This is a genomic window from Fusobacterium sp. (assembly GCF_032477075.1).
Taxonomy (GTDB): Bacteria; Fusobacteriota; Fusobacteriia; order Fusobacteriales; family Fusobacteriaceae; genus Fusobacterium_A.
The window spans coordinates 1-57671 of record NZ_JAWDXO010000016.1; the positions used below are offsets into that span (position 1 = coordinate 1).

Genomic DNA, 57671 nt, shown 5'->3' on the forward strand with positions numbered 1-57671 from the left:
TTGTGATACTCTTTTTTAGGATAGAAATTTTCTAAAAGCACTTTTTATACCTTTTCAACTTTTCAGAGCTAGTTTTCATTTTAAATTAACAGATTCTCTGCATAAAATTTTTTATTATCTAAAATAACTGTTATAATTTTCATTTTTGCTAAGAAAATAAATCCATTTTATTTTATCTTAAAATCAACTATATAGTTTCTAAATATTTTCTTATTTTTTCTGATGTTTTTCCATCTCCATATGGATTGCTAGCCTTGGACATCTTTTCATAAGTTTTTCCTTCTAGCAGCTCCATATCTTTTATTACATCTTCATATTTTGTTCCTGTAAGTTTTGCTGTTCCAGCTTCTATTGCCTCTGGCCTTTCAGTTGTATCTCTTAGTACAAGTGTTGGTTTTCCCAAGCTTGGTGCCTCTTCCTGTACTCCTCCTGAATCTGTCATTATATAATGAGTTCCATCCATTATTGCTATAAATTCAAGATACTCTAAAGGTTCTATTAATATTTTTCTTTCAAATTCATCCAGCATTCTATGGGCTATATCTCTAACTAGAGGATTTAAATGCATTGGAAAGACTAAATAAATATCCTCATGCTTCTCCAGATAATCTCTGACTGCCTTTAAAGTTTCCTCCATTGGTTTTCCCCAGTTTTCTCTTCTATGCATTGTTATAAGAATATATTTTTTATTATTTATCCCATATTTCTTCTTTATTTCTTCTATATCTTTACTTTTATTTTTCTTTACCCAATAAAGAGCATCTATAACTGTGTTTCCACATTTTATTATCTTCTCTTTAGGATAATTTTCTCTCAATAAATTATTTACATTAATATCTGTAGGTGCAAAATGTATATCAGCTATGCTTCCAACCAGTTTTCTATTTGCTTCTTCTGGGAATGGAGAGTATATATCTCCTGTTCTAAGTCCAGCTTCTATATGTCCCACTGGTATTTGATTATAGAAAGCTGTTAATGCCCCTGTAAGAACTGATGTTGTATCTCCCTGAACTAAGACATAGTCAAACTTTTCTTTTTTTACTATTTTATCCAATTCCAACATTAATCTTCCTGTAAGTTCTGAAAGTCCCTGTCCCTGTTTCATTATCTGTAAATCATAATCAGGCTTTATTTCAAACAGGTCCAATACCTGATAAAGCATTTCTTTATGCTGACCTGTGACTACAACTTTTACATCTATTCCATTTTCTTTAAGTTCATGATAGACTGGAGACATTTTTATAGCTTCTGGTCTTGTTCCAAATATTAATCCTACTTTCATAAACTTCTCCTCTGTTTTAATAAGTTTTATTTTAAAAATTTTCATCTATAATTTTATAAATATCACTTTCTAATTCTTCCCAAAACATTTTTTTATTTTTTTTATAAGCTTTTATATTTTGGTTTATATTTTTTATTTCGTTTTTCAGTTCTTCCATTTCTATATTTTCAAAAAAACTATTTGGGTTATATGGATCAATTATAAATCCTATTTTATTTTCTTTTACACAATTACCCAAAAAAGTATTTATTGAAAAAAAGCAAGGTTTCTCATATAAAATACTCTCAAAAAATTTATTAGAAATTGCATGTTTAACATTATAATCTTTCCACGGATATGCAGCCCATATTAAATCACTGCTTTTATAATATTTTTCAATTTCTTTATAGTCATATTTTCCTAGAAATTTGATATTTTTCTGTTTATTTATTCTTACTAAGTTCTTTAATTTTTCTTCATCTGGTCCAATTCCAATAATATAAAAATCAATCTTGTCTTCTAAATGTCTTAAGGAATTAATTAAATTTTTTAATATTTCATAATATCTTACAGTTCCAATAAAAGATAACTTTATTTTTTCACTTTCAAAATTCACTTTTTTTATATTTAGATTACTTTTTAATGGTAAATTTTCTACAATATATTGTTTTATATCTACATTTTTATATTCTGAAATAAAAAATCTTGAGGCACAAATCATAACTTTTGTATTTTTTATTAAATAAAATTCCAATAGTTTTAAAAGTTTTAAAATCATTCTATTTTTTGAAGTTGGCATATCAAGATTATCATATATTAATTTTTTATTTTTTAAAAAACTACATAAAAATAATATATCCCAATGTGAAGCTATAATAATGTCAGGTTTATATTCACTATTAACTTTTTTTATATACTTATAATATGCATACATTCCAAATATTTTTTTTATTTTATTTCCATACCCTTCACTACTCGAATAAACAAAATTAGTTTTATCACAATGATATAAATTATTTCGATTCCAAGAACAAAATTTTATTTTATATTTTTTTTTTAAAGTTTCATATAATCTCATACTTCTAGTATTTATTGGATAAACTCCATCTATTAATAGTATTTTTTTCATTTTAGTTTTCTCCTATTGGAAAATATTTAAAAATATCTTTATTTTTTTAACAAAACTTATTAATTTTAATAATTTATATATTTCATTATAAAATATTCATAAATTAAAAATTCATCATCACTTCTTTTTTTATCCTATATTTCATATAATTCTATTTTTACATCCTCCAATAATTATAATTTTCTTTGTATTTTTCTTTTTCAAAAATTCCTTTTAAATCTAGAACTAATGGTTTTTCTAAATCTTTTTTAAATAATTTTTTTATTTTTGTTTCTTCATATTCTAAAAAGTTTTTATGTTTTACTGCTCCTATTATTCCAACAATTTCTTTTACTTCATCTATATTTAAAATTTCTATTCCATATTCTTTGAATGCTTCTTTTTTATCTGCTACAGGGTCAACAACTAAGATTTTCATTCCATATTCTTTTAGTTCTTTTATAATATCTACTATCTTTGAATTTCTTAAATCTGGACAATCTTCTTTAAAAGTTAAACCTAATATTAAAATTCTTGCTTCTTTTACTTTCAGATTTGAATTTATTAACATCTTCAAACATTTCTCAGCTACAAATTTACTCATTCCATTATTTATTAATCTTCCAGCATATATCAATTGAGATTTATATCCCATTTCTTCAGATTTATATGTAAGATAGTATGGATCCACTCCTATACAATGTCCTCCTACTAATCCAGGTCTAAATGGCAAAAAATTCCATTTTGTTCCTGCAGCTTCTAATACTTCTTGTGTATCTATATTCATCTTTTCAAATATCATTGCCAATTCATTTACAAATGCTATATTTACATCTCTTTGTGAATTTTCTATTACTTTTGCTGCTTCTGCTACTTTTATTGATGAAGCTTTATGTACTCCTACTTCTATTATCATTTCATATACTTGAGCTATTGTTTCAGCGCTTTCTTTATCCATTCCAGAAGTTATTTTTACTATTTTTTCTAATGTGTGTACTTTATCTCCTGGATTTATTCTTTCAGGTGAATATCCAACTTTAAAATCAACTCCACATTTTAACCCTGACTCTCTTTCTAATATTGGAATACATATCTCTTCTGTCACTCCTGGATAAACTGTTGATTCAAAAACTATGTATGAACCTCTAGAAAGATTTCTTCCTACAACTTCACTTGCATTTTCTACAGGCTTCAAATCTGGTATATTATGATTTCCTACTGGTGTTGGTACTGCTACCACATGAAACTTAGCTTCTTTAAGTTTCTTCTCATCATTAGTAAATTCTAAAGTAACCAACTTTTTTAATCTTTCGCTTCCTACTTCATTTGTTGGATCTTCTCCTACTTTATATTTATTTATTTTTTCTTTATTTAAATCAAATCCTATTACATTTACTCCTTTTTCAGCAAATGCTACAGCTAAAGGCATACCAACATACCCAAGTCCTATTAATGATAACTTTTCTTTTTTTTCAATTAATTTTTTTTTCATTTTATTCTTGATATAATTTATTATATCTTTCCTCCCATTTTAATTTTATATTTTGTATTAATGAAATAGTTGTTCCTAGAAAATATCCTAAATGATTTATAAAATATACATACACTGCATATGGAAAATAAATAACTTCTTTTTTACTATCTATTTCTCTTACATAAAAATAAATACAAATAAGTATATATAATAACATTAATAACAATAATATTTTAATTCTAAAAAGTAACAATATTATTCCTAACATTCCAGTAACCAAAGGAATAATATGCCTTATCCTAACTCCATTATTTCTTTTAAAAGTCCAAAGTGATATTCTTAGTTGCCTTTTAAATAACTCTTTTCCATTTTTAGGTTTAAAATAATATTTTATTTTCATTTTATTTGTAAGCCATATTTTTCCATTAAAAGTTTTCTTCAATCTGTCAAAAAGTTCTATATCTTGTGCTACTTCTAATTTTTCATTGTATCCATTTACTTTTTCTAATTGTACTTTTCTAAAAATTCCATACAATGCTGTATCATTATATCCTTCCTTAAATATAGTTAGTCTATTAACTCTTAATCTTGAATTTCCTGTTCCTAAAAAAGAACCAAAAACTTTACTTGTTATTTTAGCTTTTATTGTACTTTCATTTGGAAAAATATATAGATATCCACCTACTGAAACCAATTCCTCCTTATCTTCCAATAATTTTATTCCTTCAGTTATATATTCTGAATTATATTCTGCATGTGCATCCATTCTTACTATATATTCACCTTTAGCTTCCTTTATTCCCAAATTCATAGAAATAGGAATAATTTTTTTAAAATTTTTTATAATTTTAATCGTTATATCTATTTCTTTTTTCAATTTTTTTATAGTTTCTATTGTTTTATCTTCAGAATTTCCATCCACAAATATTACTTCTAATAGTTCATGTGAATAATTCTGCCCTTTTAAAGATTCAAAAATTCCTTTTAAATATTTTTCTTCATTTCTTATAGGTATAATTATTGATACCAATGATTCTTCTTCTCTTCCTTCAAACATCTATCTTCCCTTCCCAAATATTACTGTTTTACATGTTTTAAAAAATATAATCATATCCATTACAAAATCCTGATGTTTTATATAATATAAATCATATTCCAGTTTTATTTCTGCATCTTCCAATGAAGCGCCATATGAATACATTACTTGCGCCCATCCTGTAAGTCCTGGCTGCACTGCATATCTTAATTTATAGTTTTTTATTTTCTTCTCATATTCTCTTCCTAATTCATTCCATTCTGGCCTAGGCCCTACAAATGACATTTCTCCTTTTAGCACATTTATTAACTGTGGAAGTTCATCTAATCTGGTTTTTCTTATAAACTTACCTATTGCTGTTATTCTGTCATCATATTCTGAGGCATATTTTGAAAACTTTGCTGGATCATGTATTTTCATGCTTCTAAATTTGATTATTTCAAATTCATTTCCCCTTATTCCTATTCTTTTCTGTCTAAAAAATGCTGGATTTCTAACTATTTTCATTGGATTAATAAATATATTTTTAATTCCTACATCCATTTTCACTAGTATATAGGTAATAATTATAAATGGCATAGTTCCTACAAGCATTGATATTGAAACTACTATATCAAAGAATCTCTTTATTCTTTTTTGTAATGTATTATTTAAAACTATAAATCCATCTGACATTACTATCCAGAGAGCATCTATTTTTTCTGTATCTATTTTTCCTTCACACTTTTCTAAAAAACTTATATAATCTATTATCTTTATTCCCTGTAATTTAAGATTAGTTATCATATTTGAATAATTTATTATCTGCTTCCTACTAGTGAAAATTATGCTTTCTATATTTTCTTCTTTTACTATTTTTTCTATATCTGTTATTTTTCCAAGATATTTTTCTTTGCTTTTTTCCTCATCATTTAAATACCCCACATAATTGTATTGCTTATTTTTTTCTAAAATATCAGTTATTTTATCTGTATAATCTCCACTATCAATTATTGCTGCATTCATCACTTTCTTATTACAAATAAGGAGCAGATATCTTAATATATTTTGAAATAAGTCATAAAAAAGAAAAGCATTAATAAATTCTATTTTTTTATAGAAGAAATAAAATATACAAAATCCACAAAAATTTATAACACTAGAATAGATAAAATCTTTTGTCTTATATTGATAATTATTAAAATTGAGAAGATCTAATAAGTAATAAAAAAAAGAAATTAAAATAAAAATCCCATATACTGCTGTATTTATACTTAATTCTAAATATACAAATATACTTCTATATATGAAGAAAAGTATAAAAAAATATATTATTCTTATTTTTGCATTTCTGCTATGTCTCATAATCAAACCCCATTTTTACTCTCTATTAACAATCGATATTTTTAATTAAAATTTAAAATATTTTTAATATAAAAGAAAAATATTTATTTTTTATAAGTTTATTTTCCATTTAAAACAAATATTTTCTATATTTTTCTCATAATAAACATTTAATAGTTATTTTTAGTTTTATAGATAACTATGAATTGATTATAGTATTATTATTTCTCTTTGTCAATCAATAATTTCACACAACAATCACAAAATGTTCATAAAATTATTTAAATTTAAAGAATTTTATTGATCCTGAAAATAAAAAAAGCTGTTCTCCAACAGCATATTTTCACAAAATATTTTGTCTAGTTGTAAATTTTAATTAATAAAATAAAAAAAGAGAGTCAAAATTATATAAATTTTAAGACTCTCTCTTTTTTATAAATTAATTTAAAGTTAGGTGGCTATCTATTCATCTCACTTGTATTTCCATTCTCATGATTGTCTATTATACTCTCTACAAGAGCAACATCTGCACAAGATATATCCCCTACTATTGTATTTTTCAATACTGAATTGGCATTCCCATATTTCATTGCTTTTTCTGGATTATTATGTTTTAGTATTCCATAAATAACCCCTGCTACATAAGCATCTCCACTTCCTATTCTGTCTACTATTTCAATATTTTCATATGAAGTTTCACAATAAAAAGCATCATTTTTTCTATTATATACTAATGAAGTAAAATTATGAGATTTTGGAGAATTTACTGTTCTTTGAGTAGAAGCAATAAATGATATATTAAATTCTTCTGCAAAAGTTCTTATTATATCTTCTAAGTTTCCTGTTTTCTGAAACATTTTTCTAAAAGTTTCTTCTGAAGCAAAAAGTATATCTATAGATGGAAGTAATTTTTCAATCTCCATTCTTGCCTCTTCTTCAGTCCAAAGATTTCTTCTGAAATTTACATCAAAAGACACCAATGTCCCTCCATTTTTAAAATTCTTAATAAGATCATGAGTTAATTTATTTGAATTTTCACATAATCCCAAAGTTATTCCACTTGTATGAAAAATTTCTGTTCTATTGTATATTGAATTATCTATTTCATCTGCTTTAAAAGACTGAAAAGATGAATTTTGCCTGTCATATGTTACATTTGGTTTTCTTGGTGAAGAACCATATTCATAATAGTATATAGCCAACCTTCTATTTTTAGATTCATCATATACTACAAATTCATCACTCACCCCATTAGAACTTATTATCTTTTTTGCAAATTTCCCTAATTCATTCTTTGGAAGTTTTGTTACTAGAGCTGTTTTTTCTCCTAAGATTGATACTCCACTGGCAACATTGAACTCTGCTCCTCCCATTTGTTTTTCAAGTAAATGTCCTTGAATCAGCATTTCATTATTTAAAGGAGAAAGCCTCATTATCATTTCTCCACTGCAGACCAATCCAAATTCTTTATTTCTAAAATCAAATATTTTATCCATTACAGTTTTTCCTCCAATATACCATATTATTTATTTCTTATCTCTTTTATTTTTTCTACAAATGCTTTAGCTGTGGCTATGATATCTTCACTAGATCCAGAAGCTAATTTTCCTCCTACACCTACAGCAACCACACCATTTTTAAACCATTCATCTATATTTTCTAAACTCACTCCACCTGTAGGCATAATATTTGCTTGAGGAAGAGGAGCTTTTACAGCTTTTACAAATGATGGTCCAAAGGCACTTCCAGGAAAGAGTTTTACAATATCTGCTCCATACTGCATAGCTTTAGTTATTTCAGTAATTGTCATACAGCCTGGCATATATGGAACTTGGTACAAATTACACAGTTTCGCTGTCTCTTCGTCAAAAGCAGGGGAAACTATAAATTCTGATCCAGCTAAAATAGCTATTCTGGCAGTAGCTGTATCTAATACAGTTCCAGCACCTATAACTAATTCATCTGAAGTAAACTGTTCTTTAAGAGCTTTTATTACTTCAGTTGCTCCTGGCACAGTATATGTAACTTCTATTGCAGGAATCCCCCCCTCTACACAAGCTTTAGAAATTCTGATTCCTTCTTCTATAGTTTCACTTCTTACCACTGCTACTATTCCTATATCAGTTATTTTTTTTAAAATTTTACTTTTTTTCAACATAACTTCCCTCCTGAAATATTTTATTTTGATTTATAATGAAATATTTTGTTATACTTTTCTATATTTTATTTATACTTTAAAAAAATTAAAAATTCAATCTCAATATCTTAAAATAAATTCCATATATGAAATTAAAAAGAAAATATAAAAAACTTTGTGATATTAAAAATGCTGAAAATGAGAAAAATTAAAAAATATTTTCCAAATTATAGTTTCATATATGAAATTCATATTTATTTTTTTGAAAATTATCTTTTTACTTTGCTATAACTATCAAAATATTAAAAATATCTAAACTATTTTCTGCTAAAATCCTATCTATTTTTTTATTTTTAATTTTTTATTTCGTTCTATTTCAGAAAAATTATAACCATTATAATTCTAAAAGTAAAAAATATATTGACTTTTATTTTAAAAAATTATATCATTAAAAAATACTAGTATACAAGTTGAAATATGTAGTATAAATAAAAAATTAAATTAATTTTAAAGATAAATAATTAACTCATTTTTACAGAGGAGGAAAATATGCAAGATTTTATGAACGAAGACTTTTTATTAAAGAACATAACCAGCAAGGAATTGTATCATGAATATGCTTCAAAGATGCCTATCTTTGATTATCATTGTCACCTAAATACCCAAGAAATAGCTGAAAATAAAAGTTATAGCAACCTTACTCAAATATGGTTATATGGAGATCATTACAAATGGAGAGCTATGCGTTCCAATGGAGTGGATGAAAAATATATCACTGGAGATGGAAGCGATTATGAAAAGTTTTTAGCTTTTGCTGAAACTATGGAATACGCTTATGGAAATCCTCTTTTTCATTGGTCTCATCTTGAACTAAAAAGATTCTTTGGAATAGAAGAAATACTAAATAGAAAAAATGCAAAAATTATTTGGGATAAAGCTAATGAACTACTTCAAACAGAAAAATTCAAGGCTAAAGCCCTTATTAAAAACTCTAATGTAAAAGCTCTATGTACTACAGATGATCCTACAGATTCATTGAAATATCATGAAAAAGTAGCTCAAGATAAGGAATTTGGTGTAAAAGTACTTCCTACATTCAGACCTGATAAAGCTCTTTTTATAGAAAAACCTACTTTTCCTGAATGGTTATCAGTTTTAGAAAAAGTTGTTGATAAGAAAATAAGTACTTTTAAAGATTTAGTAGATGCTTTATCTAAAAGAACTACATTTTTTGTTTCTAAGGGTTGTGTAGTCACTGATCATAGTATTGAAGAACCTTTTTTTAAATTAGGAAATCCTGAAGAAGTAGAGAGTATATTTGCTAAAACACTTTCTGGAGAAAAATTAACTAAAGAAGAAGTAGATATATATAAAACTTCATTATTTATAGAATTGGGAAAAATTTATAACTCACATAATTTAGGAATGCAGATACACCTTGGAGCTTTAAGAAACAATAATTCAAGAATGTATGACAAACTTGGAGGAGATATTGGTTTTGATTCAATTGGAGACTACAGCTATGCAAAATCTATATCTGGTTTATTAAATGAATTAGATAAAATAGAACAGCTTCCTAAAACAATACTTTATTGTTTAAATCCTAATGATAATGAAATGCTTGGAACTATGATGGGAAATTTTCAAGATGGAAAAATTTCTGGAAAAATTCAGTTTGGCTCTGGATGGTGGTTCAATGATCAGAAAGATGGTATGGTCAAACAAATGACTGCCCTTGCTAATCTTGGATTGTTGAGAAGATTTCTTGGAATGCTTACAGATTCAAGAAGTTTTCTATCTTACACTAGACATGAATATTTCAGAAGAATTATGTGTAATATGATTGGAACTTGGGTAGAAGAGGGAGAAATTCCTTATGATAAAGACATTTTAAAATCAATGATCGAAGAAATTTGTTTCAACAATGTTAAAAATTATTTTAATTTAGATATATAACACAAGGAGGAAATAAAAATATGAAATTATCATTTAGATGGTATGGAGATTCAGATCCTATCAGTCTTGAGTATATAAGACAGATACCTACTATGCACAGTATTGTTACTGCTGTATATGATATTCCTGTAGGTCAGGAATGGGATATAGAAAGAATAACTGCCCTTAAAACAAAGATTGAAAATGCTGGTTTACATTTTGATGTAATAGAAAGTGTCCCTGTTCATGAAGATATCAAATTAGGATTGCCAACAAGAGATTTATATATTGAAAATTATAAAAAGAATATCAGAAATCTTTCTAAAGCTGGGGTAAAAGTTATCTGTTACAATTTTATGCCAGTGTTTGACTGGACAAGATCACAACTTGATAAAAAATTGGAAGATGGTTCAACTGCTCTTGTTTACTACAAAGATCAAGTGGATAAATTAGATCCCTTGAATAGTAATTTATCCCTTCCAGGATGGGATTCAAGCTATACAAAAGAAGAAATGAATGAATCATTCAGACAATATAAAGAAAATGGAGAAGAGGGATTATGGGCTAATTTAGAATATTTTTTAAAAGAAATAATTCCAATTGCTGAAGAATGTGATATCAAAATGGCCATTCACCCAGATGATCCACCTTGGCCAATCTTTGGACTTCCTAGAATTATTACCAATGAAGCTAATTTAGACAGGTTCCTTAAATTAGTAGACAATAAATACAATGGACTTACTCTTTGTACTGGTTCTCTTGGAAGTGGAAACTTTAATGATATGGTATATCTGGTAGATAAATACAGTGCTATGGGAAGAATACATTTTATTCATGTTAGAAATGTCAAACTTCTTGAAGATGGTGTAAGTTTTGAAGAATCAGCTCACTATTCAAAATGTGGTTCATTGGATATTGTAGGTATCATGAATGCACTATATAAAAATAATTTTGATGGATATTTGAGACCTGATCATGGAAGAATGATCTGGGGAGAAACTGGGAAACCAGGATATGGACTTTACGACAGAGCTTTAGGAGCAAGCTATATCACAGGTATCTGGGAAACTCTTGAAAGAATAAAATAATAAAAAAGGGAGGCTTTCAAAGTGAAATTATGTATAGATGAATTAGATAATATAAAAAATTCTCTTACTGGAAAAATAAAAACTCCTGTATATGATATAAAAAGAGTTAAAGAAAACACAGAAAAAACACCAAAGTGGCTGCATTTTGGTGCTGGAAATATCTTTAGAGCATATATAGGAAAAATGGACCAGATTCTTATTGAAAAAGGATTAGAAAATACTGGAATAATTGTTGCTGAAAGTTTTGATACTGAAATTATTGATAAAGTTTATACTCCTTATAATAATCTGACAATGCTTGTTACTCTCTATAAAGATGGGGTATTTAAGAATGAAATTATTGGAAGCATAGTTGATACTATAAAAGCTGATACAGAAAAAGAAAAGCTGAAAAAAATAGCCATTGCTCCCTCTTTACAGATAATCAGTTTTACAATTACAGAAAAAGGCTACAATCTAAAAAATCCAAATGGAGATTATATAAAAGTAATAGAAGATGATTTCTTAGCTGGACCTGATTCTCCAAAGCATATAATGAGTCTTCTTACTTCTCTTTTATATATTAGATATAAAGCTGGAAATCTTCCAGTTAGTATGGTAAGTATGGATAACTGCTCTGGAAATGGAGATAAAATCAAAGCTGCTGTTCTTGATATTGCAGAACACTGGATAAAAAATAACTACATTGAAGAAGAATTTATTTTATATTTGACTGATGAAGCTAAAATTGCTTTTCCTATAACCATGATAGATAAAATAACTCCAAGACCTGCTGAAATTATTGAAAATCATTTAGAAAAATTAGGTTTTGAAAATATGGACATAGTTGTCACTTCTAAAAATAGTTATACAGCTCCATTTGTAAATGCAGAAGCTCCTCAATACTTTATTGTTGAAGATAAGTTTCCTAATGGAAGACCTCAGTTAGAATTATCTGAAGCTGGTGTATATATAACTGATAGAGAAACTGTAGAAAAAACTGAAAGAATGAAGGTTACTACTTGTCTTAATCCATTGCATACAACTCTTGCAGTATATGGGTGTATTTTTAATTATAAAACTATCTACGATACTGTAAATGATCCTCTTTTAAATAAATTGATAAAAGAAATAGGATATAATGAAGCTCTAAAAGTTGTTGAAAATCCAGGTATCCTTGATCCTAAAGCTTTCATAGATGAAGTAGTAAATGAAAGATTTCCTAATCCATATATTCCAGATCAGCCAGAAAGAATAGCTACAGATACTTCTCAAAAAATGGGAATAAGATTTGGAGAAACTATAAAAGCCTATGCAAACAGTTCAACTTTAAAGATAAGTGATTTAAAATATATTCCTCTTGTTTATGCTGGGTGGTTTAGATATCTTCTAGGTATTGATGATCAGGGAAATACAAGATCTATAAGCAGTGATCCAATGCTTGAGATACTTAAAGAAAATCTTACAGGTATTGAATTTGGAAATTTAAAATCATATAATGGGCAACTGAGAAATATTCTTAGAAATAAAATCATCTTTGGAGTGAATCTTGAAGAGGTGGGGTTGGCTGACCTTATTGAAGAATATTTTATACAAATGCTTGCTGGAAAAGGTGCAGTTCGCAATACATTAAAAAAATATTTAAATGACTAACAACAAATAAATCAAAAGGAGTGGGGATTTAATGAAAAAAATTACTAAACTTTTCCTTAGTACTGTTTTCATTTTAGGAAGTATGCTTTTGCTTACTTCATGTAATGTTGGAAATGGAAAAACTATAATAAGGGTTTCTCACAATCAAGCTGCTGATCATCCTACAAATATTGGATTATTAGCATTTGAAAAATTTATAGAAAGTAAACTTGGAGATAAATATGATGTTCAAATATTTCCAAATGAACTTTTAGGTTCTCAGGTAAATACAGTTGAACTTACACAGACTGGAGCTATCAATTTCACTGTAGCAAGTAATGCTATTCTTGAAAGTTTTGATGATATATATCAAATATTCAATCTGCCATACCTATTCAATAGCCCTGAACATTATCATGCTGTAATGGATAATAAAGAGCTTATAAAACCTATCTTTACTGCTACTGAAAAATCTGGATTTGAAGCAGTTGCATGGTTAGATGCTGGTACTAGAAACTTTTACACAGTTAAAAAACCCATCAGAACACCTGATGATTTAAAAGGTCTTAAAATCAGAGTACAACAGTCAGCTTCTAACATCAGAATGATGGAGCTTTTTGGTGGAGCAGCTACTCCTATGGGATTTGGTGAAGTTTATACTGCCCTTCAGCAGAGTGTTATTGATGGAGCTGAAAATAATGAATTGGCTCTTACAAGTAATAAACATGGTGAGGTTTGTAAATATTATTCATATAATATGCACCAAATGGTACCTGATATTGTAATTGGAAATTTAAGATTCCTTAACAACCTCTCTCCTGAAGAAAGAGCTATTTTTGATGAAGGGTTTAATATTATATCAAAGGTACAAAGAGAAGCCTGGGGATCATCTGTAGAAAAAGCTATTGAAGAAGCTAAAAAAATGAATGTAGAATTTATCTATCCTGAAGTACTTGTCTTCCAAGAGAAAGTTTTACCTCTTCATGAAGAAGTATTAGCTGCAAATCCTAAACTAAAGCCAATTTATGACAGAATCCAAGAAATTGGAAAAGAAGTTATAGGAGGTAAAAACTAATGACTGAAATAAGAAACTTTTTGAATAAAATTATTTTAAGTATTTGTGTTATTCTTTTTATGTTCATGACTGTTGTGGGCACTTACCAAATTTTAGTGAGATATATCTTTAAATCACCAAGTACAATATCAGAAGAGCTTATTTCCTACTCTTTTGCTTGGATGTCAATGTTTGCTGCCTCTTATATTTTTGGAAAAAGAGATCATATGCGTATGGTATTTTTTATAGAAAGATTTAATAAAAAAACTCAATCTAGAATCGGTATATTAACTGAAATTGTTGTGCTGCTCTTTGCCATTGGAGTTCTTATCTCTGGTGGAGCATATATTGCTGTTTTAAGTATGACTCAGACAACTCCTGCTCTTGGAATATCTATGGGATATATTTATATGGTGCTTCCTGTATGTGGAATAATTACAGCTATATATAGTGTTCTTAATATATTTGATCTTATGAAAAAATCGAAGGAGGCATAAAATATGGTATTTACTACAGCATTAATTATGTTTATTGTCTTAATAATAACTCTGCTTCTTGGATTTCCAATTGCAATAAGTATAGGAATATCATCTGTTCTTGCTATTCTTCCATCACTTGCTTTGGATAATACTCTTGTTACTGGAGCTCAGAGAATATTTTCTGGAATCTCTAACTTTACCTTAATAGCTATTCCATTTTTTATTCTAGCTGGTAATATTATGAATCAGGGAGGAATAGCTAAAAAAGTAGTAGCATTTGCTCAATCTTTAACTGGCAGAATTCCCGGTTCTCTTATGCAGACAAATATTCTTGCTAATATGATGTTTGGTGCTATCTCTGGTTCATCAGTTGCTGCTTGTGCTGCCATGGGAGGAATTCTTCTTCCTATGGAAGAACAAGAAGGATATGATAAAAGATTAGGGGCTACTGTTAATATTGCCACTGCTCCTACAGGTTTATTAATTCCCCCATCTAACTCACTTATTGTTTATTCATTAGTAAGTGGAGGAACTTCAGTTGCAGCTTTATTCATGGCAGGATATATTCCAGGTATTTTATGGGGTCTTGGTTGTATGGTTCTTACTTTCTTTCTTGCTAAAAATCGTAAAATGAAAGGGAGAAAAGGAATTCAGTTAAAAGTTATATTACTTACTTTCATTGATGCTCTTCCATCTTTAGCTCTTATAGTTATTGTTATTGGTGGAATTATTAAAGGGGTTTTCACTCCTACTGAGGGATCAATAGTTGCTGTTGTCTACACCCTCCTATTATCAGTAGTATTTTACAGAACTATTACTTTCAAAAATCTTATTAAGATTTTTGAAGAAAGTGCAAAAATGACTGGAATCATTATTTTTCTGATTGGTGTATCAACAATCATGTCTTGGGTAATGGCATTTACTGGTGTACCTCAAGCAATATCCAATTTGATTCTAGGAATAACTGACAACAAATACATAATACTTCTTCTTATGAATTTACTTTTATTATTTATAGGAACATTTATGGATGTTACTCCAGCGATTCTTATATTTACACCAATATTCCTTCCAATAGTTAAAGCCTTTGGAATGAGCCCTATCCAATTTGGTATCATTATAGTATTCAATTTGTGTATTGGAAATATCACTCCACCAGTTGGGAATACTCTATTTGTTGGAGTAAAAATCGGAAATTTAAAAATAGAAGATGTAATGAAAGAACTTATTAAATACTATGTTGTTATAATAATTGTTCTAATGTTTGTAACATATATTCCAAAACTTTCTTTATACCTTCCAATTATAAGTGGACTTATAAAATAATTTTAAACAAAAAAGTCTTCTCACTTTTTAATCACAGTGAGAAGACTTTTTGTTTCATGAAAAATATTCTGGATACTTTTCCATATATTCATTTATAACATTTCTAAAATTCAGTAAATGCTTTGTTATAAGAGAATCTATTTTTTTTACGTCTTTTTCAGATATTAATTTAACTATATCAATATGCTGTTTAAGTGTAGTTTCTACATTTGTTTTCTCTAAAGCATCTATTAATCTCAATCTGTCATAATGAGTTGAAAGCCTCTTTATTGTCTTCCATACATTTTTCTTATTATAATTTTCAAAAATAATTGTGTGAAATTGGTTATCTAATTCAAAAAATTTATGGAGATCTTCTTTAAAATTTATTATAATTTTTTGATATTCTATATTTTTTTCTAACATTTTTATCAGTGTTCTTGATTGTATATCTTTACAAGCTATTTCCAGCATCTCTTTTTCGCAAAGCTTTCTTAAGAAAACTGCTTCTTCCACTAAATTAAGATCTATTTTAGAAACAATAGAGCCTTTTTGAGGAAATACATTCAAAAGCTTTTCTTCAGAAAGTCTCACAAATGCTTCCCTCACTGGAGTTCTACTTACATTAAGGGATTCACTTATTTCTATCTCACTAACAATTTCTCCAGGTTTAAGATTAAGATTCATTATATTATTTTTAAGAACTCTATAAATATATTGTCTATTGTTTTCAGTTTTGTTTTTTTCTATGTTTAATAATTTCATTTTTCCCCCAAGTTTATTTATTAAAATATTCCAGTCTTTTAGAGATTTCTTCACATGATCTCCTCATAGCTTCAGCTATCTTTAATGCTCTCTCATCTGTTAATGAATCTGGGAAACATGGACAGCTCACAGCGGCTACTATCCTGTTTTTACTATCTAGTATAGGAACTGCTACAGCTCTTATATTAACTGAATGTTCCATATTGTCAAAAGAAAGTTTATTTATATTTATTTTAAGAAGTTCCCTTTTTAATTCATCTCTATCAGTTATCGTATTTTCAGTATATTTAGGAAGAGTTCTTTCTAAAAGTTTATTTAATTTACTTTCATTCAGCTGACATATTAAAAGTTTACTGGCAGCTCCTGCATGTAATGGAAATATTGCATTTTCAGAAACTGATATTTTAATAAAGTCACTGCTTTCTACTTTTCCTATACTTCTTATTTTATCTTCATCTAAAACACTTATTTTAAAAGTTTCCTTAAATTTTAAAGATAACTCTTCCAAATATGGATATGCAATATTTTTTATAAGAGTATATCTTTCATGTTTATTTGAAAAAAAATAAAATTTTTCTCCTATCTTATATTCTCTTCCTTCTAAATTCAAGTATTTAAGTTCTGTTAAAACTGATAAAAGTCTATTTGTTGTTGCCTTAGGTATTTCTAAATCTTTTGAAATATCAGCCTGTGTAGCTGACTCTTTATAATAAAGATATTTGAATATCTTATCCGCTTTTTCTATAGCAGGAACTTTTTTTTCACTTTCCATATCTCCCCCTTATTTAAGTTACATTTCTCTATAATTAATTCATCATAATAAGTTATTTATTTAAAAATCTATAATATATTATACTATATTTTTCCATATATGGAACTAACTTTTTTCTACTTTTTTAATAGTTATTCCATGATTTTGATAAAGACTTTTATAGGTTTAGTAAATTTCGTTTCATATATGAAATTTTTTATTTATTTTTTTATTGTACTTTTTAACAATATTGAGTTATAAATAGACTATAAGAAATTTAATAAAAAATAATATAAAAAGAAATCTAATATAACAAAAATTTCTATTTCAATACAATGTACACAATATGAATAATGAAAATTTTGTCATATTAGTAAAACTGAGGAGGACAGATTTATGAGAAAAAAACTTATTATGATCATTTTCACTTTAATGGCTGCTTGTGCCTTTGCTAAAGCTTATCCTAGTAAAAATATCAATATGATTGTACCATTCAGTGCTGGTGGTGGAACAGATGCAGTTGCTAGAAAATTGGGCAGCCTTATGGAAAAAGAACTTGGAACTTCAGTAGTTATAGTTAATAAAACTGGAGGAGCTGGAGCTGTAGGAATGACTTTTGGAGCTACTCAAAAGAAAGATGGTTATACAATTACAATGATAACTAGAGAAATTGTTTCATTACCTTTAATGAACCTTTCTCCTATCAGTTATAAAGATTTTGAATTAGTATCTTTAGTAAATATGGATCCTGCTGTTGTTTTAGTTGAAAAAGATTCTAAGTATCAAACTTTAGATGAACTTTTAGCAGATGCCAAAGCAAATCCTGAAAAAATAAAATTTGCAAGTACAGCTAAACCTAACTTTTATGCTTTAGCTATAGAAAATGAAGCTGGTGTGAAGTTTAATCATATTCCATATAATGGAGCTGGAGAAGTTATTCCAGCATTGTTAGGAAAACATGCTGATTTCTCTCTAATGGGACCAGGAGAAGCTATTGGTCAATTAAAAGCTGGTCAATTAAGAGCTTTAGGAATCATGGCTGATACTAGAATTGAAAGTCTTCCAGAAGTTGCTACATTAAAAGAATTAGGACATGATGTTGTTTCTGGTACTTGGAGAGGTATTGCAGTACCTAAAGGAACTTCACCTGAAATAGTTGCTACTCTTGATGCTGCTATTAAAAAATCTATTGAATCAGATGATTTTAAAGATTTCATGAACAATTCTACATTTGGAATCAAATATTTAAATGGAAAAGATTTTGAAACATTTATAATAGATGATACTACTACAATAGACTCAATAGTAAAATCTTTAAAATAGTCATGTAAAATTCTTAAATTAATGTATGGAAAGGTTACTATATTTATTAGTAACCTTTTTTATAAAAGGGGGATTAATTTTGTTAGAAACTATTTTTTCTGTATTTTTATGTATAGTAAGTGCTTTTATTTTTTATTCTTCTACTCAGTTTAATATGGCTTTCATAGGAGACTCTGGACTAGGTCCTGATTTCTTTCCTAAAATTATTGCAATTATTTTATTTATACTCTCTGGTATACTTTTTGCAGGAAGCATAAAAAACAAAGATAAAAAAAGTATTTATAATTCAAATATGAGATATACCTTCATGGTAATTTTTGCTTTTGCAATATATATATTTCTTATAGACAGAATTGGTTATTTAATATCTACTATAATTTTTGCTTTTGTTATAATAACTATTTTAAAGAGCAAATCTAAGATATTAAATATAATATTTGCAATAATATTTCCTGCAGCCTTATACTTATTATTTACTTATGCTTTTAAAGTATCTTTACCTACAGGATTATTTATCTAATTTTAAATAGAGGGGGAAATATAAAATGTTTAGTCATTTAATACAAGGTTTATCTACAGCTCTGCTGTTAGGTAATCTGTTTTATCTAATTCTTGGAGTAACTGGAGGGATTGTCATTGGAGCTCTTCCAGGGCTTACTGCAACAATGGGAGTTGCTATTCTTCTTCCTTTTACATTTGGTATGGATGCTGTTACTGGTCTTATAATGCTTGTAGGAATATATATAGGAGCTATCTATGGAGGTTCTATCTCAGCTATACTTTTGAATACTCCTGGAACTCCAGCATCAGCTGCTACTTGTTTTGATGGTTATGCTTTAGTAAAAAAAGGATATCCAACAAAAGCTCTTAGTGCATCCACTATTGCCTCAGCTTTAGGAGGTCTTATCAGTTGTCTAGCTCTTGTTACTATATCACCTGTTTTGGCAAAATTTGCTTTGAGATTCTCTGCTCCTGAATATTTTGCCTTAGCTTTATTTGGACTTACTATTATTGCAAGTATATCTGCTGAAAACTTCTTAAAGGGAATAATTGCTGGAATGATAGGATTATTAATATCTTGCTTTGGTATGGATGCTATAACAAGTTATCCGAGATTTACTTTTGGTGTAGTGGATCTTTTAAATGGATTTTCGGTTATCCCTGTTCTTATAGGGTTATTTGCTGTATCAGAAGTTTTTAATCAGATAGAAACTTTAATAGGAGAAAAAGAAATAAAAACAGATATAATTATGGATAAAAACTATATGAACTGGAAAGAAATAAAACATTGTCTCCCTACTATACTTAAATGTGGAGCCATTGGAACTTTTATAGGTTCTATTCCTGGTGCTGGTGCTGATATTGCTGCCTTTGTATGCTATAATGAAGCCAAAAGAAGTAACAAGAATGAAAAGTTTGGAGAAGGAAGTCTTATTGGTATCTCTGCTCCTGAGTCTGGTAATAACGGAGTGACTGGAGGAGCTTTGGTTCCACTGCTTACTCTTGGAGTTCCTGGAGATGCTGTTGCTGCTGTTCTTTTAGGTGCACTTATAATTCAAGGATTAACTCCAGGCCCATTGCTTTTTGAACAAAATCCTGAAATTGTTTATGGATTATTTAGTTCTATGATAATTGGAAATATTCTTCTCCTATTTATAGGATTAGCAGGTATAAAATTCTATAGCAGAATTGTTGAGATTCCTAAAACTCTAATGATTCCTGCTATATTAATACTTTCAACTATTGGATCATACTCTATGAATAATAGCTTATTTGATGTAGGAGTCACTTTTGTTTTCGGGATAATTGGATATGTAATGTCAAAAATAAAAATGCCTAGCTCTCCAATAGTTTTAGCTGTGATCTTAGGACCAATGCTTGAAACTAATTTAAGAAAAGCTGTCTTGATGTATGAGGGATCATACAGTTTCTTATATACTAGACCAATAACTGTAGTATTTCTAATTTTGACTGTTCTTTCAATGGTATCAGCTTTAAAAAAGAAAAAATAGAAAAACTAAAGAAATATTTAATAAATACTATAAAATATATTGTTATTTAAAAATAAGAAATTTGTTATAATGGATAAAAAGTTATATAAAAAAGGAAACTGCTTAAGTAGTTTCCTTTTTTATGCACTTATTGCTTTTTCTTTAAATTTTAAAAATCTTTCACACTGTTTTTTTCTGTCATATCCAAGCATTATACCAAGTATAAAATCTTCTTCTGGAGTATAAGCTGTCAAAGAAAGTTTATTTATATTCTTTATCACTTCTACACATTCCTTTGCTCCAAAAAATACATTTATTCTTTGTTTTCCTAAAGGATATATTATATAGTCTATATTTTCAGAATTTAGTTTTTCTTTTATAATTTCAATATTTTTTTTATCTGTAGTGTGTAATATAAGATTTCTGATTCCTTTTTGGTATTCGTATATGTGGTGTATAAAAACTTCCATGCTCTACCTCCTATAAATTTATAATTGATTATAGCACTAATTAAAAATATTTTCAATATATTTTAAAATAAAATTATTTGAAATACAAAACAAAAATAAGAGGATATTAATAAAAAAAGATAGATATAGAAAAAGTTTATGGTATAATTAAAAATAGGAATTAATAAAGGTAGGTATGATATGTTCAAAATACATTCAAAATACAGCCCTACTGGAGATCAGCCAGAGGCAATAAAAAAAATAACTGATAATATAAATAATGGAGTAAAAGATCAGGTACTTCTTGGAGTTACTGGTTCAGGAAAAACTTTTACTGTAGCCAATATCATTGAAAAAACACAAAGACCAGCTTTGATACTTGCTCCTAATAAAACATTGGCAGCTCAGCTTTATTCAGAATATAAAAGTTTTTTTCCTGATAATGCTGTAGAATATTTCGTATCATATTATGATTATTACCAGCCAGAAGCTTACATAGTAACTACTGATACCTATATAGAAAAAGACTCATCCATTAATGATGAAATAGAAAAATTAAGACATGCTGCGACTGCTGCTCTTATGAACAGAAGAGATGTAATAATAGTAGCTTCTGTTTCTGCCATATATGGATTGGGGTCTGCTGAAACATATAGAAAAATGACTATCCCAATAGATAGGCAGACTGGAATAGATAGAAAAGAGCTTATTGAAAGACTTATAAGTATAAGATATGAAAGAAATGACATAGCTTTTGAAAGAGGAAAATTTAGAATAAAAGGTGATGTTATAGATATATACCCATCATATATGGAAACTGGATATAGGCTTGAATACTGGGGAGATGATTTGGAAGAAATATCTGAAATAAATACTCTTACTGGACAAAAAATAAGAAAAAATCTAGAAAGAATAGTTATTTATCCTGCAACTCAATATCTTACAGCAGATGGTGATAATGAAAGAATTCTTGCTGAAATACAAAAAGATCTGAAAATAGAGGTAGAAGCCTTTGAAAAAAGAGGAAAACTCCTTGAAGCTCAAAGATTAAAACAAAGAACTGAATATGATATGGAAATGATAAGAGAAATTGGATACTGCAAAGGTATAGAAAATTATTCAAGATATCTTTCTGGAAAAAAAGAAGGAGAAACTCCTGATACCCTGCTTGAATATTTCCCAAAAGACTTCCTTATATTTATAGATGAATCTCATATATCTATTCCACAAATAAGGGGAATGTATAATGGTGACAGAGCGAGAAAAACAGCTCTTGTTGAAAATGGATTCAGATTAAAAGCTGCCCTTGACAACAGACCTTTAAAGTTTGAAGAGTTTAGAAAAATATCTGATCAGTCAGTATTTGTATCAGCTACTCCTGGAGATTTTGAAATAGAAGCCTCACATGGACATATTGCAGAGCAGCTTATAAGACCTACTGGAATACTCGATCCTGTAATAGAGGTAAGGCCTACCAAAAACCAAGTGGATGATTTACTGGAAGAAATAAGAATAAGAGCTGACAGAAAAGAAAGAGTTTTGGTTACCACTCTTACTAAAAAAATGGCTGAAGAACTTACTGAATATTATCTTGGATTTGGTGTGAGAGTAAAATATATGCATTCTGACATAGATACATTAGAAAGAATAGATATAATTAAAGGATTGAGAAAGGGTGAATTTGATGCTCTAGTTGGGATTAACTTGTTAAGAGAAGGATTGGATATCCCTGAAGTTTCTTTAGTTGCCATATTAGAGGCTGATAAAGAAGGTTTTTTAAGAAGCAGAAGATCTTTGGTACAAACAATAGGTAGGGCTGCCAGAAATATAGAAGGGCGTGTTATACTCTATGGAGATATAATGACTGATTCTATGAAACAGGCTATTGATGAAACTAATAGAAGAAGAAAAATACAAAATGAATATAATGTATTCAATAATATAGATCCTAAAACTATTGTTAAAGAAATCAGTGAAGACTTAATCAATCTTGATTATGGATTAGATATCAATGAAACTGAAGATAAATCTAAAAAAACATTTACATCTAGAAAAGACATTGAAAAAGAAATAATAAAACTTCAAAAACAAATAGCGAAACTTTCTAAAGAATTAGATTTTGAAAATGCTATTATAAAAAGAGATGAAATGACTAAACTTAAAAAACTGTTACTAGATTTTTAACCAAGGAGTTTTTAATGTTTGAAGAAAGAACTTATAGTGTAAGCGAATTTAATAAAAAAGTAAAAAACTATTTAGAAGAAAACAGTGATTTAAGAGAATTTTTCCTTGAAGGAGAAATGTCAGGTGTAACTTATTACAAAAGTGGACATCTATATTTTAATCTGAAGGATAAGGAAGCTCAAGTTAAATGTGCTGCTTTTAAATATAAATTCAAAAGAATTGCAGAAGATTTGAAAGATGGTGATTCTGTAAAAATATTTGGAGATGTTGGTTTCTATGAAAATAGAGGAGATTTTCAAATACTTGTAAGACATATTGAGAAAAAAAACGAATTAGGAGAGCTTTTTGCTAAACTTGAAAAATTAAAAAAAGAGATGGCTGATCAAGGTTACTTTGATCTTTCTCATAAAAAACCTCTCCCTAAATTTCCTAAAAACATTGGAGTGGTTACTGCCTATACTGGAGCAGCCATACAAGATATAATAAAAACTATCAAAAAAAGAGATGATACAATAAATATTTATGTATATCCTGCCAAAGTACAAGGAATAGGAGCAAAAGAAGAAATCATAAAAGGAATTAAAACTTTAAACCAAATAAAAGATATTGATTTAATAATAGCTGGGAGAGGTGGAGGAAGCATAGAAGACCTCTGGTCTTTTAATGAAAAAGAAGTGGCACTTGCTTTTTATGATTCTGAAAAACCTATCATATCTGCTGTAGGGCATGAAATAGATTATCTTCTCAGTGATCTCACAGCAGATGCAAGAGCAGCTACCCCTACTCAAGCTGTAGAGTTATCTGTTCCTGAACGAATAAAAACTTTAGAATCTATAGAAGACAGAAGCAGATATTTGAAATCTCTTATGAAAAATTATATAGAAATTTTAAAAAGAGAATTGGAAAAAAGAGAGAATAATTACTACATAAAAAATTTCAGTAGAAATATTGAAGAAAAAAATCAAGAGATAATTGAAAAAGAAATTCTTTTGAAAAAAGCCTTTGAACGCCATGTACAAAATCTTCAAAATAATTTAAACAACAGAGTAAATAAAATAGTTAATTTAAATCCACTTGAAACTTTAAAAAGAGGATATAGTGTTGTCACTAAAAATGGAATTTCAATAAGAAAAATCAGTGATTTATCAGTAAATGATGAAATTGATATTAAAATAGATGATGGTTTGATAAAAGGAATAGTAAAGGAGATAAAAAATGAAAAAGATACTTATTAGTATATTTATACTCTTATCTGCATCTTTAGCTTTTTCAGAGGAAATTACACCTATATATGAATATAGAAACGAAGCTCTGAGAAATATAGACACTCAAATGAATGCTGAAAGAAGCAGAGGAAGATTGAAAAGACTAAATAATCAATTTGAAGCAGAACTAAAAAATTATATAGAATCTGTAAATGGAAATACTGAAGTAATCTTTCAATTAGGAAATCAATATTTCAGAATGAATCAGTATGATCGTGCAAGAAAAATATTTTCTATGGATAAAACTGATATAAGAAATGTTTTTGGAGCAGCTACTACAGCAAGATTCCTTGGCAGAAATGAAGAAGCCATTTCATTATATAATGATACTCTAAGTATAGATTCTTCATTTTATGAGGCTTATCTTGGTAGGGGAATAGCTAATAAAAATCTTCAAAACTATGACAATGCTCTAAGCGATTTTAAACAATATTTAAATTATAAACAGAATGAGTATGTATATGCTGGTATGGGAGATATCTATATGGCAACTGAAAGATATACAGAAGCAAGAAATATTCTTGAAAAAGGAAGAAGTTTATACCCTAGTTCTAAAACAATAAGAGAACTTTTGGTAAAAGTTTATGCAAAAATAAAATAGAGGTGATCCTATTGGAATGGTATAAATTAAGGACAGCAGGTGTCAAAGACAGTGTTATCCGTAATTTAATGTCAGCTTTTAAGGAATACTTGGATATATTTAAATTAGATGAATTTCAACTAAAAAAATACTTCAATATAGATGATACAGAATATAAAAAAATTATTAACTCTAAAACTCTATCTCTTGATAAAGAAATAGAAAACCTAAAGAAAAACAAAGTGAAAGTATTAAGTTTAAAAAATAACAACTATCCAGAAGAACTAAAAAATATAAGTCAGCCTCCTGTTTTCTTATACTATAAAGGAGATATTTCTCTTCTTAAGAATAAAAGAATAGGAGTAGTAGGTACAAGAAAAGCTACTGTCTATGGAAAAATAACCTGCGAAAAAATGACTGAAGAACTTGTAAATAATGAAATAACTACTGTAAGTGGACTAGCTCTTGGAATAGACAGTATATGTCATAAAAAAACTTTGGATAAATCTGGCAAAACTATTGCAGTAGTTGGCAGTGGTCTTGATATTATTTATCCAAAAGAAAACAGAATCCTTTGGGAAAATATAGAGAAATATGGATTAATAATCAGTGAATATCCTTTAGGAACAGAGCCTATTGGGTATAATTTTCCTATGAGAAATAGAATAATAGTTGGTTTATCCAGAGGAATTCTTGTAATAGAAAGTCAAAAAAAAGGTGGCAGTTTAATCACTGCTGAATTAGCTTTGGAAGAAGGAAGAGAAGTATTTGCTGTTCCAGGAGATATTTTTTCCCCTTCATCTGAAGGATGTAATAATCTTATAAAAAACAGTCAGGCAAAGCTTACAACAGATGTAAAAGATATAATTACAGAATATGGATGGGAAGTAAAAAATAATAAAAATAATAATTTAAATCTTACTTCTTATGAAGAAAAAATATTTTCTCTGCTTGAAAAAGAAAAAAATTTAGATGAACTTATTTTAGATACTTCATTTAAAGCAAGTGAGATTTTATCTATACTTATGGACCTTGAAATAAAGAGTGCTATAGTAAGTATTCCAGGTGGAAAATATAGAAGAAAAAACTAAAATATAATTGTTTGTTGCTTTTTTTATTATTTTTTAGTAAAATGAAACGGAAATATAGTAAACAAAAATTTGAGTTCAGATAGGGGTGAAAAATTTGGTTAAAAAGAATTTAGTTATAGTTGAATCCCCAGCTAAGGCTAAAACAATAGAAAAAATCTTAGGAAAAAATTTCCATGTAGTTGCTTCTTTTGGGCATGTCAGAGACCTTCCTAAAAGTAAACTTGGTGTAGATGTGGAAAATAATTTCCAACCTTCTTATTCTACTATAAAAGGAAAAGGAGATGTAATAAAAAATTTAAAAGATCTTGCAAAAAAATCTGATAAAATATATCTTGCTTCCGATCCAGATAGAGAAGGAGAAGCTATTGCATGGCACATAGCTCATGCTTTAAAACTTGACGAAAAAGATAACAACAGAATAGAATTTAATGAAATAACTGAAACAGCTATTAAAGATTCTATATCACATGCTAGAAAAATTGATATGGATAAGGTAAATGCCCAGCAAGCCAGAAGAATACTTGATAGATTAGTGGGATATGGTATAAGTTCTTTACTTTGGAAAAGTATCTCTTCAAACACTTCTGCTGGAAGAGTTCAATCTGTAGCTCTAAAGCTTATTTGTGATTTGGAAGATGAAATAAAAAAATTCATTCCAGTTAAATTCTGGGAAATAAAAGGAGAGTTTTTAAATAAATTAAAACTTTCTTTATATAGAGTAGATAATAAAAAATTTGATAAACTTACTGATGAAAAAATTGTTAAAGAAATAAAAAAAATAGAAAAAAAAGATTTTACTGTAATTGAAGCCAAAGTTTCGAAAAAAAGTAAAAATTCTCCATTACCTTTAAAAACTAGTACTCTTCAGCAGTTAGCTTCGTCTTATTTAGGTTTTTCAGCTTCTAAAACTATGAGAGTAGCTCAAAGTTTATATGAAGGTATTGATATAGATGGAAATCATAAAGGACTTATAACATATATGAGGACTGACTCTACAAGAATATCTGAAGACGCTGTAGAAATGGCAAAAAAATATATTCTTGAAAATTTTGGAAAAGAATATCTTGGAATACAAAAAACTGTTAAAAATAAACAGAAAATACAAGATGCCCATGAAGCTATCAGGCCTACTGATATTCTCTTAACTCCTGATAATCTGAAAAGTACTTTAGATAAAGACCAGCATAAACTATATAAACTAATCTGGGATAGATTTCTTATATCACAACTTGCTCCTATGAAATATGAGCAGTTTGAAATAATATGCAATTATGAAAAGTTCGACTTTAGAGGAACTATTAATAAAATAATATTTGATGGATATTATAAAATATTTAAAGAAGAGGAAGATCTTCCTCTTGGAGAATTTCCTGCTATAAAAGAAGGCGATATTCTTAAATTAGAAAAGCTTCTTATCAAAGAAGACTTTACTAAGCCTCCTTCAAGATTTACTGAATCTTCTTTAGTTAAAAAGTTAGAAGCTGAAGGAATTGGAAGACCTTCTACATATGCTACTATTATAGAAACTTTGAAAAAAAGAGAATATGTTGTAGTTGAAGGGAAAAGTTTCAGTCCTACTGCATTAGGCTATGAAATAAAAGATAAACTTGATGAAAATTTCCCTAATATAATGAATGTTAAATTTACTGCTGAACTTGAAAATAAGCTTGATGATGTTGCTGAAGGAGAAAAAGATTGGATAAATCTTCTTTCAGTATTCTATAAAGAGCTTAAACATTATATAGATAAATTTAAAATCACAGTGGAAGAAGAAATGTCAAGAATAATTGAATCTGATGTTCCATGTTCTTGTGGAAAAGGCAACATGATTCTAAAGACAGGTAGATTTGGAAGATATCTTGCATGTCCTAGTGAATCTGATGACTGTAAAGAAAAAATATCTCTTAAAGGTGTGGAAATACCTGCTGAAGATATAAAAAATGGTAAAATATTTGTAAAAGAGAAAGTAGAAGAAATAGTAAAAGCAAAAAAAGGAAGACCTACTGATGTATACACAGATAATAACACTATGTATCTTTTAAAATTTGGTAGATTTGGAAGTTATCTGGAAAGTGAAAAGTTTGCTGAAGACAATATAAGAACTCCTCTTCCTCCTGAAATCAGAAAAATGCTGGCTAATAACCAAATAACAGAAAAAGATGGAGTAGTCCAGCTTAAAGCTGAATTAAAAAAGATTACTGATGAAGAAGAAAAGATATTGAAAGCAGCTGGTAAATGTGAAAAATGTGGAAAACCATTTAAAATTAACAGAGGCAGATGGGGAAAATTTCTTGCTTGTACAGGATACCCAGAATGTAAAAATATAAAAAAAATAGAAAATAAAAAATAGAAGAACTCACCCTTAGGGGTGAGCTCTTTGAGTTTGGAAATAAATTTTAGAGGAGAAGCAATGAACAATAAAGAAGTTATAATAGTAGGAGCTGGATTAGCTGGTTGCGAAGCTGCGTATCAACTTGCTAAAAGGGGAATAAAAGTAAAACTTTATGAAATGAAATCAAAAAAAATGACAGAGGCACATAAAAAAGAGTATTTTGCTGAGCTTGTCTGCAGTAATTCTTTAGGTGGAGATAATCTTGCCAATGCTTCTGGTCTTATGAAAGAAGAACTAAGAAAACTTGATTCTCTTCTTATAAAAATAGCTGATAAAAATAGAGTTCCTGCTGGACAGGCTCTTGCTGTAGACAGAGATGGTTTTTCACTAGAAATTACTGAATATTTAAAAAATATGAAAAATATAGAAGTGGTTGATGAAGAATTTACTGAAATACCTGAAGATAGAATAATACTTATTGCTTCTGGTCCTCTTACATCTGAAGTATTATCTAAAAAAATAGCTGAACTTACTCATAGTGAGCATCTTTATTTTTATGATGCTGCTGCTCCCATTATAACTTTAGAATCTATTAATATGGAAAAAGCTTATCGTCAGTCTCGTTATGGAAAAGGAGAAGGGGAGTACATAAACTGTCCAATGAATAAAGACGAATATTATGCTTTTTATAATGCTTTAATAACAGCTGAAAGAGCTCCTTTAAAAGTTTTTGAAGAAGAAAAACTTTTTGAAGCATGTATGCCTGTTGAAAGAATAGCCATGACTGGAGAAAGAACTCTTGTATTTGGACCTTTAAAACCTAAAGGACTTATTAATCCCAAAACTGATAAAATGGATTATGCTGTTGTACAGCTTAGGCAGGATGACAAAGATGGAAAACTATATAATATAGTGGGATTCCAAACTAATTTAAAATGGGGAGAACAAAAAAGAGTTTTTTCAATGATTCCTGGACTTGAAAATGCTGAGTTCGTTAGATATGGTGTCATGCACAGAAATACATTCATAGACTCATCAAAATTATTAGATGAAACATTAAAATTAAAAACACATGACAATATCTATTTTGCTGGCCAGATAACAGGAAGTGAAGGTTATGTTTCTTCCATATCTACTGGAGCTATTGCTGCTATTAATATAGCTCATAAATTATTAGAAAAATCTCCCTTTGTCTTAGATGATAGAAGTGCTATTGGAGCAATAATAAAATATATTACTGAAGAAAAGAAAAATTTTCAGCCTATGGGACCTAATTTCGGAATTATAAAATCTCTTGATGGAATGAGAATAAAAGATAAAAAAGAAAGATATAATATGATTTCAAAAATAGCTTTAGAATACTTAGAAAATAAAATAAATGAACTTGCATAGAAATATTTCTTAATATGAGTTATAATATTTAAGAAGATATCAGATCTACAGGGAGGAAAGATGGAAAATATAGAAAAAAATATAAAAGATTTTTTGTATTTTGCTGAATTTGGAGAAAATAAAAGCCTTAATACTATTAAATCGTTGAAAAAAGATCTTTCCCAGCTTAGTGAATATTTAAAAAATATAGAAAAAACTGAAGATGCCTCAAAAATAACTCCTGTTATGCTTAGAGGATTTATTATAGAACTTCAAAAAAATGAAGTGGGGAAAAGATCCATTAACAGAAAACTTTCATCTTTAAGATCTTTTTTTAAATATTTAATAAAAAACAATCTTATTAAAAACAATCCTATTGAAATAATTAACTCTCCTTCATTTGAAGCAGAAAAACCAGATATATTAACTTTAGAAGAAATAAATAAACTTAGAGATACAATTGATATAAGTAATACCAATGGATTAAGAGACAGATTAATATTTGAATTACTTTATTCAAGCGGGATAACTTCTACTGAAATGCTTGGTATTGGAGAACAAGTTTTTGATCTTGATAGCAGAACCCTTTTAGTTTCAAATGGAAAAACAAATAGAACTGTTTTTTTTAGTCAAAGAACTAGAGAATATTTCAAAAGATATGTTGAATCTAAAAAAGAAAAATACAATGATAAGTACAACTCCAGCATTCTTTTTGTGAATGGTTCTGGAAGTAGATTAAGTGACAGGTCATTAAGGAGAATTGTTGATAGATATGCTGCAAAAGCTGGAATTACAAGAGAAATAAGCCCTTATACTTTTAGGCATACTTTTGCTGTGCATCTTTTAGCTAAAGGAATGAGCCTTAATTTTTTGCAAGAACTTATGGGACATGTTACAATAGAGAGTACAAAAATATATCAAGAAATTTTATATAAAATACCACTTGACTTTATAAATCAAAGTTAGAGGAGTGAACTATTATGATAAGAGCTACTACAATTATAGCAGTAAAAAAAGATGGAAAAGTTGCTGTTGCTGGGGATGGACAGGTTACTTTTGGAGAAGTAGTCTTCAAAGGTAATGCAAAAAAAATACGTAAAATAGGTAATTATGAAGTTTTAGCTGGATTTGCTGGAGCTGCTGCTGATGCTTTTGCATTGATGGATAAATTTGAAAACAAGTTAGATGAATTTGGAGGTAACTTAAAAAAAGCTTCTGTTGAACTTGCAAAAGACTGGAGAACAGATAAAGCTTTAAGAGTTTTAGATGCCATGCTTATTGTAGCTGATAAAAATACTATCTTAATTCTTTCAGGTAATGGAGATGTAATAGAACCTGATGAAGATATAGCAGCCATTGGCAGTGGAGGAAATTATGCTTATGCTGCTGCCAGAGCCCTTATAAGGAATAATAAAGAAATGTCTGCTGAAGAGATAGCAATTGAAGCTATGGGAATAGCTGGTGAAATGTGTATTTATACAAATTTAAATATAGTTTATGATGTATTAAGTTAAGGAGAGATATATATGGGTAAAAAGTGTATTGGATGTGGAATCGAATTACAAAGCGAAGATGCTAATAAAAATGGATATTTACCTGAAGGGAAATTTCAAGAAAATGGTGAACATTATTGTCAAAGATGCTTTAAAATAAAAAATTATGGTAAATATATGCCTGTAAGATTAAATAAAGATGACTATAGAAAAGAAGTGCAAGAAGCAATGCAGTACTCAAAATTAGCTATAGCAGTATTTGATATAATAGATTTTGAAGGTTCTTTTGATGATGAAATACTTGATGTCCTTAGGGAAATGGATTCTATTGTAGTTATTAATAAATTAGATCTTATTCCTGATGATAAACATCCTTCTGAAGTGTCAGACTGGGTAAAAAGTAGACTGGCAGAAGAAGGAATAGCTCCTCTTGATATTGCAATTGTAAGCAGTAAAAATGGTTATGGAATAAATGGTATATTTAAAAAAATAAAACATTTTTTCCCTGATGGAGTAGAAGCAATAGTTCTTGGTGTTACTAATGTAGGAAAATCAAGTATTGTTAACAGACTCTTAGGAGCTAAAAAAGTAACTGTTTCTAAATATCCAGGTACAACACTTAAAAGTGTAAAAAATCAAATTCCTCATACAAATATTGTGCTAGTTGATACTCCTGGACTTATTCCAGAAGGACGTATTTCTGATTTAGTATGTGAAGAATGTAACTTAAAAATGGTTCCTTCAGGTGAAATATCTAGAAAGACTTTTAAAGTAAAAAAAGGCAGAGCTCTTTTAATTGGAGAACTATTATGGTTTAAGGTCTTAAATGAAGATAACACTATGCCTATTTTCTCTCTTTATGCCGCAAAAGACGTAACTTTCCATGAGACAAATACAGAAAAATTAAAAGAACTTTTATCTTCTGACAGAAAAGATCTCCTTTATCCACCATGTGATAATTGCAGACCTCAGTATAAAAAATTGGAAATGATAAAGAAAAAAATAAAGGTGTTGGCTGGAGAGGAATTAGTATTTAAAGGATTAGGATGGATATCTGTAAAAAGAGGTCCATTGGAAATTGAAGTTATTCTTCCTAAAGAAGCTGAAATGATTGTAAGAGATGCTTTTATTAAACCAAAAAGATAGGGAACAGCAATGAAAAAAAATATTGATTGGAAAGTAATGTTAGGAACTGGCACTGTTATATTAGGAATAGCAGTTATAATATTAATAGGTATATATAATATTAACGATTTGAAGGAAGCAAGAAGAGCAGAAGCTACTCTAAAAAATTTGAGAGAACTTAGAATAGCCCTTGAAAAATATTATACTTTAACTAAAGATTACCCTGATTTGACTAAGGAAGGAGTAAAGGATAATCTTAAACTTTTAGATTTTAAAACTCCTGCTGGAGAAATTATTTCTTTTGCAGAAATATATGGGAGAAACAGCATTCCTAAAACTCCAGAAAATGAAAGAGTAAACAGCAGTAATGAAATTTATAATACAGATGATTTTAGGAATGGAACAAATATAGGTGGTTGGAATTATGATTATTCAGGACATACTGGAGAAATCCATGCCAACCTGCCATTCAATGTTTTTTCACAAAACATGAATTGGTGTGAACATTAAATAAAGAATTGTGCTGGAGGTTAAAATAGTGAAATATGACATTATCTTTTTAGGTGGTGGACAAGCTGGGGTATTTGGTGCTTATGAAGCTGTCGAAAAAAAAGATGGAGCAAAGATTCTTATTATTGATAAGGGTAAAATGCTCAAACAAAGAATATGCCCAAAAGAAACTCTTGGAAAATGTGTAAATTGTCCTACTTGTTCAATAATTTATGGAGTAAGTGGTGCTGGAGCTTTTTCTGATTCAAAATTTAATATGGATTATAGAGTTGGTGGAGATGTACATAATGTAACAGGAAAAAAAATAGTTAATGATACAATTCAATATGTGGTAAATATATATAAAAAATTTGGATTTAACGAGAAGCCAGCAGGAATAAGTTATAATTCTGTTATGGAAAAAATAAAAAGAGGATGTATTGAAAATGGAATTCAGCTTGTTGATACACCTACTATGCATCTTGGAACTGATGGTTCCAGAAAACTATATACTGAACTTATAGACTATTTAATTGAAAAAGGTATAGAGTTTGCTACTGAAAGGGAAATAGAAAGTCTTCTCATCGAAGATGGAAAAATTAAAGGGGTAGCTGTTACTCATAAAGGTAAAAAAGAGGAATATTATTCTGATCATGTAGTCATTGGAATGGGAAGAAGTGGTGCCCAAAAAATGATGGACTTATGTAAAGAACATAATATAAAATATGAAAATGGTGCTATTGATATTGGAGTAAGAGCTGAAATACCTGATATTATTATGAAAGAAATCAATGAAAACTTTTATGAAGCAAAAATGATCTATTATTCTAGAAACTATAGAGATAAAATGAGAACTTTCTGCAGCAATCCAAGTGGATTTATTGCTGCTGAAAAATATGAAGATGATTTTGTTCTTGCAAATGGTCATGCTTATAAAGATAGAAAATCTTCTAATACAAATCTTGCTCTATTATGTACTAAAAAATTTACTGAACCATTTAATCAACCCTTTGAATATGCAACTGCAATAGCTAAAATGTCATCCATGCTTACTGGTGGTAAACTTTTAGTTCAATCTTACATAGATCTGAAGGCGGGAAGAAGATCAACTGATGAAAAACTTTCAAGATTAAATATAATTCCTACTACTGAAGATTATGTAGCTGGTGATATAGCTCTAGCATGCCCTCAAAGACTTTTAGACAATATAATGGAATTTATTGAAGTGCTGGACAAAATTACTCCTGGATTTGCTTCTGGGGATCTTCTGCTTTATTTTCCAGAAATAAAATTTAGAAGTACCAGAATAGAAATAAACAAAGATATGGAAACTAGTATTAAAGGTCTTTATGCTGCTGGAGATAGTTCTGGTTATGGAAGTGGACTAAATATAGCTGCAGTAATGGGAATACTAGCTGTAAGAGATATATTAATTAAATTATAAAATAAAAAATAACACTGTTCTATGAAATTAAATTTTTTATAGTCAGTGTTATTTTTTATTGTACAAAGAAAGAAAAATGCTCACATTAGGATTCATTTTCACTCTTTTAAATTGAAAAACTATATAAAGTATGGTAAAATTAATGAAAAGAAGTTATTTTTAGGAGGACATGTTAAATGAGGTTTTTCAACAAACTTTTTAAAAAAGATAAGAATGAAGAAGAGAAAAGCAATATTACTGTTGCTGGTGTTGAAGTTTCTGAAATTCTTGAAGATAATAAAGAAAAAATGGAGACTGAAGCAAAGGATGAAATATCAGATCCTCTTCTTGAAGAAAAAGAAGAAGTTGCCTCTGATTCTGTTTCAGAAATAAAAAAAGAAGAAGGCAAAGGATTTTTTACTTCACTTAAAGACAAACTTTTTAAATCTAGAGAAGGATTATTTGGAAAGTTAAAATCTTTTATTTTAGGAAGAAGTGTAATAGACTTTGAAATGTATGAGGAATTGGAAAATATTCTCATTCAATCTGATATTGGTATGGATATGACTGTAAAAATAGTGGGTGCATTAGAAAAAGAAGTAAAAAGAAGAGGTATAAAAGATCCTAAAGATATTTATCCTGTTTTAAAAGAAGTTATGGAAGGATTCCTTATTAAAGAAGGAAATGATATAGTTATAGAAGATGGCAAGCTTAATGTTATTCTTGTAGTTGGTGTAAATGGTGTAGGAAAAACTACTACAATTGGTAAGCTAGCTTCTAAATTTACAAAGGATGGTAAAAAAGTTATTTTAGGTGCTGGAGATACATTTAGAGCTGCTGCAATTGAACAATTAGAAGAATGGGCAAAAAGATCTGGTGCTGAAATAGTAAAAAGTACTCAAGGTTCTGATCCTGGAGCTGTTGTCTTTGATACACTTACTGCTGCTGAATCAAGAGGAGCAGATGTAGCTATCATAGATACTGCTGGAAGGCTTCATAATAAAAATAACTTAATGAAAGAATTAGAAAAAATTCATAATATCATTAAGAAAAAATTAGGTGTTCAGCATTATGAATCTATTCTGGTAATAGATGGTACCACTGGTCAGAATGGACTTTCACAGGCAAAAGTTTTCAATGAAGTAACTGATTTAACTGGTTTCATCATAACTAAATTAGATGGAACTGCTAAAGGGGGGATTGTGTTCAGTATATCTGAAGAAATTAAAAAACCAATTAAGTTTATAGGAGTAGGCGAAAAAATTGAAGATTTAAGGAAGTTTGATGCAAGGGAATATATACAAGCTATATTTGACTAATATTATACCTTTATTTTGTATATATTTTTCAAAAATAATTGTAATTATAGTTAAAATTTGTTAGTATATATTTAACACTTAAGGGATAAGTATGTCCTGTGAACATGAAAGATAAAAATCTAAAAAATAAATAATATTAAGGAAGTGATTGTTTTGAGTTTTTTGGTTAAAATAAGAGAAAAAGCAAGAACAGTTGGTAAAACAGTTGTATTGCCTGAAGGACAAGATGAAAGAGTAGTTACTGCTGCTGCTAAAATAGTTGAATTAGGGCTTGCTAAACCTGTTGTTTTAGGAATTAAAGCAGATATGGAAAGAGTAGCTAATGATTTAAGAATCTCTTTAAAAGGAGTTGAAATTATTGAAATTGCTAATTCCCCAAAGTTAAATGAATATGCAGCTAAATTTGCTGAATTAAGAGCAAAAAAAGGAATGACTTTTGAAAAAGCTAAAGAAATTATGTCAACTGAACCTAATTTTTATGGAGCTATGATGGTAAAATTAAATGATGCTGACGCTATGGTATCTGGGTCAGATTCACCTACAGCTGATGTATTGAGAGCTGGATTACAAATCATTGGAACTAAACCTGGAATAAAAACTGTTTCTTCTATGTTTGTTATGGAACTTACAGAAAGACAAGAAACTTATGGCGAAGTTTTATTATTTGGAGACTGTTCAGTTATACCAGTTCCAACTTCTGAACAATTAGCAGATATTGCTGAAGCTTCAGTTGTTACTGCTAGAAATGTAGTTGGAATGGAAGGAAAAGTTGCTTTAATGACTTTCTCAACTAAAGGTTCTGCAAGTCATCCTGATGTTGATGTAGTTAAAGAGGCTGGAAACATTTTAAAAGAAAGAGGAGTTAAATTTCCTTTTGAAGCTGAAATACAGGCTGATGCTGCCATCGTTAAATCAGTAGCAATGAAAAAATGTCCTGAATCTAAAGTTGCAGGAAGTGCAAATATCTTAGTATTCCCTAATCTTGCAGCTGGAAACATTGGATACAAATTAGTTCAAAGATTGGCTGGTGCTAATGCATATGGTCCATTAATTCAAGGACTTGCATCTCCTATTAATGATTTATCAAGAGGATGTTCAGTAGATGACATTGTAAACTTAGTAGCAATTACAGCAGTTCAAGCAGCTGAGTAATAATAAAAAAATATAATCTTGGAGGTTAAACGTATAATGAAAGTTTTAGTAATAAACTGTGGAAGTTCATCATTAAAATATCAATTAATGAATCCAGAAACTAAAGAAATATTTGCAAAAGGACTTTGTGAAAGAATTGGAATAGATGGTTCTAGAATGGAGTATGAAGTACCTGCTAAAGATTTTGAAATTGAAATAAAAAAACCTATGCCTACTCATAAAGAAGCATTAGAGTTAGTAATTAAAGCAATAATTGACAAGGAACATGGAGTTATTGCTTCTGTTGAAGAAGTTGGGGCTATTGGACATAGAATGGTTCATGGTGGAGAAACATTTGCTTCATCTGTATTGTTAAATGAAGAGGTTATTAAAGCTGTTGAAGAAAACAATGACCTTGCTCCATTACATAATCCGGCTAATTTAATGGGAGTTAGAACTTGCATGGCTCTTATGCCTGGTAAACCTAATGTAGGAGTTTTTGATACTGCATTCCATCAAACAATGCCTGCTAAAGCATATATGTATGCTTTACCATATGAGGATTACAAAGAATTAAAAGTTAGAAAGTATGGATTCCATGGAACATCTCATCTTTATGTTTCTGAAACAATGAGAGAGATTATGGGAAATCCTGAGCATTCAAAAATTATTGTTTGCCATTTAGGAAATGGTGCATCTATGTCAGCTGTAGTAGATGGAAAATGTGTAGACACTTCAATGGGGCTTACTCCTTTACAAGGGCTTATGATGGGAACTAGATGTGGGGATATTGATCCTGCTGCTGTTTTATTTATCAAAAATAAAAGAGGATTAACTGATAAAGAAATGGATAACAGATTAAATAAAGAATCTGGAATATTGGGAATCTATGGAAAGTCTTCTGACTGCAGAGATATGGAAAATGGTGTAGCTGAAGGAGATGAAAGAGCTATACTTGCTGAAGAAATGTTTATTTATAAAATTAAATCTTACATAGGAGCTTATGCTGCTGCTATGGGTGGAGTAGATGCTATCTGCTTTGCTGGAGGAATCGGAGAAAATGCTGCTGGAATAAGAGAAGCTGCCATTAGTGGTCTTGAGTTTATGGGAGCAAAAATTGATAAAGAGGTTAATTCTGTTAGAAAAAAAGGAAATGTAAAACTTTCTACTGAAGATTCTAAAGTTTTAGTTTATAAAATACCTACAAATGAAGAGCTTGTAATAGCTAGAGATACTTATAAAATTGTTTTTGGAAAATAGTTTGTTAAAAAATATCAAAAAAAAGTGAATTTATAATTGACAAATTTTAATAATGATTTAAAATATATAGTAGAGTAATTTTTTAAAAATACTTTAAAATTATAGGAGGATATTGTAATGGTTAAAAAAATGCAGACTATGGATGGTAACCAAGCTGCTGCTTACGCTTCATATGCGTTTACAGAAGTAGCTGGAATCTACCCAATCACTCCATCATCTCCAATGGCTGAATACACAGATGAATGGGCTTCAAAAGGAATGAAAAATATTTTCGGAGTACCAGTAAAAGTAGTAGAAATGCAATCAGAAGCAGGAGCTGCTGGAACTGTGCACGGGTCTTTACAAGCAGGAGCATTGACAACAACTTATACTGCTTCTCAAGGATTATTACTAAAAATACCTAACATGTATAAAATAGCTGGAGAACTTCTTCCAGGAGTTATTCATGTATCAGCAAGATCTCTATCAGCTCAAGCTTTATCTATTTTTGGAGATCACCAAGATATATATGCTGCTAGACAAACTGGATTCGCTATGCTAGCAACTAACTCAGTTCAAGAAGTTATGGACCTTGCAGGAGTAGCTCACTTAGCAGCTATCAAAACAAGAGTTCCTTTTATGCACTTCTTTGATGGATTCAGAACTTCTCATGAAATTCAAAAAGTAGAAGTTATGGATTATGAAGTTTTCAAAAACTTAATAGATATGAATGAAGTTCAAGCTTTCAGAGAAAGAGCTCTTAATCCTGAACATCCAGTAACTAGAGGAACTGCGGAAAATGATGATATTTATTTCCAAGCTAGAGAATCTCAAAATAAATTCTATGATGCTGTACCTGATGTGGTTGCTCATTATATGGCTGAAATTTCTAAAGCAACTGGAAGAGACTATAAACCTTTCAATTACTATGGAGCACCAGATGCAGAAAGAATAATCATAGCTATGGGATCTATTTGTCCTATATCTGAAGAAACAATTGATTATTTAAATGCTAAGGGAGAAAAAGTTGGATTAATTTCTGTTCACTTATTCAGACCATTCTCTGAAAAATATTTCTTTGATGTATTCCCTAAAACAGTTAAAAAAATAGCTGTATTAGATAGAACTAAAGAACCTGGATCAATTGGAGAACCTTTATTACAAGATATTCAATCAATTTTCTATGGAAAAGAAAATACCCCAGTAATCGTTGGTGGAAGATATGGATTGTCTTCTAAAGATACTACACCTGCTCAAGTAGTTGCAGTATTTGAAAATTTAAAATTAGATCAACCAAAAAATAAATTTACTGTTGGTATTGTTGATGATGTCACTTTCACTTCATTAGAAGTTGGAGCACCTATCTCTGTTACTAATCCAGATGTTAAAGAATGTCTATTCTTTGGACTTGGAGCTGATGGAACAGTTGGAGCTAACAAAAACTCTATCAAAATCATTGGAGATAAAACTGATTTATATGCTCAAGGATACTTTGCATATGACTCTAAAAAATCAGGAGGAGTTACTAGATCTCATTTAAGATTTGGAAAAACTCCTATCAAAGCAAGTTACTTAATTTCTAATCCAAGTTTTGTTGCTTGTTCAGTACCAGCTTACTTACATCTATATGATATGACTTCTGGAATCAGAAAAGGTGGATCTTTCTTAATCAACTGCATCTGGACTCCAGAAGAAGCTGTAAATGAAATTCCAGCTAAAGTAAAAAAAGATTTAGCTAAAAATGGAGCTAGATTATTTATAATCAATGCTACTGCTCTAGCTGAAGAAATTGGATTAGGACAAAGAACTAATACAATCATGCAAGCTGCTTTCTTCAAACTAGCTGATATTATTCCATTTGAAGAAGCTCAACAATATATGAAAGATTATGCTAAAAAATCTTATGCTAAAAAAGGTGACGATATCGTTCAAATGAACTATAAAGCTATTGATAAAGGAGCAGAAGGATTAATTGAAGTTGCTGTAGATCCAGCTTGGGCTGATTTAGATGTTACTTGTGATTGCTCAGGACATGAACATGAAAACTGTTGTTGTGGAACTTGCAGTACTGATATGACTAAAACTGAAAAATTTGTAGAAAAAATTGTTAAACCAGTTAATGCTATAAAAGGAAACGACTTACCTGTATCTGCATTCGATGGATACGAGGATGGAACTTTTGAAAATGGAACTTCTGCATTTGAAAAAAGAGGAATTGCAGTTCATGTTCCTGTTTGGATTGCTGAAAACTGTATTCAATGTAATCAATGTTCGTATGTATGTCCTCATGCAGTTTTAAGACCATTCCTGATGACTGCTGAAGAAAAAGCTGCTTCTCCACTTGAGTTAAAAACTATAAAACCAATTGGAAAAGGATTAGAAGGATTTGAATATAGAATGCAAGTTTCTGCTCTAGATTGTACTGGATGTGGATCTTGTGCTAATACATGTCCTGCTAAAGAAAAAGCTTTAGTTATGAAACCTATTGCTGATTCTCTAGAAGCTGGAGAAGACAAAAAAGCTGGGTATTTATTCAACAGTGTTGAATACAGAAGTGACTTAATGTCTAAAGATACTGTAAAAGGTTCTCAGTTTGCTCAGCCTTTATTCGAATTCCATGGTGCTTGTCCAGGATGTGGAGAAACTCCATATCTTAAAGTAATTACTCAATTATTTGGAGACAGAATGATGATAGCTAATGCTACTGGATGTTCTTCAATATATAGTGGATCTGCCCCTGCTACTCCATATACAACTAATAAAAATGGACATGGTCCATCATGGGCTTCTTCTCTATTTGAAGACAATGCTGAATTTGGAATGGGAATGCATGTAGCTGTTGAAACTATGAGAGACAGACTTCAAAATATAATGGAAGAAAATATGGATAAGGTTCCAGCAGAAGTTGCTGAACTATTTAAAGAATGGATTGAAAACAGATCATCAGCTGCTAAAACTCAAGAAGTTTCTGCTAAAATAGTCGCTGCTCTTGAAGGAAAAGATTGTGATATCTGTAAAGAAATTTTAAGCTTAAAGCAATACTTGATTAAAAAATCTCAATGGATCTTCGGAGGAGACGGTTGGGCTTATGACATCGGTTATGGTGGTGTTGACCACGTTTTAGCTTCTAATGAAGATATAAACATTGTAGTTTTGGATACAGAAGTTTATTCTAATACTGGAGGACAAGCTTCTAAAGCAACACCTACAGGAGCAATTGCAAAATTTGCTGCTGCTGGTAAATCAGTTAAGAAAAAAGACCTTGCTGCTATAGCTATGTCTTATGGACATATCTATGTTGCACAAGTTTGTATGGGTGCTAATCAACAACAATACCTGAAAGCTCTTAAGGAAGCTGAAGCATATAATGGACCATCTTTAATCATTGCTTATTCTCCTTGTATCAATCATGGATTGAAAAAAGGTATGTCTAAAGTTCAAGATGAGATGAAACTTGCTACTGAATGTGGATACTGGCCAATATTCAGATACAATCCAACTCTTGAAGCAGAAGGTAAAAACCCATTACAAATAGATTCTAAAGAACCTAACTGGGATAAATATGAAGAGTACTTATTAGGAGAAGTAAGATATGCTACTCTTTCTAAAGCCAATCCAACTCATGCTAAAGAATTATTTGAATTGAACAAATTTGAAGCTCAAAGAAGATGGAGACAATATAAAAGACTTGCTTCTATGGACTTTGCTTCTGAAAAAAAATAATAAAGATTTAATATCTAAGTATTTTTGAGACTGACCTATGGTCAGTCTCTTTTTTATGGTATAATAAAATTGAATAAATCAATAGATAGAAAAGGAGTTATTATGTTAGAACAAGATATATTTAAAGCTATTGAAGAAGAAATTCCAGTTTGTGGTGAATATTTTCAAGAAACAATTCTAGATATTAAAATAAAAAGAATAGATTTTGAAAGAAGTATATTTCAAGAATGTAAATTTGAAAATTGTGATTTTACTAATTCTTCTTTTTCTCATGTAGAAATGATTAAATGTAGTTTTAAAAATTGTAAATTTATTTCTTCTTATTGGAAATCAAGTATTATAAATAATTGTAATGGAGATGGATGTGACTTTAATCAGAGTATATTTAAAACTGTTGATATAAATAAAAGCTCTTTTTTCTATGGAAATTATTCTAATTCTCTTTGGGAAAATATGAATATTAAAGATAGTTTTTTTAATTATGGATTTCTTTCTGAAATAAAAATGAAAAAAATTAAATTAGATAATGTGAATTTTTCTAATGCTGATTTTTTTAAAACTCCATTGAAAGGAATAGATTTTTCAAATTGTATAATAGAAAATATAAGAGTATCTGATAATTATAGTGAATTAAGAGGTATGCAGCTCAGTATAACTCAAACTATGGATATAGCTCTAATTATTGGAATAAAAATAAAATAATAATATGTAAAGCTCTTATAAGTGGCTTTTTTTACTCTCTTATAGATTATTTCAGCAAAATATTGTATAATGAGTATGGAAATATTTTTTTAATTTAAAATACAATAATCTTAAATTTTAATTACTTGAGAGAAAAAGAATATGGAAACTACGAAATCTATTTTGGGTTGTGCCTCTTCATAAAGACTTGAAAATTCTTTAGGAATAAGTTCTATCCCTCATAAAACTTGTAATTATTCATGTATTTATTGTCAGTTAGAAATTTTATGAATTCAAGGTATAAAACATATTCATAAAATTAGAAAATGACCCTAAAATTAATATAATAGATTACAAGAGAATAAAAAAACATACAAATTAAAATAAAAGGGGAATAAAATGGATAATATAGTAAAAAAAGTAGCAGCTATTCATGATCTTTCTGGTTATGGAAGATCTTCATTAACAAGTATTATACCTATACTTTCAAGTATGAAATTACAAGTATGCCCTGTTCCCACTGCAGTGCTTTCTACTCATACTGGTGGTTTTGAAGGTTTTAGTTTTCTTGACCTTACAGATTATATGGAACAGCATATAGCACATTGGAAAAAATTGGGACTTGAATTTGATTGTATATATTCTGGTTTTTTAGGATCTCCAAGACAAATAAAAATAGTAGCTGATTTTGTCGATTTTTTTGGTCATAAAAATAATCTTACTGTTATAGACCCTGTATTAGGAGATAATGGTAGACTGTATGGAACAATGGAAAAAGAAATGGTAGAAGAAATGAAAAAACTTATTGGGAAAGCTGATATAATAACTCCTAATTTTACAGAAGTTACTTTTCTTTTAGACAAAGAGTATAAAAAAGAAATAAGTGAAGCTGAAATAAAGGAATGGCTTATAGAACTTGCAGCAATGGGACCTAAAATAGTAATAGCCACAAGTGTTCCTGATGAAGACTCACATTCAACTGATAGAAAAACAAATGTTGTAGCCTATGACAGAGAAAATAATGCTTTTTGGAAAGTAAGCTGTAAATATATTCCAGCTTCTTATCCTGGTACTGGAGATGCATATACAAGTGTTGTTATAGGAAGTCTTCTTCAAGGAGACAGTCTTCCTATTGCTATAGAGAGAGGGGTACAATTCATTACCCAATGTATTTTAGCAAGTTATGGTTTCAAATATCCAAATAGAGAAGGAGTTCTTCTTGAAAGAATGCTTGATGTATTAAAAATGCCAACTATTTCAAGCAGTTATGAACTTTTAAAAAATGAGGAATAATTTATAAAGGAATTTATACATCTTTTTTGTAATATATATAAAATCTTATAATTTAAAGAAAGGAAGTGAATAAATGTTTCAAGATGTAGCAGCGATAAGAGCATTAACATTATCTTTCTTGGCTGGAATGTCAACACTACTTGGGGCTTTTATAATATTTATAACTAATAAAAAAAGTGAAAAACTGGTAACTGTATCACTTGGATTTGCTGGTGGAGTAATGATAAGTGTATCATTCACTGATCTTATGCCCAATGCTAATATTTTACTAGCCGCTTATGCTGGAGAAAAAATAGGAGTAGTTTTAGGGGTAGTTTTTCTTCTCATTGGAGTATTATTGGCAGCCCTTTTAGATAAATTTGTTCCCCATGAAGATGAACCACATGGGGATGGTAAACAACATGAAAATCTATTTAGAGTAGGTTTTGTATCTACTCTTGCTATTGGATTGCATAACTTTCCTGAAGGAATAGCGACATTTATGGCTGGTTATGATAATATGACTTTGGGAATTTCTATTGCATTAGCTATAACTATGCACAATATCCCTGAAGGAATATCTGTAGCTATGCCTATTTATTTTGCTACTGGAAGTAAAATGAAAGCTTTTAAATATACTTTTTTATCAGGAATAGCTGAACCTATTGGAGCTCTTTTAGCTTTCATTATACTTAAACCTTATATAAATGATTTAACTCTTGGTATGATTTTTGGAATTATTTCAGGAATAATGCTCTACATAGCCATTGAAGAACTTCTTCCCAGTTCAAGGCAGTATGGATACACTAAAGAAGCGCTGATAGCAACTTTTGCAGGTATTATATTAATGCCTTTAACACATGTAATATAAAAAATGGATGACTTTTTAAGTAGAAATATAATTCTAACTTTTTAGTCATCCTTCTTTTTATCTGTTCTTTAAATATTCATCTATTATATTTCTAACTCTGCATCACTAAGCCTTTCTTTATGTGGTACATTCCATAATTTCAATACAAATGCTGCTATAAAACTTACTGCTAATGTTATGACCATAACTGTCATGAAAGTATTTACTCTTCCTGTACTTAATAAGATTGGTCCTAATAACAGAGTATAATACTCAACAAAATCTATTGGAGAAGTTACAGCTGCATCTTCTAAAGTTTTTGATTTTCCTTCTGGATCACATATTCTTAGTAGAGTCAACCCAATTGCATATACTCCTGTACAATATCCATATACGAATATACAACGCTCAAACCAATATTTATTATTCAAACGAGGTCCAATAACATACATACAAAGTAATAAACTTCCTAAAGCCATAGCTGATAAGACTATAATAGGCATTGCAAACTGCATAACTATCTCTATTTTTATCCCTGCTACTCCAAAGAATACAAGGAAATCAGTTGCACTTCCACTTATTCTTGAAATAGAACGTTTATCTACATGTTTCCCAATTCCAGAATATTTTAATAATTGTGTCATAGCAACTGCTATAAGAAATGCCCATAGATATGTAGGCATTGTAGAAAGATATATCCTTACATACTTTATAGTTGCATAAGCTAATCCAGTTGGAATTATTATCATTAAAAAACTCCAAGCTAATGGATCTAAAGCTATTGGACTTACCATTTCTTTTCCCATTTCTGGTTCATTATTTTCTGGCATCCATCCAGTTTTAAATTGTTCAGGCAAAGCATCAAATCTATTTACAAAACTTGTATATTTCTTATTAGTTGCATTTTTTATCATTATTATTCCACCAATAAGTCCTATAAGAACTCCTACAGTAGCAAATGTCATTCCAACATCAGTAGCTCCTGTCCAACCAGTTGCCTCTGTTACTGCTGATCCAAATGCCGCATTAGTTCCATGCCCTCCAACAAAACCTCCACCAACTAGAATTGTAAACCCTTCTGGCAGTTTCATTATAAATTTATTAATAATATAAACTCCTACACCAATTGGCACTATATACACTAATATTGATGCAATAGAACGATAAATATATAAGGCAAGTATTCTTTTTAAACTTTCTCCTTTTGATTCTTTTAACTCTCCAAGTCTTTTTTCTTCTTTAACTACAGAAAAGCTTCCATAAGCAATAGCTGAGAATACAATAACCATAAATGCTGATGTATAATTTCCCATATGACTTGAAAAACGGAAAATATTTACCCCATATGGCCCTAAAGCTAATCCTATAAATCCTGCTATTAAACTTGATGGTATATACAAGTTTTGTAAAAATTTAACTTTACTCCTCAACATATGTCCTAAAAAAATAAGTACTGCTGCTTTCATTAAATCTAAAAACAACACTTCAATACTAAAATCCATAATTACCTCCTATAATAAAATTTTCCCCTTTTACTTTTTAGAAAAAAATGGATAAAGTGAAATGCTCTGATCTTAGCTTTTTTCTTACTTTATCCATCCTTCTAAAGTACAATCTATGTTTGGATATATGATTGGCTATTTTTTACAAGTTGTAGGTTTTGATGAAGTACTTGTAGCTTTAGGTGCTATATCATAAGTTCCTTCTTCTAATCCTAACATCTCTTCTGGAGTTACCCATTCTCTTCCTTGAATAGCTGATGTTTCTTCATGTGTAAGTATTCCCATATATGAAGTCATACTTCTTCTAAGATATCCATTAAGTCTGCATGCTTCTTTTACACCATTTTGAACTATTGATTTAAAATGTTCTATAACACTTGCTGCATAAGCTATAGATGTAGTTTTTGAAGCTGCTCCTGGTATATTATCCACTCCATAGTGTACTATTCCATCTACAACAAATGTTGGATTTTCATGAGTAGTATGATGATAAGTTTCAATAGCTCCTCCTACATCAGCACTTACATCCACTATTACTGAACCTTTTTTCATCATAGAAAGCATTTCTCTAGTTACTAAATGATCTTTTCTATGTTTAGGCCATTTTACACAGTTTATTATTATATCTAGATTAGGCATTAAAGATTTTATATTTGCTGAGTTAGATATCATTGTATTGATTCCAGGATATTTTTCTATTAAATCTCTCAATATTTTTACATTTATATCCATAACTGTTATGTTAGCTCCCAGTCCATAAGCTAATTGCAATGCTCCTGTTCCTGCAAGTCCAGCTCCTATAATAAGGATATTTGCTGCTGGTGCTCCTCCTGCTCCACATATTAATTGTCCAGATCCACCATTAGTTCTTAACAGATGTTCAGCACCTTTTAAAAGTCCTAATTTTCCAGCTATTTCACAGTTAGGTGATCCATATCTGTGAGTATCTTCTGCTGTAAAAGCTATAACTTTTGATTTTAATAAAACGTCTACTTCATCTTTTGAAGCTGCTGGGTGAAGACAAGTAAATATTATCTGTCCTTCTCTTAAAAGATCAAATTCACATTCCTCTAACTCTTTTACTTTTGTAACAAAGTCACAAGTTGCATAAATCTCTTTCATATCTTTTGCTATTTTTGCTCCTGCTTTTGCATAATCTGCATCTTCAAAACTTGCACCAGCGCCAGCACCAGTTTCTACATATACTTCTGCTCCTAGAGAAATTAGTTCAGCTGCCTCATTAGGTGTCATTATTGTTCTAAACTCTCCATCTTTAATATCTTTTAATAATCCTACTTTCATTTTATCCTCCTTGGTATATTGCTTTATTTATGCCTTAATATAAAGCAATAACTATGCCAATAAATAATATTTTTTTTGTGGCCCAAAAGAGATAAAATATGTCATTATTTTAAAAAATTTTTTAAAATTTTAATTTTTTGTATTATTTTTATGATGAAATTTCTGATTTAATTCATTATAAATTATATATATTGCTCATATTTGGGCAATTTAATGCCAGTTTTTGATTTTCTAATCATATTTGAGCAAAAAAGAAAAGCCCAGAAATTTAATTGCAAAATTTCCAGGCTGAATAATTTTTTATTCGTATTTTATTTTAATTGCCAAAAAACTTCTTAAATAAAGGATCTAAAGATGGATCATGTACAATATAACCAACTGCTACCTTATTATCTGTCATCTTAACTATTTCATCTGCTTTTTCTTTTCCAAAAGCACCACATAATTCTATTGCTCCAACTCCTTCTTCCATTAAATATTTTATTTTATCTTTCATTTCATCAAAGTTCTTCACAGTACAAATATAAGTTACCTGATTTTCAGTTTCAAATACAGCCTTGTGCTCTTCTGGAGTATAATGATTTCCCATAAGTATAAATGCAAATTTCTTTTTCAATATTCTCATCTCCTATAATTCATATTGTTTTATTTTTCTTTGTAAAGTTTGTCTCGGTATTTTCAGTATCAATGAAGCTTTTGTTATATTATGTGCAGATATTTCCAAAACCTTTTCTATCATACTTTTTTCATACTCCTCTACCATTGTTTTTAAATCTTTAACAGGAAGCTCTGTTTTTTGTTTTTTCTTTCCTGTTATTTCTATCCACTTTCTTTCTAAATCTGAAAATTCAAGTTTCTCTTCATCTGGTCTTATAACACTCATACCAAAAGCTACTATATGTTCTATTTCTCTTACATTACCTGGCCAATCATATGTTTGAAATGTCTGACATATATCACTTGAAATATATCTGACATTCTTCTCAAGAAGTTCATTGTACTTAGCAACAAAATAATTTACAAGAACAGATATATCATCTTTTCTTTCTCTCAATGGAGGAATAGTTATATTTAAAACACTAAGCCTATAGTAAAGGTCCATTCTCAATTCTTTGTCTTCTATAGCTTTCATAGGATCTTTATTCAATGCAGCAATTATTTTAACATTGATATCTATTACATCCTTTGCTCCTATTCTTCTGATTTTATTCTCCTGCAGTGCTCTCAATAATTTAGATTGCAGGTTCATTGGCATAGAATTGATTTCATCTAAGAAAATAGTTCCTCCATCTGCTGTCTCCAACAATCCTGGACTATCTACTGCCCCTGTAAAAGCACCTTTTGATGTTCCAAAAAATATACTTTCAAGAAGATTTTCAGGTATAGCTGCACAGTTTTGAGCTATAAAAGGTCTATCTTTTCTTTTACTTTCATTATGTATAGCCTGAGCAAAAAGTTCTTTCCCAGTTCCTGTTTCTCCATAAATCATTACTGGAAGATATGAATCAGATATGGTTTTTATGAATTCTTTTAACTGCTTCATTTCAAAATTATTAGTAATAATATTATTGAGAGTGTATTTTGCACCATTTTTATTTAAAGAAAGATTTTTTAAATTTATTTTTTTTAATTCATCTAAACTTATCTCAGTATCTTTTTCAAATTTTTTAGAATCACTCATTTCTTCTGAAGATAAATCAATGGCTCCTACTATCCTTCCTCCTGATTTTATAGGTATTGACAATGAAGAGATTAATATCTCCTTATGATTTTTGGGTTTTAATTTTTGATTTTTAACATATATAGGCATTTCTAATTCCATAGCTCTATACATACTACTTTTATTTCCAGAAAGATTTTCATATATCTCATAGAAATTCTTGCCTATTATCTCATAACCTACATTATTACTGTTAAGTTTACTATTAAACTTAACAGTAAATAATATTTCTCCCTTTGTATCAATAATTGTTATTCCATCAATATAACCTTTTTCCCCAAAAAGATTTTTTATAAGTTCCATGGCTGCTCCTTAGTTTCTCCCCCAGTTATTTTATTATTATCTATTACTATAATAGCATATTTTATTATATTTTTAAAACAATTTAGTATGATGATAACCATAATTTTCATTTTATTTACAGTGTATAATATACTCTCTTAAATTTTAAAATTAAAAGCTCTTATTTAATCAAGACTGAAATGTATTTATTTACGTTTTTCAAAATTTAGTATATAATATAGTATATTTTTAAAAATGATATAATTTCATCAGAGGAGGAATAAATGAATAAAATAGATAGAAGAAAACTTATAGAAACTGCTCTTGGAAAAAGAGAGGCTACTTTAAAGTTAGAGAATGCTAATCTTGTAAATGTTTTTTCTGGAGAAATCTATATGGCTAATCTATATCTATACAATGAATATATTGCAGATGTAGTAGAAATTGAAAATGATAAAAATAAAAAAGCTGAAAAAATTGTAGATTTAAAAGGACAATTTCTTGCTCCTGGATTTATTGACTCACATCTTCATATAGAAAGCAGTCATTTAACTCCATATCACTTTGCTGAAGCTGTTATTCCAAAAGGAACTACTACCATAATAGCAGACCCACATGAGATAGGAAATGCTTTGGGAGAAGAGGGTATTGATTATATGCTTGAAGCTTCTGAAAATCTTCCTATGAACCAATATTTTCTTATTCCTTCATGTGTTCCATCAGTAGTGGGACTTGAAACTACTGGAGTTGAACTTACAGCTGATATGATAGACAGAATGTTGGATAAAGACAGAGTTTTAGGATTGGGAGAAGTAATGGACTATGTTGGTGTCATCAATTCTGACAAGAGAATGGAAGATATAATAGATGCTGCATATCAAAAAAATAAATTTCTTCAAGGTCATGCTCCCGAAGTGATTGGTGAAGATCTTTCTGCTTATCTATGTGGTGGTCCTGTATCATGTCATGAAGTAAGAAATGGAATCCATGCAAAAGAAAAAATAAGAAAAGGAATGATTGTAGATGCTAGAGAAAGCTCTATGTCTAAGAATATCACTTCTATTGTTGAAAATATAAAAGATCTTAAATCTCCTAGAAATTTAACTTTATGTACAGATGATAGAGAACCTAAAGATATTCTTGAGAAGGGTCATATAAATGATTGTGTAAGAGTTGCTATAAAAGCTGGTCTTGATCCAATAGAGGCAATAAGAGCAGTCACTTTAAATACTGCTCAAGCTTATCATTTAGAAAAGTTAGGAGCCATAGCACCAGGATATTTTGCTGATATGGTAGTTTTTGATAATCTTAAAGATATCAATGTCAAATCTGTATATTATAAAGGTAAATTAGTTGCTGAAAATGATCAAATGACTTTTGAAATTAAAAAACCTATTATTGAAATAGAAAATAGAAATACTGTAACTATAAAGGATTTTTCTGTAGAAGATTTTAAAATAAAAGTCCCTGTAGAAAATGGAAAAATTAAAATTACTGGTATGGAATATACAGACAGAGTAAGAAGTATTACTAGAAAAAAAGTATTTGAAGTTCCTGTAAAAGATGGATACATTGATCTTAACAGAACTGAACTAAACTTTGTTGCTATTGCCAACAGATACCATAATGATAATATAGCTTTAGCTGTAGTTGAAAATTTCTATATGGCAAAGGGAGCTGTAGGAACTACTTACTCTCATGATTCTCATAATATTACTATAATATATAATGACCCTCAGGATGCTGTCATTATCTCTAAAAGAATAGCTGAAATAGGTGGAGGAGTTGTTGTAGCTGAAAATGGAAAGATAGTAGATGAACTTCCATTTCCAATAGCTGGTATGCTTTCTCAAAACTCTGCTAAAGATGTCAGTTTAGATATTCAAAGAATGAATGCTCTTCTTAGAACTTATGGTATAGAAACTGACAGTCCAATAACTAGACCTAGTACTCTGGCCCTTATTGTTATTCCAGAGGTAAAGATGAGTGATCTTGGACTTATAGATGTAGTCAATCAAAAAGTTATTAAGCAATTTTAAATAATATTTTTTAACGAGGGGGAAAAACAAAAAAATGAACAGTGAAAATCAAGGTTTCTTGGATAATTTCTTCAAAATAACAGAAAGAGGAAGCAATATCAAAGTTGAAATGGGAGCTGGATTGGCTACTTTTATGACTATGTCATATATCTTAATAGTTCATCCATTGATTATGAAAGGGGCAGGTATGCCTGCTAACCAAGTCTTTACAGTAACTGCTATTACATCTTGTATCTTTACACTTCTTATGGGACTTTATGCTAAACTTCCTTTTGCTCTTGCACCAGCTATGGGAAGTAATGCTTTCCTTGCTATGACATTAGTTGGAAGTGGTGCTGTAACATGGCAGCAAGGTCTTGCTATGAACTTTGTATCTGGAATAATCTTCCTTCTTATGTCTATATTTGGTTTTAGAGAAGTTATTGTAAAATTTCTTCCTAAAAGTTTAAAGTTAGGTATAGGAGCAGCAGTTGGAATTTTTCTTATTGAGTTAGGTTTTAAAAATGGCGGACTTATGAAAGCTGTAAATGGTTCTGTATCAATTGGTGATTTAAGTAATCCAGCAGCTATGACTGCACTTTTTGGTATTTTTATTACAGCTATACTTGCTGCTAGAAAAGTAAAATGTGATATGCTTCTTGGAATAGTTTCTGCAACTCTTATAGGAATTCCTTTAGGGGTTACAAAAATACCTGCCAGCTTTATAGCTATGCCTAGTACTATCAGTGATATCGCCTTAAAACTAGATTTTTCAAATATATTAAGCATAAAAGTACTCCCTATACTTTTTGTATTCTTTGTTGGAGATTTTTTCTCAACATTAGGAACGTTACTGGGGGTTTCTGAAAAAGCTGGTCTTTTAGATAAAAATGGAGATCTTCCTGATATTCAAAAACCTTTTCTGGTAGATGCTCTTGGTACAGTAGTTGGTGCTGCTATGGGAACTACTACTATTACTACATTTGTTGAATCTGCTGCTGGGGTTGGTGCTGGTGGAAGAACAGGACTTACTGCAGTTTCTACTGGAATCTTATTCTTCTTTAGTTTATTTTTGAGCCCATTAGCTCTTATGGTACCTGCTGCTGCAACTGCTCCAGCTCTTATCATAATGGGAATTCTTATGCTTGGTGGAATGAGAAATATTGAATATGACAACTTCACTGAATCATTTCCTGTATTTTTTATGATTATCTGTACAGCATTTACTAACAGTATTTCTAATGGAGTTGGTGCTGGAATAATTTCTTATGCTGTAGTTAAAATCGGTGCTGGAAAAGCTAAAGAAGTAAGTATTGGACTATATGTTCTTGCTGCTATTATGGTATTTTACTTTATAAAATAAAATATCTTATTTCATATTATATAGTAATTAAAGTTTTAGAAATTAATAGATTTTTCTATTAAAAATTTCTAAAACTTTTTTTATTATATTTTAATTTCATATACAAAAAAGCTGGCTTTAATTAGCCAGCTTTTATAAATTTTAATATTCTTCTTCTAATCTTCTATGATGAGATATCTTTTCTCTTCCTACCATATCTGAATAGCCTATTCCACTATTTTCTATAACTTTTAGAACACTCTTTGCCTTTAAAGCAGTAGCAAGATTTAAAGCAGTTCTTTGATGATTATTTTTGATATTAACTTCTCCTCCAAATTCTAAAAGAAGTTCCATTATTTTTCCTAAATCTTTTATTGCTGCTATATGCACAGGTGTATCTCCATCTTTGTTTTTAGCATTAGGATCAGCTCCACAATATACCAAAGCATCTATAAAATCATATGCTCCATCTTCAACACAATAATGTAGAATAGTATTTCCATTTTCATCAATTTCCTCAATGCTATCCATATCTAAATTTTCTTTAAATGCTTTTAAATCATTTTCTTCTAAAAATTTCAAAAGTTCCATTTGTCACCTCTAAAAATATTCTCCTTTTAATTTTTTTAATTACATATTTTTAAAAATCCTCAAAACTCTATCTTAATAGCTTCCTATCTTCAGTAACCACTCTCCTCTAAGCAAAGTGGTGGTTCAATCTCTAATTTGCATTTCTTTCCTTTCCATGCTTCAATCAGAACAAGATTAGAATTTTTCTCCTTAGAAAAATAAACAAACCTTACCCTTTTAAGAGAGAACCCACTATCTTCAAGAATTCTTGATATATCTGTGAATCTATAACTTCTATGAACTAAGGAAAAGCTTCCAATTGGCTTTAAAAGTCTTTTTGCATTTTGTACCAATTGAAAAAGATTTAACTCTATTTCATGTCTTGCTATAGATTTGCAGCTAAGGATATTTTGTTTCTTCCCATCCACTTTCATATATGGAGGGTTTGAAACTATATAATCAAAAGAATTTCCCATAGAGTATTCTTTGACATCACCATGTACTATTTTTATATTTTTATTGAGAAAGTTGAACTCAATATTCTTTTCAGCCAACTCAACATTCTCTTCTTGTATATCAATTCCAGTTATATTTTCTCCTTTTTCTTTTGAAAAAAGAAGTATAGGAATAATTCCGTTTCCAGTTCCTATATCTAGTATCTTGCCTTTTTTAGGATAAGCAAAAAAATCTGATAAGATTACTGCATCTACAGAAAATCTAAACCCATCTTTCTTTTGAATAAGCTTATATTTTCCAGTCAGCAATGTAATATCTTCATTTGCTAACATTATTTACTCCTTTTCAAGTTCTTTATGTTCAAGTTCTTCTTGAGTCTTTTCACTTTTTAGTTTACTTGCCTCTTTTTTATTGAACTTTACTTCATCAATCTCAAATTTCATAATACCTATATTTTCCACATCAACAAAAAGAAAACCATTTAATGGACTTATACTTATCACTTTTCCATCTCCTTTTATTGTTCTTACATGTTGATTTACAGCTGGGTAACTTTTTAATACTTGCTCATATTGACTGTATTCATAATTTATACAGCAAAGAAGTCTTCCACAAACTCCAGATATCTTAGCTGGATTTATTACAAGTCCTTGATCTCTTGCCATTTTAATAGATACTGAATCAAATTTATTTATAAAAGTTCTGCAGCATAATTCTTTCCCACAAATACCAATAGTTCCTAATATTCTTGCTTCATCTCTTACACCAATCTGTCTAAGTTCTATTCTTAGTTTGAAGATATTAGCTAAATCTTTTACTAATTCTCTAAAGTCTATCCTTCCCTCAGCAGTAAAATAAAAAATAAGCTTAGTTTTATCAAAAGTATATTCAGTACCTACAAGTTTCATAGGAAGTTTGTGGTGTATTATTCTTTCTTTACATTGGATATTAGCTTTAGCTGATTCTTCCTTCAATTCATTATATCTTTCTATTTCTTGTTCATCAGCTTTCTTGAGAACAGGTTTTAAAGGAAGGACAAGCTGCTCCTCCTTCATCATCATAGGCTCTCCATAGACAATTCCTATCTCTTTTCCTCTGACTGTATCAACAATTACTTTATCACCTTTTTTATATTCAATATCATCCACAACTTCAAAGTAATATCTTTTTTTAGTTATTTCAAACATTACTCCAAGTACTTTATATAGCTTTTTTTCTGCTGGAACAGAAATAGTTTCATTTGAAACAATTTTCTGTTCTACTCTGTTTTCTTCCATTAATTCCTCCTAATATTCTATCAATCCTTCTTCTAAAAAACTAAAATAGGAATTTTTTGTAATTATTATATGGTCAATCAGTCTTATATCTAAATTTTTAAGACTATCATACATATGTTGTGTCAGTTCTATATCTTGCTTTGATGGACTTATATTTCCAGAGGGATGATTATGGGCAAAAACTACTGATTTAGCTCCATTCTTTATTATTCTCTCAACTATCTCTCTTGGATAAACTGCACTTTTATCTATTGTACCATAAAAAAGCGTTTCGCTTGCTATTAAATTATTTGCTGAATTTAAAAACAGCACTTTAAATTCTTCTCTTTTAGAAAAACCTATATCTCCTCTCAAATAAGATATCAAGTCATTTTTACTCTTTATATTTAAAATATCATTGTCTTCCAAATTTTCCTTAAAACTATTTTTAGCTATATCTCCCATTAATTTAAGAAAAACAGCACTGCTTTCTCCTATTCCATCTATTTTTATTAATTCCTTTATATCTGCACCAAATATTTTTCCCATTGAGCCAAATACTTCTAAAAGTTTTTTTGCTATAGGTTTAACATCCTTTCTAAGAATTGAATATGTGAGAAGTATTTCTAGTATTTCATACTCATGAAAAGCATTATAGCCACTTTTTATATATTTTTCTTTAAGTCTTTTTCTATGTCCCTCTGAAGAATATTTTTCCATATCTTCACCTAAAGAAAAAGTTCATACACTGCTGTTGGTGTTTTCATTCCATTTATTACTTCTATTGCACAATCAATTATAGGATAAGCAAGTACTGCTCCTGTTCCCTCTCCCAGTCTCATTTTCATATTAAAAAATGCCTCTTCTCCCAGTTCTTTTAATACTAATTCCATTCCTGGTTCTTCACTCATATGAGTTGCAATTATATAATCTTTTATCTTTGGTTCTATTTTACAAGCTGCCAAAGCTGCTACACTTGATATGAAACCATCTACAAGCATAGGTTTTTTGTATCTTGCTGCTCCAATATACATTCCTACCATACAGGCTATATCTAATCCACCTACATGAGCTAGTACATCTACTATCTCCATATTAAATGTATCATATTTTTCGCAAGATTCAACTATTATTTTTTTCTTTTTAATAAGACCACTGTCAGAAAGTCCTCCCCCTCTGCCAACTATCTTATCTATATCTCCTTTTGTAAAAGAATATAGAACTGCTGAGCTTGTTGAAGTATTCCCTATTCCCATTTCTCCATTTGAAAAAATATCATATCCTGCTTCTGCTTTTTCCTTTATCAATTCTATTCCTACCATTATTGCTTTTACACATTCTTCCTGTGTCATTGCTGCTTCTTTATAAAAGTTATTGGTTCCTTTTTTTACATTTTTTCTATATAAATTAGTATAATCTCTAGGGATAGAATCTTTTATTCCTATATCCACAAGATTGAAATCTACTCCTAATGTTTTTGTTAAAAGACCTATGGCTGCTATTTTATTGAGCATAGCTTCTGATACTATACGTGTATATTCCAAAGGACATGAAGAAATTCCTTCTTCTATTACTCCATTATCTGCTGATGCTACTATATGACATCTTCTATTTATTTTTTTCACAGGAAACCCACCAATTCCTGCAAGTTTAATTGCTATATCTTCAAGAGTTCCAAGACTCCCATTAGGCTTCATTTTTCTGTCAAGTTCTTCCTGTGCTGCTCTTACAGCCTCTCTATCTGCCCCTTCTATTCCTCCAATAATTTTTTTTAACTCTTCCATCTTATCACCCTATGTTTAGTCCTTTTAATATTGGAAAATCATCTGCAAATTCTATTATACAGATGCCTCCATTTTCTACACTATATTTCCAGTAACTTTCCAGCTTATCTGAAAAATACCAGCTCAATATACAGTTGATGACACCCCAATGAGTCACCACTAGATTATTTTTTGTTTTATCAAGACTTTCTATAAATTCTACAGCTCTGCCTTGAAGTCCCTCCAGACTTTCTCCAGTAACAAAATCAAATGTTTTCCACTCATTTTTACTTTTTTCACACTCTTCTGGATATTTTTCCTTTATTTCTCTATAACTTAACCCTTCAAAGATTCCAAAATCTATTTCCTGAAGTCTTTTATCATATTTAACAGGAAGCTTTAGATAATTTACTAGCTCTGCTGTTTCTGATGCTCTCAAAAGATCACTTGAATAAACTGCATCATAACCATATTCTTTTAATATATTACTTGACTTTTTACATTGTAATCTTCCTATCTCATTGAGACTTGGATCAAGTTTTCCAAAAAATATTCCTTCAACATTCATTTGAGTCTGGCCATGCCTGACAATTATCAATTTTCCCACTTTATACCACCTAGACAGCTGCTAATATATATATAACAAACATAGCTATTATCTCTGAAAGTTCTACTACTGCACCTAAAGTATCTCCTGTAATACCACCAATTTTTCTAGTCATAAGTTTCGCATAAAAAAATCCTAACAACATTATTATTGGTATCACAATCAAAATTGTATAAGGAAGTCCAAATAAATAGG

General features: G+C 29.4%; 51 protein-coding genes (1 of these 51 running past the window's edge). 29 read left to right on the forward strand and 22 right to left on the reverse strand.

Translation table 11 applies throughout. The annotated features are described in order from the left end of the window. Positions 1–187: 187 nt before the first annotated feature. From wecB to E6771_RS08265, 7 genes are all read right to left on the reverse strand, one after another. Positions 188–1282: a non-hydrolyzing UDP-N-acetylglucosamine 2-epimerase gene (wecB, locus tag E6771_RS08235; protein WP_316090776.1), complete on the reverse strand. Its 1095-nt coding sequence runs from the start codon at positions 1280–1282 to the stop codon at positions 188–190. 31 nt (positions 1283–1313) lie between these two features. Continuing rightward, positions 1314–2390, reverse strand: a complete 1077-nt coding sequence (locus E6771_RS08240; RefSeq protein WP_316090777.1) for a glycosyltransferase — start codon at positions 2388–2390, stop codon at positions 1314–1316. A 157-nt stretch (positions 2391–2547) separates the two neighbouring features. Further along, on the reverse strand, positions 2548–3861 hold the full coding sequence (locus E6771_RS08245; RefSeq protein ID WP_316090779.1) for a nucleotide sugar dehydrogenase: 1314 nt from the start codon (positions 3859–3861) through the stop codon (positions 2548–2550). Position 3862: 1 nt separating this feature from the next. After that, a complete protein-coding gene (locus tag E6771_RS08250) occupies positions 3863–4900 on the reverse strand; it encodes a glycosyltransferase (RefSeq protein WP_316090780.1) in 1038 nt (345 codons plus the stop codon). Continuing rightward, on the reverse strand, positions 4901–5884 hold the full coding sequence (locus E6771_RS08255) for a sugar transferase (RefSeq protein WP_316090783.1): 984 nt from the start codon (positions 5882–5884) through the stop codon (positions 4901–4903). A gap of 776 nt (positions 5885–6660) precedes the next feature. Further along, entirely contained in the window at positions 6661–7698 is a 1038-nt protein-coding gene (locus E6771_RS08260) for a sugar kinase (RefSeq protein ID WP_316090785.1), read from the reverse strand. Positions 7699–7724: 26 nt separating this feature from the next. After that, a complete protein-coding gene (locus E6771_RS08265; RefSeq protein WP_316090787.1) occupies positions 7725–8360 on the reverse strand; it encodes a bifunctional 2-keto-4-hydroxyglutarate aldolase/2-keto-3-deoxy-6-phosphogluconate aldolase in 636 nt (211 codons plus the stop codon). A gap of 528 nt (positions 8361–8888) precedes the next feature. Between E6771_RS08265 and uxaC the strand changes: the two genes are divergently transcribed. Genes uxaC through E6771_RS08295 form a run of 6 tightly spaced genes read left to right on the forward strand, consistent with a single transcriptional unit; the run spans position 8889 to position 15832 of the window. Further along, positions 8889–10295, forward strand: coding sequence for a glucuronate isomerase (gene uxaC / locus E6771_RS08270; RefSeq protein WP_316090789.1), 1407 nt, complete (start codon positions 8889–8891; stop codon positions 10293–10295). 20 nt (positions 10296–10315) lie between these two features. Continuing rightward, positions 10316–11362 (forward strand): mannonate dehydratase, encoded by a 1047-nt coding sequence (gene uxuA, locus E6771_RS08275; RefSeq protein WP_316090791.1) that lies wholly within the window; start codon positions 10316–10318, stop codon positions 11360–11362. A 21-nt stretch (positions 11363–11383) separates the two neighbouring features. Beyond that, entirely contained in the window at positions 11384–12994 is a 1611-nt protein-coding gene (locus E6771_RS08280) for a mannitol dehydrogenase family protein (protein ID WP_316090793.1), read from the forward strand. A gap of 31 nt (positions 12995–13025) precedes the next feature. After that, positions 13026–14048 carry a TRAP transporter substrate-binding protein gene (locus E6771_RS08285; protein WP_316090795.1) on the forward strand — a complete coding sequence of 341 codons (1023 nt, stop codon included), beginning with the start codon at positions 13026–13028 and terminating at the stop codon, positions 14046–14048. Further along, positions 14048–14524, forward strand: coding sequence for a TRAP transporter small permease (locus E6771_RS08290; RefSeq protein ID WP_316090797.1), 477 nt, complete (start codon positions 14048–14050; stop codon positions 14522–14524). The genes E6771_RS08285 and E6771_RS08290 overlap by 1 nt, the downstream gene beginning before the upstream one ends. Before the next feature lie 3 nt (positions 14525–14527). Next, positions 14528–15832, forward strand: a complete 1305-nt coding sequence (locus E6771_RS08295) for a TRAP transporter large permease (protein ID WP_316090799.1) — start codon at positions 14528–14530, stop codon at positions 15830–15832. Positions 15833–15886: 54 nt separating this feature from the next. Here the strand turns inward: E6771_RS08295 and E6771_RS08300 are convergent, their stop codons facing one another. Together E6771_RS08300 and E6771_RS08305 are read right to left on the reverse strand one after the other, a co-directional pair. Then, positions 15887–16576, reverse strand: coding sequence for a GntR family transcriptional regulator (locus tag E6771_RS08300; protein WP_316090801.1), 690 nt, complete (start codon positions 16574–16576; stop codon positions 15887–15889). Between the two features lie 13 nt (positions 16577–16589). Further along, on the reverse strand, positions 16590–17348 hold the full coding sequence (locus E6771_RS08305; protein WP_316090803.1) for an IclR family transcriptional regulator: 759 nt from the start codon (positions 17346–17348) through the stop codon (positions 16590–16592). Between the two features lie 375 nt (positions 17349–17723). Here E6771_RS08305 and E6771_RS08310 point away from each other — a divergent pair, with 375 nt between their 5' ends. From E6771_RS08310 to E6771_RS08320, 3 genes are all read left to right on the forward strand, one after another. Beyond that, complete coding sequence (locus tag E6771_RS08310) at positions 17724–18650, forward strand: tripartite tricarboxylate transporter substrate binding protein (protein ID WP_316090805.1); 927 nt, start codon at positions 17724–17726, stop codon at positions 18648–18650. 79 nt (positions 18651–18729) lie between these two features. Beyond that, positions 18730–19170 (forward strand): tripartite tricarboxylate transporter TctB family protein, encoded by a 441-nt coding sequence (locus E6771_RS08315; RefSeq protein WP_316090807.1) that lies wholly within the window; start codon positions 18730–18732, stop codon positions 19168–19170. Between the two features lie 25 nt (positions 19171–19195). Continuing rightward, positions 19196–20662 carry a tripartite tricarboxylate transporter permease gene (locus E6771_RS08320; protein ID WP_316090808.1) on the forward strand — a complete coding sequence of 489 codons (1467 nt, stop codon included), beginning with the start codon at positions 19196–19198 and terminating at the stop codon, positions 20660–20662. 119 nt (positions 20663–20781) lie between these two features. On the opposite strand, the gene E6771_RS08325 is transcribed toward E6771_RS08320, so the two are convergent. Beyond that, positions 20782–21111 carry a DUF2023 family protein gene (locus tag E6771_RS08325; RefSeq protein WP_308007882.1) on the reverse strand — a complete coding sequence of 110 codons (330 nt, stop codon included), beginning with the start codon at positions 21109–21111 and terminating at the stop codon, positions 20782–20784. 180 nt (positions 21112–21291) lie between these two features. Here E6771_RS08325 and uvrB point away from each other — a divergent pair, with 180 nt between their 5' ends. From uvrB to zupT, 18 genes are all read left to right on the forward strand, one after another. Continuing rightward, complete coding sequence (gene uvrB / locus E6771_RS08330) at positions 21292–23274, forward strand: excinuclease ABC subunit UvrB (RefSeq protein ID WP_316090809.1); 1983 nt, start codon at positions 21292–21294, stop codon at positions 23272–23274. A gap of 14 nt (positions 23275–23288) precedes the next feature. Next, positions 23289–24509 (forward strand): exodeoxyribonuclease VII large subunit, encoded by a 1221-nt coding sequence (xseA, locus tag E6771_RS08335; protein ID WP_316090810.1) that lies wholly within the window; start codon positions 23289–23291, stop codon positions 24507–24509. After that, on the forward strand, positions 24490–25140 hold the full coding sequence (locus tag E6771_RS08340) for a tetratricopeptide repeat protein (RefSeq protein WP_316090811.1): 651 nt from the start codon (positions 24490–24492) through the stop codon (positions 25138–25140). Before xseA ends, E6771_RS08340 begins: the two co-directional genes overlap by 20 nt. Positions 25141–25151: 11 nt before the next feature. Continuing rightward, positions 25152–26210, forward strand: a complete 1059-nt coding sequence (dprA, locus tag E6771_RS08345) for a DNA-processing protein DprA (protein ID WP_316090812.1) — start codon at positions 25152–25154, stop codon at positions 26208–26210. Between the two features lie 94 nt (positions 26211–26304). Further along, positions 26305–28560, forward strand: coding sequence for a type I DNA topoisomerase (topA, locus tag E6771_RS08350; RefSeq protein WP_316090813.1), 2256 nt, complete (start codon positions 26305–26307; stop codon positions 28558–28560). A 60-nt stretch (positions 28561–28620) separates the two neighbouring features. After that, positions 28621–29934, forward strand: a complete 1314-nt coding sequence (gene trmFO, locus E6771_RS08355; protein ID WP_316090814.1) for a methylenetetrahydrofolate--tRNA-(uracil(54)-C(5))-methyltransferase (FADH(2)-oxidizing) TrmFO — start codon at positions 28621–28623, stop codon at positions 29932–29934. A 60-nt stretch (positions 29935–29994) separates the two neighbouring features. Next, positions 29995–30879 carry a tyrosine-type recombinase/integrase gene (locus tag E6771_RS08360; RefSeq protein WP_316090815.1) on the forward strand — a complete coding sequence of 295 codons (885 nt, stop codon included), beginning with the start codon at positions 29995–29997 and terminating at the stop codon, positions 30877–30879. A gap of 14 nt (positions 30880–30893) precedes the next feature. Beyond that, positions 30894–31427, forward strand: a complete 534-nt coding sequence (gene hslV / locus E6771_RS08365; protein ID WP_316090816.1) for an ATP-dependent protease subunit HslV — start codon at positions 30894–30896, stop codon at positions 31425–31427. Between the two features lie 12 nt (positions 31428–31439). Beyond that, positions 31440–32552, forward strand: a complete 1113-nt coding sequence (yqeH, locus tag E6771_RS08370) for a ribosome biogenesis GTPase YqeH (RefSeq protein WP_316090817.1) — start codon at positions 31440–31442, stop codon at positions 32550–32552. Positions 32553–32561: 9 nt separating this feature from the next. After that, positions 32562–33041, forward strand: a complete 480-nt coding sequence (locus tag E6771_RS08375; RefSeq protein WP_316090818.1) for a hypothetical protein — start codon at positions 32562–32564, stop codon at positions 33039–33041. Positions 33042–33069: 28 nt separating this feature from the next. After that, on the forward strand, positions 33070–34464 hold the full coding sequence (locus tag E6771_RS08380) for an NAD(P)/FAD-dependent oxidoreductase (protein WP_316090819.1): 1395 nt from the start codon (positions 33070–33072) through the stop codon (positions 34462–34464). Positions 34465–34640: 176 nt separating this feature from the next. Next, entirely contained in the window at positions 34641–35762 is a 1122-nt protein-coding gene (gene ftsY, locus E6771_RS08385; RefSeq protein WP_316090820.1) for a signal recognition particle-docking protein FtsY, read from the forward strand. Positions 35763–35915: 153 nt separating this feature from the next. Beyond that, positions 35916–36914 (forward strand): phosphate acetyltransferase, encoded by a 999-nt coding sequence (gene pta, locus E6771_RS08390; protein WP_316090821.1) that lies wholly within the window; start codon positions 35916–35918, stop codon positions 36912–36914. A 36-nt stretch (positions 36915–36950) separates the two neighbouring features. Beyond that, positions 36951–38153 (forward strand): acetate kinase, encoded by a 1203-nt coding sequence (locus E6771_RS08395; protein ID WP_316090822.1) that lies wholly within the window; start codon positions 36951–36953, stop codon positions 38151–38153. Positions 38154–38270: 117 nt separating this feature from the next. After that, a complete protein-coding gene (gene nifJ / locus E6771_RS08400; protein WP_316090823.1) occupies positions 38271–41855 on the forward strand; it encodes a pyruvate:ferredoxin (flavodoxin) oxidoreductase in 3585 nt (1194 codons plus the stop codon). 102 nt (positions 41856–41957) lie between these two features. Next, positions 41958–42557 carry a pentapeptide repeat-containing protein gene (locus E6771_RS08405; RefSeq protein WP_316090825.1) on the forward strand — a complete coding sequence of 200 codons (600 nt, stop codon included), beginning with the start codon at positions 41958–41960 and terminating at the stop codon, positions 42555–42557. A gap of 378 nt (positions 42558–42935) precedes the next feature. Beyond that, positions 42936–43829: a pyridoxamine kinase gene (locus E6771_RS08410; RefSeq protein ID WP_316090827.1), complete on the forward strand. Its 894-nt coding sequence runs from the start codon at positions 42936–42938 to the stop codon at positions 43827–43829. A 73-nt stretch (positions 43830–43902) separates the two neighbouring features. Next, positions 43903–44679 (forward strand): zinc transporter ZupT, encoded by a 777-nt coding sequence (gene zupT, locus E6771_RS08415; protein WP_316090828.1) that lies wholly within the window; start codon positions 43903–43905, stop codon positions 44677–44679. 83 nt (positions 44680–44762) lie between these two features. Here zupT and E6771_RS08420 read toward each other — a convergent pair whose 3' ends face one another. From E6771_RS08420 to E6771_RS08440, 5 genes are all read right to left on the reverse strand, one after another. Continuing rightward, complete coding sequence (locus tag E6771_RS08420) at positions 44763–46160, reverse strand: sodium/glutamate symporter (protein WP_316090829.1); 1398 nt, start codon at positions 46158–46160, stop codon at positions 44763–44765. A gap of 135 nt (positions 46161–46295) precedes the next feature. Then, entirely contained in the window at positions 46296–47462 is a 1167-nt protein-coding gene (locus tag E6771_RS08425; protein ID WP_316090830.1) for an alanine dehydrogenase, read from the reverse strand. A gap of 316 nt (positions 47463–47778) precedes the next feature. After that, on the reverse strand, positions 47779–48078 hold the full coding sequence (locus E6771_RS08430) for a DUF6506 family protein (RefSeq protein ID WP_316090831.1): 300 nt from the start codon (positions 48076–48078) through the stop codon (positions 47779–47781). A gap of 12 nt (positions 48079–48090) precedes the next feature. Next, entirely contained in the window at positions 48091–49485 is a 1395-nt protein-coding gene (locus E6771_RS08435) for a sigma-54 interaction domain-containing protein (RefSeq protein ID WP_316090832.1), read from the reverse strand. Further along, positions 49473–49595 carry a hypothetical protein gene (locus tag E6771_RS08440; RefSeq protein WP_316090834.1) on the reverse strand — a complete coding sequence of 41 codons (123 nt, stop codon included), beginning with the start codon at positions 49593–49595 and terminating at the stop codon, positions 49473–49475. The genes E6771_RS08435 and E6771_RS08440 overlap by 13 nt, the downstream gene beginning before the upstream one ends. A gap of 153 nt (positions 49596–49748) precedes the next feature. Between E6771_RS08440 and ade the strand changes: the two genes are divergently transcribed. Further along, positions 49749–51503, forward strand: a complete 1755-nt coding sequence (gene ade, locus E6771_RS08445; RefSeq protein WP_316090835.1) for an adenine deaminase — start codon at positions 49749–49751, stop codon at positions 51501–51503. Between the two features lie 34 nt (positions 51504–51537). Then, positions 51538–52845 carry an NCS2 family permease gene (locus E6771_RS08450; protein ID WP_316090836.1) on the forward strand — a complete coding sequence of 436 codons (1308 nt, stop codon included), beginning with the start codon at positions 51538–51540 and terminating at the stop codon, positions 52843–52845. Positions 52846–52986: 141 nt separating this feature from the next. Here the strand turns inward: E6771_RS08450 and E6771_RS08455 are convergent, their stop codons facing one another. The 7 genes from E6771_RS08455 to cobS all read right to left on the reverse strand — a co-directional run. Continuing rightward, positions 52987–53415 (reverse strand): ankyrin repeat domain-containing protein, encoded by a 429-nt coding sequence (locus E6771_RS08455; protein ID WP_316090837.1) that lies wholly within the window; start codon positions 53413–53415, stop codon positions 52987–52989. An 89-nt stretch (positions 53416–53504) separates the two neighbouring features. Next, positions 53505–54182, reverse strand: a complete 678-nt coding sequence (locus E6771_RS08460; RefSeq protein WP_316090838.1) for a tRNA1(Val) (adenine(37)-N6)-methyltransferase — start codon at positions 54180–54182, stop codon at positions 53505–53507. A 3-nt stretch (positions 54183–54185) separates the two neighbouring features. Further along, entirely contained in the window at positions 54186–55127 is a 942-nt protein-coding gene (locus tag E6771_RS08465) for a stage 0 sporulation family protein (protein WP_316090839.1), read from the reverse strand. A 9-nt stretch (positions 55128–55136) separates the two neighbouring features. Continuing rightward, on the reverse strand, positions 55137–55826 hold the full coding sequence (gene radC / locus E6771_RS08470; RefSeq protein ID WP_316090840.1) for a RadC family protein: 690 nt from the start codon (positions 55824–55826) through the stop codon (positions 55137–55139). An 8-nt stretch (positions 55827–55834) separates the two neighbouring features. Further along, complete coding sequence (gene cobT / locus E6771_RS08475) at positions 55835–56890, reverse strand: nicotinate-nucleotide--dimethylbenzimidazole phosphoribosyltransferase (RefSeq protein ID WP_316090841.1); 1056 nt, start codon at positions 56888–56890, stop codon at positions 55835–55837. A 4-nt stretch (positions 56891–56894) separates the two neighbouring features. Next, on the reverse strand, positions 56895–57476 hold the full coding sequence (locus E6771_RS08480; RefSeq protein WP_316090842.1) for a histidine phosphatase family protein: 582 nt from the start codon (positions 57474–57476) through the stop codon (positions 56895–56897). 10 nt (positions 57477–57486) lie between these two features. Further along, on the reverse strand, positions 57487–57671 hold the end of the coding sequence (cobS, locus tag E6771_RS08485) for an adenosylcobinamide-GDP ribazoletransferase (RefSeq protein WP_316090843.1). Its footprint extends 583 nt past the window's final position; 185 of the gene's 768 nt are visible here — the last part of the coding sequence; its start codon lies off the right edge, out of view; its stop codon occupies positions 57487–57489.

Coding starts and splice junctions, on each gene's coding strand:
- wecB (WP_316090776.1), bottom strand. CDS start 1,282: ATGAAAGTAGGATTAATATTTGGAACAAGACCAGAAGCTATAAAAATG.
- E6771_RS08240 (WP_316090777.1), bottom strand. CDS start 2,390: ATGAAAAAAATACTATTAATAGATGGAGTTTATCCAATAAATACTAGA.
- E6771_RS08245 (WP_316090779.1), bottom strand. CDS start 3,861: ATGAAAAAAAAATTAATTGAAAAAAAAGAAAAGTTATCATTAATAGGA.
- E6771_RS08250 (WP_316090780.1), bottom strand. CDS start 4,900: ATGTTTGAAGGAAGAGAAGAAGAATCATTGGTATCAATAATTATACCT.
- E6771_RS08255 (WP_316090783.1), bottom strand. CDS start 5,884: ATGAATGCAGCAATAATTGATAGTGGAGATTATACAGATAAAATAACT.
- E6771_RS08260 (WP_316090785.1), bottom strand. CDS start 7,698: ATGGATAAAATATTTGATTTTAGAAATAAAGAATTTGGATTGGTCTGC.
- E6771_RS08265 (WP_316090787.1), bottom strand. CDS start 8,360: ATGTTGAAAAAAAGTAAAATTTTAAAAAAAATAACTGATATAGGAATA.
- uxaC (WP_316090789.1), top strand. CDS start 8,889: ATGCAAGATTTTATGAACGAAGACTTTTTATTAAAGAACATAACCAGC.
- uxuA (WP_316090791.1), top strand. CDS start 10,316: ATGAAATTATCATTTAGATGGTATGGAGATTCAGATCCTATCAGTCTT.
- E6771_RS08285 (WP_316090795.1), top strand. CDS start 13,026: ATGAAAAAAATTACTAAACTTTTCCTTAGTACTGTTTTCATTTTAGGA.
- E6771_RS08290 (WP_316090797.1), top strand. CDS start 14,048: ATGACTGAAATAAGAAACTTTTTGAATAAAATTATTTTAAGTATTTGT.
- E6771_RS08295 (WP_316090799.1), top strand. CDS start 14,528: ATGGTATTTACTACAGCATTAATTATGTTTATTGTCTTAATAATAACT.
- E6771_RS08300 (WP_316090801.1), bottom strand. CDS start 16,576: ATGAAATTATTAAACATAGAAAAAAACAAAACTGAAAACAATAGACAA.
- E6771_RS08305 (WP_316090803.1), bottom strand. CDS start 17,348: ATGGAAAGTGAAAAAAAAGTTCCTGCTATAGAAAAAGCGGATAAGATA.
- E6771_RS08310 (WP_316090805.1), top strand. CDS start 17,724: ATGAGAAAAAAACTTATTATGATCATTTTCACTTTAATGGCTGCTTGT.
- E6771_RS08320 (WP_316090808.1), top strand. CDS start 19,196: ATGTTTAGTCATTTAATACAAGGTTTATCTACAGCTCTGCTGTTAGGT.
- E6771_RS08325 (WP_308007882.1), bottom strand. CDS start 21,111: ATGGAAGTTTTTATACACCACATATACGAATACCAAAAAGGAATCAGA.
- uvrB (WP_316090809.1), top strand. CDS start 21,292: ATGTTCAAAATACATTCAAAATACAGCCCTACTGGAGATCAGCCAGAG.
- xseA (WP_316090810.1), top strand. CDS start 23,289: ATGTTTGAAGAAAGAACTTATAGTGTAAGCGAATTTAATAAAAAAGTA.
- E6771_RS08340 (WP_316090811.1), top strand. CDS start 24,490: ATGAAAAAGATACTTATTAGTATATTTATACTCTTATCTGCATCTTTA.
- trmFO (WP_316090814.1), top strand. CDS start 28,621: ATGAACAATAAAGAAGTTATAATAGTAGGAGCTGGATTAGCTGGTTGC.
- E6771_RS08360 (WP_316090815.1), top strand. CDS start 29,995: ATGGAAAATATAGAAAAAAATATAAAAGATTTTTTGTATTTTGCTGAA.
- hslV (WP_316090816.1), top strand. CDS start 30,894: ATGATAAGAGCTACTACAATTATAGCAGTAAAAAAAGATGGAAAAGTT.
- yqeH (WP_316090817.1), top strand. CDS start 31,440: ATGGGTAAAAAGTGTATTGGATGTGGAATCGAATTACAAAGCGAAGAT.
- E6771_RS08375 (WP_316090818.1), top strand. CDS start 32,562: ATGAAAAAAAATATTGATTGGAAAGTAATGTTAGGAACTGGCACTGTT.
- ftsY (WP_316090820.1), top strand. CDS start 34,641: ATGAGGTTTTTCAACAAACTTTTTAAAAAAGATAAGAATGAAGAAGAG.
- E6771_RS08395 (WP_316090822.1), top strand. CDS start 36,951: ATGAAAGTTTTAGTAATAAACTGTGGAAGTTCATCATTAAAATATCAA.
- nifJ (WP_316090823.1), top strand. CDS start 38,271: ATGGTTAAAAAAATGCAGACTATGGATGGTAACCAAGCTGCTGCTTAC.
- E6771_RS08405 (WP_316090825.1), top strand. CDS start 41,958: ATGTTAGAACAAGATATATTTAAAGCTATTGAAGAAGAAATTCCAGTT.
- E6771_RS08410 (WP_316090827.1), top strand. CDS start 42,936: ATGGATAATATAGTAAAAAAAGTAGCAGCTATTCATGATCTTTCTGGT.
- zupT (WP_316090828.1), top strand. CDS start 43,903: ATGTTTCAAGATGTAGCAGCGATAAGAGCATTAACATTATCTTTCTTG.
- E6771_RS08420 (WP_316090829.1), bottom strand. CDS start 46,160: ATGGATTTTAGTATTGAAGTGTTGTTTTTAGATTTAATGAAAGCAGCA.
- E6771_RS08425 (WP_316090830.1), bottom strand. CDS start 47,462: ATGAAAGTAGGATTATTAAAAGATATTAAAGATGGAGAGTTTAGAACA.
- E6771_RS08435 (WP_316090832.1), bottom strand. CDS start 49,485: ATGGAACTTATAAAAAATCTTTTTGGGGAAAAAGGTTATATTGATGGA.
- E6771_RS08440 (WP_316090834.1), bottom strand. CDS start 49,595: ATGAAAATTATGGTTATCATCATACTAAATTGTTTTAAAAATATAATA.
- ade (WP_316090835.1), top strand. CDS start 49,749: ATGAATAAAATAGATAGAAGAAAACTTATAGAAACTGCTCTTGGAAAA.
- E6771_RS08450 (WP_316090836.1), top strand. CDS start 51,538: ATGAACAGTGAAAATCAAGGTTTCTTGGATAATTTCTTCAAAATAACA.
- E6771_RS08455 (WP_316090837.1), bottom strand. CDS start 53,415: ATGGAACTTTTGAAATTTTTAGAAGAAAATGATTTAAAAGCATTTAAA.
- E6771_RS08460 (WP_316090838.1), bottom strand. CDS start 54,182: ATGTTAGCAAATGAAGATATTACATTGCTGACTGGAAAATATAAGCTT.
- E6771_RS08465 (WP_316090839.1), bottom strand. CDS start 55,127: ATGGAAGAAAACAGAGTAGAACAGAAAATTGTTTCAAATGAAACTATT.
- radC (WP_316090840.1), bottom strand. CDS start 55,826: ATGGAAAAATATTCTTCAGAGGGACATAGAAAAAGACTTAAAGAAAAA.
- cobT (WP_316090841.1), bottom strand. CDS start 56,890: ATGGAAGAGTTAAAAAAAATTATTGGAGGAATAGAAGGGGCAGATAGA.